The following is a 57285-nucleotide window of genomic DNA, read 5'->3' as shown; positions in this document are numbered from 1 at the left end:
CAGTCCTATTCTACAACGCGGTGCGACACGGAATGGAGTATGTCGATCCGGGGGCTCATCCTACGAGACGCGCTACCGCACGCGGGTCGTCAACAATCTGCATCGGCGTGCCAAGGCATTCGGGTTTGTTCTCCAGCCCGTGGAGCCGAAAGCTGGTGCTGCCGTTTCTTAGGAATCGTTCTCCAGCGTCAGCTCTCCGATCTTGGCGTGCAGCGACTTTACGTCGATCGCAGGCGCGGCGGGCGCAGCACTGCCAGGTCAAAAACCTCCGCACGCGCCGCCTTCCAATTGGGCCTTCCAGGCCGTGATCTGATTGGGGTGGACGTCGAACTGCTCGGCCAGTTGAGCGATCGTCCGGTCGCCCTTGACGGCGGCAAGCGCCACCTTCGCCGGCGTTAAAGCCGGACCGTTGTCTTTCGATCACCAGGCCGCCGAATCCTTATGAGCACGCACTAATATCTATCTCGCTGTGCAGAACAATTTTCCAACGATTCAATGATTTAACGGATTTGCTGGAAAACAGGAAAGCGCGCGTGTTATAACCGTGGCGTTGTTGAACCTTTACCGGGCTTTGCCCCACGCCGTTTTTGGAATACAACGTAGTCGACAGTGGTGAAATCAATACCTTCCTCGCCGGATGTTCTCAGAACCAGGCCACAGCGCGACTGCTGGCTATTTGTCTGGAACGCGCGTTGCGCAATGGGCCGGACGGTCTTCAGCCTCTCGAAAAATAAGATCCTGACGCACCGGGCTGGCTGCGCGAGAAGTTCGCGTCCGGCGTTAGGTTTCATCGCTTCGTGCCGAATGCCGCGCTCGAGGCGCGTGTGCGCCACGTTGCCGACTGGATCGAAGCTGCGCGGGTGAACAACGAAGAATGGCTGCAGCGCTGCGACGAGCAAGGCCGTCCGCTGAAGCTCCTTAAGATCGGCTCGCTCGCGCAGGCGATCGCTGAAGCCGACAAGGCGATGCGGCGGTTCGCTTTCAATGCGGCGGCCGCGCCCCATATCGACGGCGAGGGCGAAGAATCGGTGATGACGTTCGCCGACGGCAGCCGGATCGTGCGTCTTTTGACGCCGGCGGCGCTCGATCGCGAAAGCGCGATGATGGGTCATTGCGTCGGGCAGGGCGCGTATGACGCGGCCGTCAAAGACCGTAGCCGGATCATCTACTCGCTGCGCGACGCAAAGAACAAAGCGCATGTCACTTTGACGTGAAGGCGGACGGCAACGAGCTTCTGCAGTGCAAGGGCAAGGAGAACAGGCCGCCGGTCCCACGCTACATGCCGCAGGTCCGCGCGTTCATCGAACGCTCTCCATGTACGAGCCCTTTGCGTACGCGCTTGGCTGGGAGACCAACAATGCCGTCAGCAAGATTTATGCGGTCGAAAGGATCCTGTTTCGTGCTGGCGCCTTGCGCCGTTATCTCCCGGGAGATGGTCGAGGAGATGTGCGATACAGAGGACAAGCGCAACCTGGTGCATGAGGGCGGCGGACATGCCGTAATCTACGGTCCTGACGGCAGTCCGCTCGCGGAGAAGTTGCCTGAAACCAGCGTAGGGATCGTCTATGCCACTATCGATCTTGCCGCGATCGGCATAGCGAAGAACGCGGCTGACCCTGCGGGGCATTACTCCCGCCCCGACGTCGTTCGGTTGTTGTTAAATAACAAGCCGGCGAAGAGGGTGGAGCACTTCTCGCTTCCGCACGATGTTTTTGCGCCCGACCTGAACGGTGCGGAGTGAAGCGACGACCGGAAGTCGCTTCGAGGAGCGCATGCACCGGGAGGGCTGTACCCGCGGACATTTGCCGCTAGCGCCGCGCTACTCGGTCAAAACGGGCATGAGCGGAAGTATAAGCGATGTCCGCTTTGCTCCCCGCGGCGATGCTGCTGCAGTCAACTGCGGCTAATAAACTGGCGCCTCTAGGGCCCAGGCCTGCGCGCGAGGGTCGATCCCAGTTGGGTATTGATGTGCTGGTAAAACGAGATTTGGGACGGGGCGAAGCCATTGGGACCCGTTGGCCCGAAGGTAAGCAGCAGCTCATGTGTGCGGGAGCGATTCAGGTTCAGGATCGGCGTTCCGCCGCCGGACAGCGGAATAAGCTTGAATTGAGGGGTTACGCCGCCGCTGGAGACAACCACGAACTTCAGATCGTAACTGTAAACGTCGATCTTTTCAGGCTTCTTCGCACCCTGCGGCTTTGATGAATGGAGCAGATCGGCAGCCTTTACGTGGTCCTCCAAAAAACGCGCTATACCCAAATCCGACTTCACGAGAAGTGAGCTGGCGTCTCGTTCGATAGGCCACGCCTGCTCGTCGCACATGTCTTTGTTCTTGCCGGGGCCCGCAATGCTGCCGACACTCCAGTAGGAGTAGGCTGTATCCGTTCGTGTTGCAGTCGATGAAAGCTCTCCCGAAAGGCCTACGCTCCAGCTCCTACCGATCGAGAGGCCCGATTCCGATCCGTTCGTAAGCGTACGATTATAAGTCAGGTTCGGCGTGAAGCCCGAGCTTTCCACAACGCTAAGGGTCAACTGCAACTGAATGCCATAGTCTGGCGGTATCGGCGGTCCGAATCCGGTTGGAGTTTGATTGACCCTGCGTATCCCCTTGATGGTTTCGCACAGAATATTGCGCTTTATCTTAAGCACCATGTCGGGGCCGACATCTTGCGCCTCCCACGCTTCTGTGAGCGTAGGCGGGACAAGGCCGCAGCCGGCGAGGGGGATCGTCAGGAGCAGCGCTGCCGTGCACACCCTCAAGGACAAACTTAGCATTATGGCATGCCTCAGTCTGGCAGCTTGAGGTTCGGCTCATCAGGCCGCAGCTGCTTGAGTAGATCGGTCGCATCCCCGTGCGGGACCGAGGTGATCGTTACCTCAAAACCGGGGCCCGCCTTCTTGACGTGCAAATTGGCCTGATCGCCGGCTTTGTCCGCTAAACCGGGAAGCAGCTCGCCGGGCACTTCCTCAAGGATGAACTTGTAGTCGGCGCCGACCCTCTCGATACGGATCGCATCGATGCGGGGGTAGCACAGGTTTCCCCACAAGACTTCATTGGCGGCGCAGGGTGGAGGATGAGGGGCCATATCCGTCTCCCGATAAAAGTTTTTCCTCGCAATAGATTTTCGTCGCAACCGATACGATCGGGCCGTAATGCCGTCTTGGCAAGTCTGAGTAGCAGGAGCCTTGACGAAAAATGTCGAGTTGTATCCGGGGGGCCACACCAGGCAAGCGCGTTCAAAAGCGAACCGGGCTGCGGTGCGTCGTTGCCATAAAAGGGCTCGATCGTTTTCGCGCCAATTTTGCGGTGCTGGGCTAGGCTGCCGCACGAGCTTGCCTTACCCTCCGAGCAAGTCTAGCTTACTGCAAGCTTTAGTAGAACGCAATTTGATGCGGTGACGCGCCGCGGGGCCTGCACCGTGAAATTCAATGGGAGCGGCACGTGCGCTCTTTTTTAAATCGTAGGCCGGGTGGCTTTTTTTGGACCATCGTCCTTCAGCTGGTGACCTGTGTGCTTCCTGGCGTTGCGGCCTCGGCCGATGCTCCCGGCAAGCCGGCGTTGACGGTTATTCTAGAGCGCAATGAAATTCTCGCCGGCCAGACGATGAGCTTCAACGTGTGGATCGAGAATGCGACCGAGGCCAGGATAATCGATGCGGGTCTCAGCTTGTTTGGGCCGACCTTCTTGAAAGTCGGCACCCTCGACACAAGCGGCGTGTGCTCCACAAAAGACACTATAGTTCTCGGCAGCGTTGAGCCCGGTTCGACGCTGGTGCGGAACAAATTGTGCCTGAAGGCAGATTCCAGCATCGAAGAGCGTGACGAGAATCTGGGGTTCGGTCTCAGCTATTCACTTCAGAACGTGAAGGACAACAAAACGACTGCCGGCGCGCTTGTTGCGGAAAAGAAGTTGAGCATCGGCCTATTCGGAACGGAAAGCGTTGGCGGTGTTTCGCTGCGTCTTGCGTCGTACATCATTCCCGGCACGCTTTTCTTGATGATTTTGCGATTATTCGCTCCCAAATGGAAAGTAGAACTCGGTGCGACGGAGTCCGTCACACTCAGCATTTTTATCTCGGTTCTCTTGTTCCTTCTGGCGGCGCTTGGATTTCCTTCCTTGCAGCTGCGTTTCGCAGGGATCGGATCAAGTGTAAGTGCGATTGCGTTTCTCGCGCTCTGTGGCGCTGCGATCGCGCTTGCTTTCATTGCAGCCGTCGTTTTGCAAGTTTGTCATTTATAGCCAGTCAATGGCGCAAAGCCCGCGTTGTCCAGGAAACTGACAGTCCCGGCAGAATGCTCCGGAAAGCTTTGCGCGCTGCCGGGGGCAACTTCGAGCCCGTCATGATGATCCAGGGCGATAAGCAGTTTTTCGGTTCGCTTGCAGTGCCCACGTACGACGGCGGCAAGATTTTGCTCGGATGGTTTAAGCTCAAGATATCCGACGAGACGAAGCGATCGAAAGCGGAGGAATTGGTCAGAAAGAACAAGTTCGTCAAACTCATGAGAAAAGCTGCCTGGTGGAAGATTCAGCCGGAAATGGATGATCCGGTCAAGGAACCGGACGACGCTGGCGGTCTCAAAGCAACGAATACGATTGGTAAGTACTTCGATGAGAAGGCCGTGCGTTTGGCGGTCATGCGAGATGAGCTTAAAGAGAGCAAACCTGTCATCGTGACCAAATGATGCGGCTGGGACCGGCCTTGCGGCCGGCCCCAGGAGATAGTTGCCGCCTTGCTCGCCTTGTGTGGCAAGCAGTGGCGGCATCTTTGGGCACGTAGCCCAGCTGTACAGCGTTGTGAGAATATCGCGCCAAGGGCGAGAAGACAAACGGTAAACGGTCAATAGAAGGTGGTCACCCCCGATGCGGCGCTTGCGAGGAATTTGAAATGGCGCGCGTGGTTTATTGTGTTTTTGACGTTCATCTCTGGTCGCAGCCGTTCGTTGGGGCCGATTTCGATCCAAGGGTCCATTTCCTTTGGTCCGCTTCTGATTTCCGCCAGATGCGCACCCGCGGCACCAAGATCGAACTTGCGAACCTGGTCCTGCTTCCTCTGAATAATGAACTCGATCTGCGACGGAATCACCTTTGGCCGCGCTATCAGACGGTCGCTAGCAATGTACCAGGAAGTATAACTCCGTTTGGAGAAGCCAGCGATTTTGTGTGGCCGGTACGCTGCAGGCCCAAGAATCTCGATTTAACGCTAAATGGAGCCGTGTGGAACACGAACCGGAAAGTGCGGTCGACGATCTGGCTTTGGCCGTTCGGGTGGTCGTCCCTGCTCGAGATGGACCTTCCTGCAGGCGATGAGTTTGACGACCTGCTGGATATTGGAATCAAGCTCCGTCAGAAAGATCCTGCTCCTCTGCTCCTGAAGGGGAAGGCGGTCGGGGTGTCCGGCGCGCTTGCCCATCTGGCTCAGCTCGTCAAGCAGGATCTGTGCACGCCGGCCGCTCAAGGAAAGGCAATGGAATCTACTCGCCTTCCGCGCTACGTCGTGTGCGCCATTGAATTGCAGAAAGGATTTCAAGTTCGCCGCAACATCTCCATGGCGGATCGAATGTCGCTGATCAGGGCTGTGCGCGGACAGGAGCTCGACCTGAGCAAGTTTCTCAGCAATCCTCCCTTATTCACGCCGCTCGGTGATGGCAATTTTGCTGTCACCGACTTTGATGCGGGAACAGCAATCGTTCAGCGGCATCGGCAGGACCGGGAGGGCAGCCTGGAAGGCAATCATTGCTTCTACGTCAATACGCGGAATTTTTTCTCCATCTTTCTCACCCTTCATCGGTTGATCGCCTACCTGACCGTGAAATCGAAGGGAGACGCAAGGGCGGCGGCTGCCGCATCGGTGCTCGCGTCCTTGCCTGCCGAATATCGAAACAGGCTCTGCTCGGACTTCGCCGCTAAATATGCGCCGCAGCCGACTGTTCCAGTTGTTGCAGGTAATAACCCCGCGGCTCCTTGAGGGCACGTTCGCGACGCATGGGTAGTGCTTCAGCGCGAAGCGTTTTTCAAGCGGCATGGGCACCGAACTTGATCTTGGGCCGCGAGCCATCGATTCCTTCCCGGACATGGCGCATGGACTTTATCCCGTCGCTCGTTCTTCTTACCGCGCGTGAGCTCGTTAACCTTGGCTTTCGCGACAGGGACCCGTCTGCCCGTAAGCCTCACCCGCGCGAGGGATCGTTACCAGCAACCGCCGAGACTTAATGCGCTGGGCAGGCGAGCGAAGGAAGATTGAGGTTGGCTACCTACTCAGACTCGCCGTGCGCTACGCGAAGCAGTTCGCGTAGGCGCTCCCAGTTGAGCGTATCCTCGTACGGGAGACCGATTGAGTGCGCCGAGGCTCTTGCAGCGACTTCGCTTGCGATCTCTTCGAGCCTGTCGACGGGAATGGGATCGACATCTCCCGTGATGCCGCGTTGTGACAAGCGTCCCGGACAATCCTGGCGAACTCGCGTTCGCGGGCCTGATTAACGTAGCGCTCGGCCATGGCGGTCATCCGCCCGCCGAGTGCGCTGAGAAGCACGTGCTCGGGCTTGGTTCCGGCGTGAGCTCGTTATCGCAGAAGATGCATTTCGGCATTGGCCTTTCCGTGGGATAACCGGCGGTGCCCTCGCTCGTGCTGACGGCCCATGACCAGCTTCGCCCACGGCGTTAAGGAAATCTCAAAGACGGAAAAACGATCGGACATAAACACCGATGGTCTGTCTGTCCGGAACGCCCGCTGCGGCTGCTCCGGAGATGGATTCGCCGTGTGGTAGAAAATAGACGCTCTGGCAAGTGGCCAGACATCGCACGGACATCGCGGCGAAAATCGTCAAAAAGAGCCCCTCCAGCGCTGAATACCATCACGGAGGCGTTCCTCCAGCACTGGCGTGGCGGAGCCAGACCAGCACAACTGGCCTGCTTCGAGGGCATGGCAGCAACGTCTTGGGCAATCAACGAGCAACGAGGACTGTGGTGAAGTTCATACTCGACTTTGGAATCAGCTAGTAGTCTCTTTGAGGGGTTCACCGTGCTTTCTCTGCTACCATTCTTTGCGCCTTGCGGAGTCGCCAAGTGTTGGACGCAACGACCACTGCGCTTCTGCGTGCTGTTCTTGAGGAGGTTTGCGACAGTCTGCCCGGCAGCGAAACCGGCACTCGGGCCCATGTCGCTTCCAAGATCTTGGAGGCCGCCAACAAAGGTGAGATCACGGCGGAGCGCCTTCGGCAGGTCGCAATGCAAGCTCTTCGCTCCGCGCCAACCATGTGGCGCTAGATACGGACAAGACGATAGTGCTCATGTGAATTTCCAGGTCACGGTGTTGAAGATCCTTGTGAGCTACCCGAACGGCTTCGCATCCATGCCGGACCTCAAGCGAGACATGGCCATTTTGGCCACGGGCGGTCCGGATTGGGCGGCGCGTACCAAACGAATGGGCGCCCGTGTGCCCGAGCTCGACCTTTTTACGCAGCAACTCGTCGAGCGCTTGCATGGAGGGTGGCGCATCACGGAAAAGGGACGAGCGGTGCTCGAGCTGATGGAGCCGCGCCCTAGTGCGCACCAACTCCAACCAGAGGACACGAGAGCTCCTGAGCTGCCATCGCCAGTGCCGGCAGGATCTCTTCCTGTCGAACTACGCCGGCGTGAGCCCGAACGACTGGGGCGGCGCCGGTCCTCCAGGGTCACTGATGGCTAACGAGGTCGGCGCAACGATGCTGGACTCTCACGATCTCCGCCGGCGGATGGCCCGCCGGATCTGATTGACCAAATAAGTGCCCCAAATGATCATCATCGCGCCGACACGTTCCGTGCACTTGCGCTCAGGGTACGTTGACCGGCGGCATGGCCGCAGTCGGGCGCAACACGAATTGCTCTTGCTGCTGCCCGCGCGCTGCCAGGATGATCGCAAAAACCACGAGGAAACTCAGAGACCGAGTCATGACCAAGATTTACTTCAGAATCCATATCGCAAATATGAAACCCCTCACACCCGGGCCAAACGACGCGCGTCGCGCGCATAATATCGCGCCGCTCTTCAGGTCCCGTTTGCTGAGCCGAAAGCAATAACGATTATTCGTGCCGCAACACGGCCGAGTAGCCTTGTGTGGTGCTCAAAAAATGCATTTTCCAGGCGCAACAGCCGGAAAGCTGTGCAAAATCAGGATAAGAACTGACGGCGCGGGCGCAGGAAAGGTCTGTTGCTATCCAGGACCCCAACCAGGGGCGCTCATGCGCAAACAATTGTGCTTCCGGCGCGCTCCTAGCGCTGACTGCAGCGGGACTATACTCCTATGTTCGAGCCTCTTCGCTTTATTGTGAAGCTTAAGTAATTCAAGACCTCGCATTGCCTCTGAGGTCAAAGGCAATAATTCTCTTTCGACTGCCGACTTGCCAGCGTGGCCGGCTTGATGTCGCTCGCAAACAGCTCTTCGGCTTCTTTTCTGACGAAATGATTTGAAGGCGCCGCTGAGCGGTGTGATCTTGATGCTTTGGAGCAAGCGACCAACAAAGCGCGTGCGTTTCGAACGAGAGCATTGGGTCACCCTTTTGGGGGTAAATGGAAAATGGTGGCGCGATTGCGTTCTCGTTGAGATTTCCGAAACTGGCGCCCGCTTACGCGTTGACGGGTCTCCAGACGTGCTCAAATCACGACACTTTTTCTTGCTACTTTCCCGAACTGGATTGGCGTTTCGCCGGTGCGAATTGGTCATGCTAGATGGCTCGGAAGCGGACGTTCAGTTTGTAGTCCGTAGCATTGCTGGTTTGAGCACTCCTAGGATCGGCGGACTGTGACGAGGGGGAACTGCAAGCGAGCACGCCGTCGCTTGAAGAAAACGCGCTGGAGCAGGCAGCTAACACCCTGCCGGTAGGAGTCCGCCGTCTGCCACGAGCCGTTCGCGGGGTCGCGGAAAACGGCGCTGGCGAGTTCAGCGACGACGTCGTCGCAGTCCCGTGCAGAAGCTCGGCGATGTGGTCGATGTCGATGCAGCCGCGCTCGTTGAGGACGACCGCGAGCGCGTCTGCCGCGCTGGTGATTTCCGGGCCGCCGCCGGCGCGATCACCGATCGGCCCGGCCTTCGCGGTGTTCGTCTCGAGGTCGTAGTCCTCGATCGAGGCGACGAGCCAGCAGTCCGGGTCGTCGAGGAAGGGCTGGATGTTCGGCCGGCGGTGCGTCTCGCGCACCTCGCCACTCTCTTCATCCTCCACCATGGAGACGGTGGTGAAGTTGATCGGGCCGGAGTCGCGGGCGAAGTTCGACTAGGCGATGCGCAGCCTGACCTGGGCGTTCTTCCACGGTCGGTCGAGCTCCTGCGCCTTCAACACCTCGCGCACGGAGTCGCGGACCGGGATCGGCTTCCGGATGATGCGCACATGCTTTTCCGGGATGCCCTCGGCGCTGCGGCCGTTGCGCGCTTTCACCACGACGGGCTCGCCGTCGACGACCTGCATCAATCCGTGGGCCTTGTCGAAGAAGTAGCTGCCCTCGCGCACGTGGCGATCGGCAGGCCAATCGACGTCCGATGCATCGCGGGCTTCTTCCAGGTCGGGAGCGCTTCGGTACTCGTCGATCGCTATAAAACGTATAAACGTAAACAGTTCGGACCGAGTTCGGCGCCGTTTCTCTGCGATCACGTTAGCTCGGTGGTGCCGCGCCTTCGCCACCGAGTTGCGCCATGAGCCAATCTGCGAAGGCTCGTACCGCCGATCTCTGTCGGCTGGCGCGCGGGTAGATCAGGCGGTGACCAACGTAGCGGATATCGTTAGCGCGTCGTGCCAGCGGAGCGACCAATCGTCCGCTCGCGAGTTCGCGCTCGGCCAGGAGGGTCGATTCCAGCGCTACGCCCAACCCCTCGGCAGCCGTCGCAATCGCAAGAAAGCTCCGGTCGAATCTCATGCCGTGAAGCGCAGGTGCTTCCAAGCCATTTGCGGTGAACCATTGGTGCCACTGCACCCGCTTGACGTCGGAGCGGATGAGCGTCTGATCGAGCAGATCGGCAGCCTTTCGTATCGATTTTGCGAGCGAAGGCGAGCAGAGCGGCGTGACCGTCTCCTCCGGCAGAGGAACAATTTCGACACCTTCCGCGCGCGGCGGACCGTAGACGATGTCGATATCGAAATCATCATTGCTGAAGCGTGCGTAGTCGGTGTTTGCAGCCAGTCGAACTTCGAGCTTCGGGTAGGCGGCGAGAAACTGCGCAAGCCGTGGCGCCAGCCATTGCGCGGCAAAGCTGGGCGCGGAATGGACGCGCACCAATTGTGGCCCGCGCGCGGCGACTTCCTCCAGGCCACGGCGGAGCTGGTCGAACGCTGCTCCCGTGTGGCGCATCAGATTCTCGCCGGCCGGCGTGAGCCGCACAGACCGCGAACTGCGCTCGAACAGAACGGTTCGAAGCGTGCCTTCCAGCTTGCGGATCGCGTGACTGACGGCGCTTGGCGTCAGGTGAAGCTCATTCGCCGCATCGCGAAACGATCCAGTGCGGGCGGCCGCTTCAAAGGCGCGAATTGCCGATATGGGGATATTCGACAGCATCCCACAAGTGAACCAGATTCATCGGTCCGTGACAACTGCGCGCTTGTCCGTTGATCCTCCGCGGGTCATTCCTTGCCTTGCCAAGGAAGAATAAATTCGTGGGAGGAACTGATGCTGCTCAGCGGTAAGACGGCCATCATTTCGGGCGCAGCCTCGCCGCGCGGGATCGGGCTTGCCACCGCCCGGCGGTTCGCCGGCGAGGGCGCTCGGGTCGCCATTCTGGACATTGACGCTGGCGCTGCCGCGGATGCTGCGACGTCGCTTGGAACCTCCCACATTGGGCTAGGGTGCAACGTCGCCGACAAGTCGTCCTGCGAGCAGGCGGTCGCCCGCGTGATCGAAGCCTTCGGCGGTATCGATGTTTTGATCAACAATGCGGGCATCACCCAGCCGGTCAAGTTCCTGGAGATTTCGGCGGCCGATTGGGATCGCATTCAGGACGTCAATCTCAAGGGCATTTTGTTTCTCTCCCAGGCGGTGATCCCGCATATGCGCGCACGGAAGTCTGGATCGATCGCATGCATGTCGTCCGTCTCGGCCCAGCGCGGCGGAGGAATTTTTGGCGGCCCGCACTACTCCGCGGCGAAAGCCGGTGTGCTTGGTCTTGCCAAGGCGATGGCCCGTGAGTTCGGCCCGGATGGCATTCGCGTCAACTGCGTCACGCCCGGTCTGATCGGCACCGATATCACCGCGGGCAAGCTGACCGACGAGATGAGGGTGAAGATCCTGGAAGGCATTCCGCTCAACCGTCTCGGCACGGCGGAAGACGTTGCCGGCATCTACACCTTCCTGGCCTCGGATCTTTCCGCTTACGTGACCGGCGCCGTAATCGACGTCAACGGCGGCATGCTGATCCACTGAGCCGGCAAGACGAGGTCAGATCGATGGAAACCACGACCAACACGCTTGCGAACACCCCCAAGCTGGCCGACCGGGCCTACAACATTCGCCGCAATGCGCTGCGCATGGGTGAAGTCCAGGGCCAGGGCTATATCGCACAGGCGCTCGACATCTCTGACGTTCTCGCCGTCGCCTATTTTCATGCGATGCGCTATCGGCCGGAAGATCCGTCCTGGGAAGGACGCGACCGCTTCCTTCTCTCAAACGGGCACTACGCCATCGCGCTCTACGCGGCTTTGATCGAGGCGGGGATTGTCCCCGAGGAAGAACTCGAAACTTATGGCAGCGACGAGAGCCGCCTGCCGATGTCGGGCATGGCGTCTTACACGCCGGGAATGGAAATGTCGGGCGGCTCGCTCGGACTTGGACTCAGCATTGCTGTCGGCATCGGCCTTGGGCTCAGGCGTAAGAAATCCGAGGCGCGGGTGTACACCTTGTTCTCGGACGGCGAGCTTGATGAAGGCTCGGTCTGGGAGGCCATCCAGTCGGCAGGCCACTACAAGCTCGACAATGTGATCGGCATCGTCGACGTCAACAATCAGCAGGCGGACGGTCCTTCCACGCAGGTCATGGCGTTCGAGCCGCTGGTCGACAAGCTTCAGGCGTTCGGCTGGTTCGTGCAGCGCGTCAACGGCAACGATCTCAATGACGTGGTTGCCGCCTTCGACGCGGCCAGATCCCATCCCGAACTCAAGCCGCGAATGATCGTCGCTGACACGCTGATGGGGAAGGGTGTTCCCTTCCTCGAGCAGCGCGAGAAGAGCCATTTCATCCGCGTCGAGCCGCACGAATGGCAGCTCGCGCTTGCCGCGCTGGAAGCCGGGAGGCAGGCATGAAGACCGTCAGATCAGCACCGCAGCCGGGCAAGCCGCGCCTGACCACCTCGGCCATGATTGCATCGATCGCGGCCGAGGGGCAGAAGACGAAGCCAGCGCCCTTTGGACACGCGCTCGTCGAACTCGCGCGCCACCGCCCTGAGGTGGTCGGCATGACGGCCGATCTCGGCAAATACACCGATATGCACATCTTCGCAAAGGAGTTCCCGGACCGCTATTACCAGATGGGCATGGCCGAGCAGCTCCTGTTCGGCGCAGCATCCGGCCTTGCCGCAGAAGGCTTCATGCCATTCGCGACAACCTACGCGGTGTTCGCATCGCGGCGGGCTTACGACTTCATACATCAGACCATTGCGGAGGAAGACCGCAACGTGAAGATCGTCTGCGCATTGCCGGGCCTGACCTCGGGCTACGGCCCGAGTCATCAGGCCGCGGAGGACCTCGCGCTGTTTCGCGCCATGCCGAACATGACAGTCATCGATCCCTGCGATGCCCACGAAATCGAGCAGCTGGTGCCTGCCATCGCGGCGCATCAGGGACCGGTCTACATGCGCCTGCTGCGCGGCCAGGTGCCGGTCGTGCTGGACGAATATGATTACAAGTTCGAGCTCGGCAAGGCCAAGCTGATCCGCGACGGGAAGGACGCCCTGGTCATCTCATCCGGCATCATGACCATGCGTGCGCTCGAAGCCGCGCAAACCTTGAGGGGCGACAGTGTCGATATCGCGGTGCTGCATGTTCCAACCATCAAGCCGCTGGATGCCGACACGATCTTGCGTGAAGCCGGCAAGCCGGGCCGCCTTGTCGTCGTTGCCGAGAACCACACAACGATTGGCGGTCTTGGCGAGGCGGTTGCCGCACTTCTGATGCGTTCAGGCGTCCATCCGCCTTTCCGCCAGATCGCATTGCCGGACGAATTTCTTGACGCCGGCGCGCTTCCGACACTGCACGACCGCTACGGGATTTCCACCGCAGAGGTCGCACGGCAGATCAAACAGTGGCTTTAGTGCACCGGCGCTAAGCGCCAACCCAGCCAAGCCCGAGTGAGGAGCTACGCCCGTCGCATGTTGCGGCGGCGAGCGATGGCTCTTGCACCAAATGCCGGCGGTCGAGAGTCGGTGAACGAAGAGCCCGGAAGGCTGCACGCCAGCGTGCGCTGATGCAGCGGGCAGCAACGTCAATGATGGAGCAGGAGGACAACATGACAGTATCGAAGCCCGGAAGCATCAGCCGCCGTTCGCTGTTGATGGCGGCCACGGCCGTACCACTCTGCGGGATTCTGACCCGTCCGGCATCTGCCGCCGAGTTCGTCTACAAGTTCGCGACCGGACAGGATCCGACCCATCCGGTGAATATTCGGGCGCAAGAGGCGATCGACCGTATCCGCGAAGCGACGAGCGGCCGGCTGGAGATCAGGCTGTTCCCGGCCAATCAGCTCGGCTCCGACACCGAGCTCCTGACCCAGGTTCGCAGCGGCGGCGTCGAGTTCTTCAATCAATCGTCCTCGATCCTTGCCACGCTGGTGCCAAGCGCGGGCATCGTGAACACCGGCTTCGCGTTCGCCGACTACGACAGCGTATGGAAGGCGATGGACGGCGACCTCGGCGCCTTTATCCGGGCGCAGATTGCCAAGACGCCGATCATGGCGGTGTCGAAGCCCTGGGACAACGGTTTTCGTCAGGTGACCTCGTCCGGCCGCGAGGTGCGAACGCCGGATGATCTGAAGAATTTCCAGATCCGTGTTCCGCCCGCGCCGCTGCTGACCTCACTGTTCAAGGCGCTCGGAGCCGGGCCGACGCCGATCAACTTCAACGAGGTCTATTCCGCGTTGCAGACCAAGGTCGTCGACGGTCAGGAGAATCCGCTGCCGATTATCGCGACCGCGCGTCTCTATGAGGTGCAAAGCACATGCAGCCTGACCGGGCACGTCTGGGACGGCTACTGGATCCTCGGCAACAAGCGCGCCGTCGAGCGACTGCCGAAGGACGTGCAGGAGATCGTGACGCGCGAGCTCGACCGCTCTGCCGTCGATCAGCGCGCCGACATCGCAAAGCTCAGCCAATCGCTGCGAACCGATCTCTCGGCCAAGGGCCTCAAGTTCATCGACGTCGATCGTGCCGCCTTCCGCCAAGCGTTGTCCAAGACCAGCTTCTACGCCGACTGGAAGAGCAAGTTTGGCGAGGAGGCGTGGTGCCAGCTCGAAAAAGCCGCGGGTCAGCTATCATGACCAGCGTGAGCCATACGCCGCACGCGGACGCCGGTATGGCGGCCAGCGCGTCTCAAGCAGGCTCGCGCAGTTGGATAGTAAAAGCGAATACGGTGCTCGGTCACGTCGTCGCAGTACCGGCCGCGTTACTCGTAACGGCCGAGATCACGGTCCTCTCCGCAGGCATCGTAGCCAGATACGTATTCCGTTCGCCGATCGTCTGGTCGGATGAACTTGCCGGCATTCTCTTCCTCTGGCTCGCCATGCTCGGATCGGTGATTGCGTTCCAGCGCGGCGAGCACATGCGGATGACCGCCATCGTCGGCGTTCTCAGTGCGGACCGTCGCGCGTTCCTGGATGTCATAGCGGCTGCGGCGTCGCTGGCATTTCTCGTGCTCGTCGTTTGGCCGGCCTATGAATTCGCCGCCGACGAGGCCTTCGTCACGACCCCGGCGCTCGAGATCGTCAACACCTGGCGTGCCGCAGCGCTGCCGATCGGGATCGGGCTGATGCTGGTCGCAGCCGTCCTCCGGCTCATCCGCATCGCGAACCTGCGCAGCTTGCTGACTTCTCTGGCGATCGTCGCAGGCATCATCGCGACGTTCGTTCTGCTCGCGCCGGTGTTGAAGCCGCTCGGCAATCTGAATCTTCTGATCTTCTTCGTTTTCGTGGTCGGCGCGATGGTTTTTGCGGCCGTGCCGATCGCGTTCGCATTTGGCCTCGCCACGGTCGGCTATCTCGCCCTGACAACCAGCACGCCCGACGTGGTGATGATCGGACGGATGGATGAGGGCATGAGCCACCTGATCCTGCTTGCCGTGCCTCTCTTCGTCTTTCTCGGCCTTCTGATCGAGATGACGGGTATGGCGCGTGCCATGGTCAGCTTCCTGGCAAGCCTTCTGGGCCATGTGCGCGGCGGGCTGCACTACGTGCTCGTCGGGGCGATGTATCTGGTCTCCGGCATCTCCGGTTCCAAGGCGGCGGACATGGCTGCGGTGGCTCCGGTGCTGTTTCCCGAGATGCGGCAGCGTGGGGCCAAGCCCGGCGATCTCGTTGCGCTCCTGGCCGCGACGGGGGCGCAGACCGAAACGATTCCGCCGTCACTGGTGCTGATCACGATCGGCTCGGTGACGGGCGTGTCGATCTCGGCACTGTTCACCGGAGGATTGCTCCCCGGCGTGGTGCTCGCGGTCATGCTCGTCGCCGTCGTTAGGTGGCGATACCGCCGCGAGGATCTGTCTCACGTCAAACGAGCCACAGGGCGGCAGATTGGCCGGGCTTTCGTGATTGCAATTCTCGCCATCGCACTGCCATTCGTGATCCGGACTGCCGTCGTTGAAGGCATTGCGACGGCAACGGAGGTCTCGACCATCGGGATCCTCTATTCGGCCTGCGCGGGTCTCTTCATCTACCGGCAGTTCGACTGGCGCCGCATCTATCCGATGCTGGTCGAGACGGCCTCGCTGTCGGGGGCGATCCTGCTCATCATCGGCGCGGCGACGGGCATGGCCTGGGCGCTGACCCAGTCGGGATTTTCTGCCTCTCTTGCAAAGTTCATGACCAGCCTTCCCGGCGGCGTCCCTGTCTTCCTCGCGGTAACGATCGTGACCTTCGTGATCCTGGGCAGCGTGCTGGAAGGGATCCCGGCCATCGTTTTGTTCGGCCCGCTCCTGTTCCCCATCGCGCGGCAGGTGGGGGTACATGACGTCCACTACGCGATGGTGGTCGTTCTCGCGATGGGAATCGGGCTGTTCGCGCCACCCTTCGGCGTCGGTTACTACGCGGCCTGCGCGATCAGCCGGATCAACCCGGACGAGGGAATGAAGCCGATCGTGGGCTACATGATCGCGCTCTTGATCGGCACCCTGATCGTCGCAGCCGTGCCCTGGCTATCGATCGGCTTCCTTTGAGCCTCGGCGGAACGCCTCGCGGGACAAAACCGTGAGGCGCCTCGTCAGGCGAATTTCGGCAGATACAGCGGCAGGCCTTCGCAGGGCATATCGATCTCCTCGACCTGGCCCTTGCCGACTTCAGTGACACGCAGCTTCTTGCCCTCGAGTGTAAAGGCACAATTCGTCGGCTGCGGCCCATCCAGGATCAGCCGGTCGACCACTTCGCCCCGTCGGTCCAGCACCGTGACGTTCTTCTGGTTGTAGACCGTGCAATAGAGGCGGCCATTCGTCCCGAAGGCCATACCGTCCGGCCCTTTGAAGTCAGGATTGGAATCAGGCTGCAGGACGTTGCCGAAGACCGCACGTTTCGGCGAGGCTTCGCCGAGCACGTCGTATCGGTAGATCTCGCCGGTGAAGGACGCGTTGGCATAGAGCTGATTGTCGGGACCGAAGGCAATGCCGTTGGTGAACCGGATCTTGCGATCGAGCACGCGCAGGACTTTCATCGCCGCTGGATCGATCTCATACACACGGCCGTCCCAATCAAGATTCATATAGTCGTCGACGAAGGCTTGCCCGTTGATGAAATCCTCAGCAGCCATGCCGGAGTCGGTCATGTAGAGCAGTCCATTCGGACCGAAGCAGAGATCGTTCGGGAACAGAAAGCGGTCCGCACCTTCGCCCTGCATGCGCCGGATCTCGTTTCCGCTTTCGTCGATGCAAATCAGCGCCCGAAGACCGGCTTCTGCGATCCAGATCCGTTCGTGGCCATCGGTCGTCAATCCGTTTGGACGACCGCCCGTCGTCCGGATCACCCTGCGATTGCCGCGACGGTCAAGCCGCGTAATGCAAAGGGTCGATTGGGACATCTCCGTGACGTACATTGATCCGTCCGGCAGGCACACCGGGCCCTCGGGCGCTCCGATCCCGGTGGCAAAGAGTCTCGACGCCATTGTTTCCTCCCGTTTTCCAGATTGTTGGCGCTCGCTAGGCGATGACCAGGCCGCTGGCCGGATCGATCAGCACCACACGATTGAGGTCGATGGCGAGATCGATCCGCTCGCCATGGCTGCTGACGTCATGAGCTTGCAGCTCGGCAACCGCATCCACTCCGCCGATCTTGATGGTGGCGAATGTACGGGTCCCAGTCGGCTGAATGAGATCGGCGACGGCTGAATAAGATACCACTCCGTCGCGCAAAGGTCCGCCGCCAGCCCGGATGAGGTGCTGGGGACGAATGCCGACGAGAACCTCCCGTCCATCCTCGCGGGTGACTAATGTGGCCTTTGCGGGCGGAAGTGTCAGCGAATCACCAGGCCGAAACACAACTGCAGCAACGCCGCCGTTGGTCTTGAGGGTCGCCGGGATGAGGTTGATCGACGGAGATCCGAGGAAGCCGGCCACAAAACCCGTACGGGGCTGCTCGAACAGTTCAAGCGGAGCCCCTTGCTGCTCGATTTTTCCATCACGGAGCAGCACGATGCGGTCGGCCAGCGTCATCGCCTCGACCTGATCGTGGGTGACGTAGATCATCGTCGTCGTGATTTCGTGGTGCAGGCGCTTGATCTCGGTCCGCATCTCATCGCGCAATTGGGCGTCGAGATTTGAGAGCGGCTCGTCGAACAGGAACAGGTCCGCCTTGCGGACGATGGCCCGGCCGATGGCGACCCGCTGACGCTGTCCGCCGGAGAGCTGCCGAGGATAGCGCTGAAGAAGATTGCCGATGCCGAGCATTTCGGCGGCTTCGCTGACCCGCTTCCTGATCTCCATCTCTGGAGTCTTGCGGGCGCGCAAACCGAACCCGATGTTCTCGTTGACGGTCAAATAGGGGTAGAGCGCGTAATTTTGAAACACCATCGCGATGTTGCGCTCGCGCGGGCGCAGATCGTTGACCACTGCGCCGCCGATGGTGATCGTCCCGTCATCCGGGTCTTCAAGACCGGCTATCGTTCGTAAGAGTGTGCTCTTGCCGCAGCCGGACGGCCCTACAAGCACTGCGAATTCGCCGTCGGTGATGGTAAGATCCACACCCCGAACCGCGTGCACGTTGCCGTAATATTTGTGCACCCCGGACAGCTTGACGTCAGCCACTTCGCTCTCCTTAACCTTTGACTGCGCCCAGAGAGATGCCGCGCACGAGATAGCGCTGCATCACCGAGACCGCGACGAAGATCGGCAACGTACCAAGGACCGACATTGCCGCGATCTTTGCCCAGAAATTCGATTGTCCGCCGAAGTAGTGCGTCAGCATGACGGGAAAGGTGATGACCTCGGTACGCGTGAGCACCAGCGCGAAGAGGAAGTCATTCCAGGCGAAGACGAAGGTGAAGACCGACGTCGCCATGAGCCCCGGACGGACCATCGGAAAGACAACTTTCCAGATCACTTCCCATCGATTCAGGCCGTCCACGAGCGCGCTTTCTTCGAGCTCCAGCGGAACGTCGACGATGTAGCCGCGCATCATCCAGATCACGTAGGGGAGATTGAACGCCGTGTAGAGCAGGATCAGCCCGAAATAGCCGTCGACGAGACCAAAATAGACGTAGATCAGGAAAATCGGAAAGACGACCGCAATTGGTGGGATCATGCGCTGGGAGATGATCCACATTGCGAGGTTCTCGCCGCCGGTGCCGAACCGGGCTAGGCTGTAGGCGCAGAGCGTCCCAAGAACGATCGCAATGCCGGAGCTGACGCCGGCGACGATCAGACTGTTCAGAATGGCAAGGACGTCCCCGTCCTTGAACAGCACGTAATAGTTCGAGAACTGGATCTGACCGGGAATCCACAAGGGCGGCACATGATAGATCTCGTCCGGCGTCTTGAACGAAATCATGAACAGCCAGTAGACCGGAAACAGAAACAGCAGGGTTACGACGCTGGCGCCGACATAGCGAAGCGCCAGGATGCGGGCTTTTCTCGCTGGAAGCTTGGCGATCCTCATCGCGCAAGCACCATGCGCTTGAGGACCAGGGTGGTGACGAGCGTCAGCAGCGCAATCACCAGGAACGAGATCGCGGCCGTATAGCTCGTCTCGAATTGCGAGAAGCCCTGCACATAGGTGTAGAGCGAGATGGTCTCGGTCATCGAGCCCGGGCCGCCTTCGGTAAGAGCCCAGATGATGTCGAAGATGCGGACGAGGTCCAGGCCCCGGATCAGGCAGGCCACGGCGACAACGGGCGCGATCGCCGGCAGAACGATTGCGCGAAGCACGCGAAAGTATGATGCGCCGTCGAGTTCCGCAGCTTCGAGCTGCGATTGGTCGACGTTCGACAAGGCTGCGAGCAGCAGCAGGAACATGAACGGCGACCATTGCCAGACTTCGCAGACGATGATCGCCGGATAGACGTAGGCAGAATTGACCGTCCAAAGGATTCGCACCGGCTCGCCCGCAATGAAGCTCAGGATCTGACCGACTGGACCGAAGCGAACGTCGAACATCAACCGCCAGGTCGCTCCCGCGACGATCGGAGAGATCACCGTCGGAAGCACCAGCAGTGCGACGAAGAGCTGGCGTCCGGGCATGCGATCGATGAAAAGCTGCGCCATCAGGAAGCCGATCAGCAGCTCGAGGGGCAGGGCGATCGCGGTGATGATGGCAGTGTGGCCGAGCGAGGCCCAGAGGCGAGCATCCCTGAACAGCTCCGCATAGTTCAAGAGGCCAACGAAGGACGTGTCGTTCTCGGTCATCGTGATGCGCTGAAAGCTCACGATCAGCGAATAGATCAGGGGAAACAAGCCGACCAGGAGAAGGATCAGAATGGCCGGCGCGACGATGAGATAGGGCAGGCGGTCCTCGAGCATGCGCCCGAGGCGGCTAGGCCGACGTTGTTCGGCACCCTTGAGACTTGCGGAAAGCGTCATCATCAGTCCAGGAAACAGCACAGCACGGGAGGGCTACGCCTCCCGTGCGGTGTCCAAGGCAGCTATTGGGGATAAGCGCCGGGCTTTGCCGCCCAGACCTTGTAGACCGCTTTTTGATTGTCGATGCCGACCTTCTCGGTGATGGCGTCGAATTGTTGCGCCAGACGATCGAGGATAGCCTTGGGATCTTCGCCCGCCCAGAGGCTGGAGATCGCCTTGGTCACTGCTTCGTCGTACTTGTCCTGTTGCAGCAGGGAGAGATCAAGCAGGCCCTTCTCGCCGGAAGTCTTGATCGTATCGAGATAGGCGGGAGCGTCGGGCCAGAGCGCACGGTATTTTTCGCTCGCGTAGTGCGACAGCCGGAACGGATCGCGCAGCGTATAGGGGAGCTGGACGCGCTCGAGGCTGGTCTTCTTGCTGTTCAGCCATTGAATGAAGAGATAGGCGGCCTCCTTGTTCTTGCTGGTCGCCGACACCGACAAGTCGAAACCGACGCCGAGCTCCGGACGGCCGAGAGGCGTGAGTGCGTAGCCGACCTTGCCGGCGACCTGCGATTTGGGCACCCATTTCAACGCTTCCTCGCCCGAACCGTAGCCAGCGGCCCACCGTCCATAGGGCGGCCAGGAGATCGTCATCGCGGTGGTGCCCTGGAGGAACGCGGCGAGATTGTCGACGAAATTCCACTGCTCAACGCCCGGCGGCATGAACTTGTTTTCCGCCAGCATTTGTTTGAACACCTTGAGGCCGATGTCACTATTCACCGTCGCCTTCAAGGTGTCGGCATTGAAGAACTTGCCGCCTTCCATGCGGAAGCGTTCCTGAAACATGTATTGCGGATAGGGCGCTGTGCGGAAGAAGCCGGCACCGTAAACCTTGGGCGCCATCTTGTCGGTGATGAACTGGCCGATCTCGTCGAACTGCTTCCAGTCCTTTGGCGGCGCGAGTTCGTAGCCGAACTTGGCCTTGAACTCTTCCTTCATCTTCGGATCCTCGAAGATGTCTTTGCGATAGTAAAGCAGCATCACGTCGCCGTCGTCCGGAAAGCCGTAAATCTTCCCGTCATACTGCATCTGGTTGTCGCGATACGCGGTCGCGATGTCCTGCAACTCGTCGCGATAGCCGAACTTGTCGACATACTTGTCGAGAGCCTCGAGCGCGCCAGCGCGCGCAAGGTCAGGCATCCAGGACGGAATGACGTTCAGCGCGTCATAGGCGCCGGCGCCCGATCTGAAATCCTGCATGATCTTGGTGAACATCTGGTCGGTGGGCACTTCGACCACCTTGACCTTGATCCCGGTGAGCTTCTCCCATTTCGGGCCTGAATAGTTCAGCGGGTCGAGCGATTGAAGACCGGCCTCCCAGACGATGCTGATCGTCGTTCCCGCATACTTCTTTGCGGCTTCGACCGCGATGTCGGCGGCATCCTTATCGGCGGCTGGCGCCGAGGCACCAGCGAGCGCTAGGACGGCGGCCGCGCCGAGAAATGTCCTAAACTTCATCCCCTTCTTCCTCCTCTTCTGGGCGTCCGCAGACCGCCGGGCTGCTTTGGAGCGCTTCTCATGTGAGTTTTAGCTGATCAGCAGGTGCGGATATGGCCCCGCGGCGCGAGCACGGACAGATCCGACGTCGCGGGTAAATCGATTCATCTATGGCGAGAATTGCCACTCAGGTGTCTTTCGGCCAGGTCTGGATCAGCCAGACTGGGCTTCCCGAATGAACGCGATTTGGCTTCCTTGAAGCATGCATCCTCCCCCACAAACGCTACCAAGCCCTGATTTTTGGGCTAGTCTGCGTTGTCGCAGAACTCTTCGACAAATGAGAACTTTGCAAGCATGGGCGAGCTACATTCACCTGTCTAGCATGCGGCTCTCCGAAGCGAGATAAGTGCGGATTTGCTTTACACCCCTAGCTCCGATCTGCGAGGCGGCGTTGAACAGGAACAGCTACTGCACACGTCATATGCTAAGCATGCCGTGATACGAACCAAGTGTTGCCGCCATCGGCCGTGCCGCGGGGCTGATCGACGCCATGCCAGCGGTGTCGGAACAGTCCGCCGCGGTGATCCGGGAAACCTGCTGACCCACGTGGCCTATGTGTTCGGCACCTCGGCCTGCACGATGTCGTCGATCAATGAAGGAGCCTTCGTACGGAAGGCCTTATTTTTCGCCATGCTGCCCGGCCTGTGGTTGAACGAAGGTGGTAAGTCCGCAGCCGGCGCCGCGATCGATCATTTGGCCGCATGCATCTCACCCCAGAAGAGGCTTCGAAACTGGCGAGGGCAATGGGAGCGGCCTCAGCAATTCGCTGTCGATTGGGCGGAGCGATAAGGCGGGCTTCCGCCGCGGTTTGATCTCATCGGCGATTTGCATGTCGTGCCTGAATTTATTGGTAACCGTTCGCCGTTTGCGGATCCGGACGCGCGAGGATTGATCGCCGGCCTTGGGAGGGAAAACGAGCTCGACAGCCTAGTCACCTTGTATCTCGCCAGGATGTGCGGGCTTGGCTACGGGACCCGACAAATGGTGCGATCGCTGCACGAGAAGGGCGGGCCAATCGACACGATTATCGTCAGCGGCGGTGCGGGCCAGAGTGAGTTGGCGCTTCAGCCTCTGGCCGATGCGACTGGACAAGTCGTGGCAACGACAACCTCACCCGAGCCTGTGCTTCTCGGGTCCGCTATGCTGGGCGCGGTGGCCCCCGCGCCGCTATCCTGATATCATCAGCGCGAGGTCGGCCATGAGGAAAATCGGCAGGGCATTCACGTAGCCGAAGACGATCGCGCCTTCGCCGGCTATCACCATCCCGCCATTCCACGACGCTGGGCGGTGGGACCCTGATCAAGCTGCCGACCTCGGCCCGAAGGCGTCTATGTCCAGCCAATCCTTTCCCCTGCGAGCCGCACCGAGCTCTGGAGCGTCGGTCGTTGATGCGACCGTTGAGATTGAGTAGAGGCCGCGGGGCGATCGCAACGGCCGATTGCGGGCGAGGCGGATCGCTGGCCGATCGTGCGGCACAAAGAGGCCGCACTCGAGCCGGATAGCACGAGCGTGCCGCAATGCTGGCGCGCAGAACAACGCGCCAGCATTTCGCGAGAAGGCTCCGGTGTTTTGGTATCGTCTATTTCGATGGTTTCATCGAAAAGGCGCAAGCGGCAGCCAACAGGGCCAGCCCTCCCAAATAGAAGCCGATGGCCAACGTGCTGCCCGTCGTGGTCAGCAGCGTGGTTGCGATGATAGGGGCAAGGCCTCCGCCAATTGCAGCCGCGATCTGAACGCCGAGCGACATGCCACTGTAGCGAACCCCGGGCGGGAATTGAGCCGAATACAGCGCGGGCTGAAGCCCGAACATTGTTGGATAGATAAGGCCTAAGGAGACGACGATACCGAGGCGGATCAATAGGGGATCCTTGGTATTGACCATCAGAAATAACGGAATGGCAAACAGCGCGAGCAGAATGCCGCCGACGCCGTAAATCGTGCGGGCGCCGATCTTGTCGCCGAAATGTCCATATATTGGAATTGCGAACAGTCCAACGGTTGCCGCAATGAGAATGCTATTCAATACCTCAGCCCTCGAGAGACCGAGGGTGACGGTCGAATATTGAAGGATGAAGATCGTGACGAGATAGAACAATGTGACCTCTGCCAGCTTCGCTCCCACGGCCAGGAGAAGAGGGCGGAGATGCGTGCTCACGACTTCAGCGCTCGGCATAGCGACGGTCTGTCCTTCATTCTTGGCTTGCAAGAATACCGGGCTCTCGGGAACCTTCGATCGGACAAAACTTCCCAGCAGGATGAGGACGATGCTCGCGAGGAAGGGCACTCGCCATCCCCAAGCCAGAAAATCATTCTCTGAGAAGGAGCTCATATGGGCGAATACCAAGGTCGCCAGGATTAATCCGGCTGGAGTGCCTGCCTGCGGCAAGCTGCCGAATAGCGACCGCTTGTTGCCATCGGCATGCTCGACGGCGATCAGTACCGCGCCGCCCCATTCGCCGCCCACGGCAATTCCCTGGCAGATACGAAGAAGGACGAGCAGCACGGCCGCTCAGATACCGATCTGAGAGTAGGTGGGGAGCAGGCCAATCAAAACAGTCGGGATGCCCATCAGGAAGAGGCTGAGGAGAAGCATACTCTTTCGGCCGATCCTATCTCCGAAATGTCCGAAAACGAGTCCGCCTAGCGGTCGCGCAAAGAGCCCAACGGCAAAGGTCGCGAAAGAAGCCAGCGTGCCGCTGACGGGATCAATGCTGGGGAAGAACAGCTTGCTAAAGACCAGGGCGGAGGCCGTCCCGAATATGAAAAAGTCGTACCATTCGATGGTTGTTCCGACCACTGTCGCGGCCACAACCCATCCCTTCGAGGTCGGCTTTGCGGCGGTTGTCGTTGATGCATTCTCATAGACAGTCATCTCTTCTCCGTTGAAGTTGAGTGGCCCCGGCTGCCTTGACAATTTTTTCCACGCGTAGTCTGTTGGACAACATGTTGCCCGCCGGGAACCATATATCACCCCGTCACTATTGAAAAGGGCGCGGCTGTAACGGACTAAGGCGAGGTGTGCTCATGACGAGCGCGCGAGGCCTACCGCTCCGCGCTGGACCTCTTCGTTCATTGACAAAGCACATTCAGTCGCCACGATGCTTGGGGAGACAAAAATCGTGGAAATCTGGTCTGCCAGTCCGGTGATGAAGAATGATGAGCAAGAAGACAATTCGGACGACCAAATTCGAAGCGAGTGTTTCAGAGCAGCTGCCGGCGGGACGGATCGGCGCTCGTTTGCGTGCCTGGCGCCGCAACAAGAACATGACACTCGACGAGCTGGCTCTCGCGACGGGACTGAACAAAAGCTTCCTGTCCCGGATCGAGAAAGACGCCAAGGCACCGTCGATCGCAACCGTGATGAAGCTCTCTCGTGCTTTGGACATTCCCGTGGCGCTGCTATTTGGTGAACAGGTCGCGGACTCGGACATCCATCTGGTTCGTACCGCGAACCGGCAGCCGGAGGAGGATCCGGTCCATGGATACTCTTTTGTATCCCTATCGCCAGCGGGGCCGGGCCGACGGGCGGAAGCTTTCTTAATGACGCCGCCGGCCCACTTCAGTGAGGCAACCTACGCAGAACATTCCGGCGAGGAGTCGCTCTACGTCATTACGGGCCGCGTCGAAGTGAAGTTCGCGGACCGCAGTGTCGTCATGGGCCCCGGAGATTTCCTGCAGTTTCCGGGGCACCTCGTTCACCACGTGCGGCGGGTTGGCGCCCGCGCAACCGTCCTTATCGTCATTAGCCGAGACTGATCCACGCCCACCACCTTCCGAAAGCCTGATACTATGCTTGATCAAGATGCGCCATTCATCGACTACTATGTCTGGCTGATGTCGGACTGGGCCTATTTAGGGCAGGTCAGATTGTCACAGATAACCGCGCGTCACGGAGTTCGTGTCAACTATATCCCAATGCGCATGCAGGATGTCTATGCAGCAAGCGGCGGGATCGTTCTTGAAAAGCGTTCATGGCAGCGACGCGACTATCGCATCGAGGAGCTTAAGCGTTGGAGCGAGCGGCTCGGCATGATCGTCAACATCGAGCCTTTCTATTTTCCTGTCGACGTGGATGTTGCGTCTTGCATGGTAATTGCGGCGCAAAACCAAGGCTTGAATGTCGACCGTCTCGCGAACGCAATGATGCGCGCGATTTGGATCGAGGACGAGAACCTCGCCGACCGCGACACGCTGCTGAGAACCGCGGATCGCGCGGGTTATGACGGCTTGACGCTGTTGGAGGGGGCGGCAGGTGCTGCCCGCCTGGAATACGTATCCAATACCTCTCGGGCATTGGAAGCTGGTGTCTTTGGATCGCCGTTCTATGTGTTCAAAGGCGAACGGTTCTGGGGGCAGGATCGGCTAGATATGCTTGAGGAGCGACTGATCCGCACAAAAGGCGCTCCGCTGGGGCGCAGGCCGCAAGCCTGATTCGTTTCGAGTGTCTGAGCCGATTCGACGTCGACGCGGTCACCGTGTCGGCTTCAGAGGACTGTCGGCCCAACTGCGGGCAGGCGGCTCGGCAGCGGGTCGTCTTCCAACCGGTACAAGCGTAGCACAACCGCCCCTCGTTGGAGTCGTCGGCACGCTGGCATTGGCTTGCCGCAGGCCGGACACGCCTTCCGGATCGGAAAAGCGCTTGGGTCTGGTGTTTCTCACCTCGATTATGAGTCAGCCACTCTCGTTCGCAATTGTTCGGGCGCGGTGCTGGCCAAGGCGCCAGCTGATCGTGCCGTGCTTTGGCGCCTACACCAACGACGTGCGGAGATTGCGCGACAGCCGAGTGGCGCCAACGCCGGATACAATGGGGGCGCAGACGGGAAGTGCGCGCGCACTAGCAAAGGACCTTTCTGATCCACTTTCCGGACGACCCGGAGTATATCTCTTGATGCGGTCCGATGGGCGAAGCCCTTGCGCCAAAACAACAATACGGCGGGGCTAATCGCCGTACTGCCAAGCTGGTTTGAGCTAGATTTGATCCTGAGCACACCTTCAACGCGTCTGCGTTAAGCAAACCTTTGAGTATTTCGCCCGTGAGCGCGCATGCGGATTGGAATAGGGTTAAAAAAGCGTTAACCTGAAGCTACACCGAGTAGCATCCAGGCAATGAACCTCTCTCGCCGGAACTTCATGCAAGCGGCCCTCCTAGGCGGCGCCGCGTTGAGCGGAGGTGCCGCGTTGAGCGCGGTCGCCACCCATCAACGTCGCCCCCTCCCGTTGTCGCCGCTCCCGCACGCCGCTGATCTTGCAGGCTTGGCTCCCTCGTCCGCAGCCTTGAAATCGCAATCCTTGGCGCTCGGTAGATACTTTCCGTCCCTGCTGGATCCCGATGCCGAAGGCGGTCCTTTCATCGGCAACACGCTCTCCGGCGATAAGTCATTTGCCGATTACGTTCGCCAGGGCGAACCCGGTAACTCGTTTTTCCTGAGGCAGGCTGACGGCCGCGCCACCATTCCATGGACCCCCATTTTCTTGAGGGGAAACAACCAGCTATTGCAGTTGCCGTCGTCTGTGACGCGACAAATAGACTGCTCTGATCTTTTGGTGATGAATGAGAGCAGTGCGCGTTATCCCGTCTTTGGCAACAAGGCGCGGAAGTACGAATTCCTGCTCCCGAATCTGAAGTGGTCCGGCTCCAAGCGTTTAGGGACGGTGGGCGCGGTCTCTAGCAATCATGCTCTGCAGTTTGCCCTAGCCAATCGTGTGGCCGATTTGACCGGTGACGGACAGCCGCTGAATTGTGCCCTGGACTTGGTGCTTTTCGAGGTGCCGGGAGCTACCACGGACATGGCGCGGCTGGGGATTTTGCGAGGCCTGGTTGCACACGTTGCCATAGCCAAGAACAACATTGAATTGGTGGGCGAAGCTTCCCAGGAATATGCGAGAAATTGGCTACATCCGGATACGGATTCGCTCGTTCCCCCAGGCGGCTCGAACGATCTGAGTGTGTTGGGGCATATGAATGCGATTGCCGAGTTGGCGCAGTTCCTTAGCGCCGCTCAGGCGTGGAGTGCACCGCCCGACGTGATTTTTGTCGCCATGGGCAGCGGCTCGACGGTCTTGGGCCTTCTCCTGGGCGTCCATTTGATGGGATGGAAGACCAAGGTCGTGGGAGTGGCCGATCAGGACAAATCATATCTGACGCGATGGCTTGTCAACCGGCAACCCTCCTTGCCATTTGTGGAGGGGAATGTTGCCAAACTCGCTCGCAGCACGGTTGAGTGGCTGCAGCAAATCCGCTTTCCAGGCATCTCCCCTGATGTGCTTCGCGTGATGCAAGACGAGATATTCGTGCCGGATTCCACCAGCTGGCAGCCCGGCTACGGCTTGGTCGAAGCCACCGACGTTGCGTGGGCGAACGAGTTGGAGGAAGCCGGACTCAGCCTTGATCCAGTCTTCACTTTGAAAGCATGGCGCTCGTTGCTCACCATGTCTAAAGCGGGGGCGCTCAAGAACAAGAAAGTTCTTTTCTGGAATACTTACAACAGCTTTGATTACATGCCGCCTCTTCTATCCAGCTTGGGATAGCCGATGCGTGGTTACCAGCCATTGATTGTCTATATAGCAGTCGTCATGTTTCTGACGCTGGCATATCTTGCATCACCTATTTCGAGAGAGGCCTTTTGGCAGGTGTTTCCGGGGCTTGAAACAATGGCCCAAGCGCATCCACTCGGCACCGCTGTGGCGTTTCTGGTCACATCCACTGTCCTTGCATTTCTGGCCTTTCCCTCCATGCCAATGATTTGCCTGGCCGCCGGTTTTTACATGGACGGGTTGGAGGGAGGCGCCACCGTGCTGCTCGGCAGTGCCTTTGGCGGTTTGAGCGCGTTTCTCTTCTATCGAAAGCACATTCAACGTCGCAGCGCTTCATTATGTCAGCAATCGGCTGTGAGACTCTGGTTGACCTTGCTCGGACTACGCCTCTCGCCCCTCGTGCCCGCACCACTGGTGAATTTCATTGCCGCGATGCTTGACGTCACCCCTCTTCAGTACCTGACGACCAGTATGTTGGGCGGCGCGCCGCTGGTCCTGTTCTATGCGCAAATAGGGCAGCAAGGGCATCACTTATTGTCCGGCGAAACGCCGCATTGGCAGCAGTTTTCCGGATACTTGACCATATTATGCTTAAGCACGCTGTTGAGCGCGATGGGTCCGTGGCGCTCGGTGCTGAACGACCTCAAGAAACTGAAAGGCACGCCCGGATCGAACAATCTTCCGTTGCACTCAGCACCTGGTCTGTAATCAATCCTTTACCGACAAACTCGTTTTTCCGAAAACTGAAATCTACTTTGTTGTATTTCGCCATCCTTTCTTAAACTCACAGCTATAGATTGCAGGCGCCTCTCCTGGCACAAAGGTAAAGAGCGCCTCCATGTCCCTGAAACGCTTTGTCCGCGTGTCGCTGAGCGGCGCCATGGTCTTCCTTTTCGCGACTTCAGGCTGGGCAGCTGATCTCGCAGAGATCAAGCAGCGAGGCGAAATCCGCCATATTGGCATCCGCTACGCCAACTTTGTGACCGGCGCGGGCGATGGTTTGGAGGTCGAGCTGATGCAGGGCTTCGCCAAAAGAATTGGCGTCTCCTACAAGCTTGTCTACTCGGATTTTTATTCGGTCATCCGCGACCTGCTCGGCAAGGATGTGGTGCGCAAAAATGGCGAAGTGACGCTGGCAGGTGACTATCCCATCAAAGGCGATGTGATATCGAGCGGCTTCACCGTGCTGCCCTGGCGTGAGGCCATTCTTCTATATTCCGAGCCGACCCTTCCTTCGCAGGTTCTCTTGGTGGCACCAGCCGAGTCTGATCTTCAGCCGATCCAGGACGGCGCGGATCTAGCGGCCGACATCGTCAACACCCGGAAGGCGATCGGATCCAAGAGCGTACTCGTGATGGAGCGCACCTGCTTGGATCCATCCAATTACGGCTTGGTCAACGTCGGTATTGATCTAAAGGCTTACAACAAGAGCGCCAACCTGAACGAGATGGTGCCGGCCATGCTCAACAAAGAAGCCGAATTGACACTGCTCGACGTGCCGGATGCCATTCTGGATTTGCGGAAATGGGCGGGCAAAATCAAGATTCTGGGGCCGATCTCCGAGCAGCAAACGTTGGCAACCGCCTTTCCGAAGGACGCTCCAGCTTTGCGCAATGAATTCAACGCGTATTTGAGCGAGATCAAGGCCTCCGGCTTCTATGACCGGCTGGTGGACAAATATTATCCCGGCATCCGTCGATTTTTCCCGGAATACTTCGCGAAAACGAATTGATGATATCTTCGCTGATTAGATTCAGTCGATCGTTAGCTCCACGCTGGCTCTTGATAGCAGCAGCGGCGTTTCTGCTGTCTATGTTTTATCTGACTGGCAATCTCTATACGTCGCAAGTGGAGTTGCGGCAAAACGCCGATGCGCGTCTGGTGTCGCTCGGTGAAGCGCGCGCCGCGGAGGTCAGCGATTTCTTAGCCGAACGGCGGCAGGCCGCCGCACGGCTCGCAGCCAGCGAGGACATTTCCAACTATTTCAGCAATCTCGATCTCGGAATGTCCGTCAAATATGGCCTCTTCGCCAATTTGGCTGCAATCGAGCGCCGCTTTCAGGCGACGGTGGGTGAGGAGAAATATCAGGGCCAAGCCGCCTATTTGCGGTTGGCTTTCTTCGATCGCAACGGCGTGGCGCAAGTTAATGTCGGCTCGTCCAGCGCGACGACAGCTTCGCCGGTGCGTAACGCCCTGGCCGAACCATATATTCAGATTGACGACAAGCGCCGCCTGATTGTGGTCAGCGTACCGGTACTCCAGAAGGGCAAGATAAGGGGAACGGTCGAGACCGTGAGCAGTCTCAATCTACTTTCCTCATTGGTGTCTACCAACAACCTCGGCCAGCCGCGCGAATTCCTCCTGGGAGACGATGGGCAGGTGCTGCTCCCGATCGAGCGAGAGCACTCGGCCGTTGTCACCGAAGGCCCCTCGCTGGCCAAGCTTCCGTCTGGCCGCATACAACCTCTGTCAAATCTCAGCGCTTCCGAGCTGAGAGGATATCTCGCACTTCGCTCGCCAGTTGCCGGTACTCGACTTTCCGTCCTGAGGCTGGCCAGCGAGGATGAGCTATACGGTCGTACGCTTTCACCCCTCTCCGTTTTCTATGTTGGCCTCTTCGCTATCGTGCTATTTATGCTGGCCATCGGCTTCGAGCGAATGCGTCAAAATGCGGCGCGGTTACAAATCAAGTTCGTCGAGTCCAATCGACATAGAGCGGAGCTGGCCGAAAACAATCTCGCTCTCTCTCAAGAGATCAGGTGGCGCGAAGCCATTGAGGCCGACCTGCAGCGACAGAGGGAGGCTCTTGACAAGTCAAACTCTGAATTGCGCATAGCCGCGGCTGCTTTCAATTCTCAGGAGGGCATGATCGTCACCGATACCAAAGGCGTAGTCTTGAGTGCCAACCGCGCCTTCGTGGGCTTAACCGGCTATACGATCGAAGAATTGGTTGGACAAACCCCGCGACTGTTCCGGTCTCATCGGCGTGGTCCCGAATTCTACCGCAGTATGTGGAATTCCGTTGAAGCGACTGGCGGCTGGCAAGGCGATATGAGTCTCAGGACCAAGAGCGGAGAAAACTGCCCGCGCTGGCTGACTATATCCGCTGTTAAAAACGAGACGGGCGAGGTCACCAACTACATCGGCTCGTATTATGATATTTCCAAACTGAAGCACGCTGAGGAAAAGATCCAAGAACTCGCTTTCTTTGACCAGCTAACAGGTCTGCCGAACCGCGTCCTGCTAATCGACCGCGTGCGCCAGGCCGTCAATGCGAATATCCGTAGCAAATCCTACGGCGCTTTGCTGTTCATTGATCTGGACAATTTCAAGACACTGAACGACTCGCTGGGTCACCACATGGGGGATATGCTGCTGAAATGTGTGGCTCAGCGCCTCTCCCATTGTGTGAGGGCGGATGACACAGTTGCCCGCTTTGGCGGCGACGAATTTGTCGTTCTTCTCGCCAATCTGGGTACACAGAAAGCAAAGGTCGCAGCCTTACAGGCGGAAGCGATAGGCGAAAAGATACTCGCAGCCTTCACCGAGGTCTTCCAGCTCGATGCGTATGAATATCTCTGTACCGCAAGTGTTGGCGTGACCTTGTTTTCGACTGATGAGTGCAATGTTGACGAGTTGCTCAAGAGAGCCGATCTGGCAATGTACGATGCGAAAACGGCGGGGCGAAATGGCCTGCGGTTTTTCGACCCGGCCATGCAGACTATGATTACAGCCCGCGCTGCCCTCGAGACCGATCTACGAGAAGACCTTAAGAAGGAACGGCTTTTGCTGCATTACCAGCCGCAGGTCGATCACGAAGGAAGGCTGCTGGGGGCAGAAGCGCTGGCGCGCTGGCCGCATGCGCATCATGGGATGATTTCTCCTAGCGAATTCATCCCCGTCGCAGAAAGCACCGGCCTCATCCTTCCGCTCGGCGCCTTGATGTTGAAGACCGCGTGCCGTCAGCTGGCTCGCTGGTCAAGCGATCCGGCGACCGAACGCCTGACCATCGCAATCAATGTCAGCGCCCTGCAGATGCGTCAGAAGAATTTTGTCGAAGAGGTCCGCGCGATCATTGAGCAAACCGGCGCCAATCCCCATCGCCTCAAAATCGAACTCACTGAAAGCACATTAGTCAGCAACGTCGACGATGTGATCGCCAAGATGGGCAAATTGAAAGCGATTGGCATCGGTTTCAGCCTCGATGATTTCGGAACCGGCTACTCAGCGCTTTCGTATCTGAAGCGTTTGCCGCTTGACCAGCTCAAGATCGATCGCAGCTTCGTCAAGGACGTTCTGGTTGACTCTAACGACGCCGCGATAGCCCAGATGATCATAGCGCTTAGCAGAAGCCTCGGCCTTTCAGTCATTGCCGAAGGCGTCGAAACGGAGGAGCAATATGCGTTCCTGGCGCGACATGGACAGCTCAGTTACCAGGGCTATTTGTTCGGACGGCCTATGCCGGCCGAGGATTTCGTGAGTCTCGCCCGAGCTTTCTCGCCACGTCACGGTTTGAAGCGGGTACGCGGGTCGGTCAATCGGGCTTCCGCATAGGCGTCGCCGGGAGACGCCAATTGCTGTTATTTCTTGCTCGTTTTGAGTGGCGAAGCAGCCGTCCGAATGCAACCGACACAGCCAAAGCCCAATCGAGGCCATAGCGCCTGCTCGTGGTCCAAATCGGCCGCGCCCCGGCAATGTCGCGCCTGCTCGCATTATGTCGTCGATCATCGGTGGTGCCTCTGGTTGCGTTGTTGCCGTTGGCGTGTCGCAACCCGATCCTACGGGAGAATTTCCGGTGGCCAGTGCAATGGCGCCCGCCTGGTACGGCGCTATTAGAGGCGCACGACCGGGTGGCTTTGCTCTACCGAGCTACACCACAACCGTGGACACGACCCGTACCACCGCTGGAAAGAATGGGCTTCCTGTCTCTGCGCAAGACGCGCCGTTAGTCACTTAAGGCTCCGCTTTGACCGAATGAGTCCGCGTACAATTGCTCAAGTTTCACAACTTCATCTTGAGTGAGCTCGGCGAATTCGTTCTCTCGTGCCCGCTTTGAAAGTCTTCCTTGATTCTGTCGCAGAAAGCCAAACAGGTTGTTGAGCGTTCGCTCGGGCATGTCGATGATGTTTTCGACTCCGGATCGGAACATATCAAAGTTGCGCAGGAAGCTCGTCTCATTCGGAAGGTCCAGCTCAATCGTCTGGCGTACACATTCGTAGAGAAATTCCGCATGCGGGGTGGCGTCGAAGAAGCGGTAGAAATCGCCGGTATCGTTCAAAACCTTCACATTATTCTTTGGGGTCGCTTCCCATTGAACGCACGGAAGTAGCCTGCTGGAATAGCTTTCCAGCACGCCTTTGTACTCGGTGATCCGGTCAAGAATCGCCGATGACACTGGAAAATGGACCCCGGCCGGATTAAATCCGCGCCGCGCGAGGACATGATGCATCAGATATCGATGGATGCGTCCGTTGCCGTCCTCGAATGGATGGATATAAACAAAGCCGAACGCGAGCACCGCCGCCGCGATAATGGGATCGAGCTCGTTCTCGGCGGCGAGATCGAATGCGATCAATCCTGCCATAAGAGAGGCGATGTCTTCATGCCTCGCGCTGATATGGTCCGGGATAGGGCGCTGTGTATCGCGGTCATGCTCTCCGACGAAGCCTCCTTCCTGCCGGAACCCGAGCTTCACGAAACGCTCGTCTCCGATGACGATGCCTTGCAGGCGCAAAAACTCCCGCTCATCGAGCGGCGCGCGCCCAGCCTCGCCGATGGCGCGTCCCCATCTTTGAATGCGATCCTGAGGCGGCCTTTCTCCCTCGATGATGTAACTAGACTTTGAATCTTTCAGCAGCAGAAAGGCGGCGGTGCGCGCGAGCAAATCCTTCGGGACTTCGCTGACGACAGCGCGCGCCCGCTCCTTCCAGTTCTGCGCGAGAAATTGGTTCAGCGCGGCCGTCTTGAAAACGAGCGGACAAAATTCCGGGGTGCCGGGAAGGTTGTTGCGAACGCGATGCCGGGCGGAATTCGTGCCAATCCCTCCGAACTGGAGGTCGGTATCGATGGCGTCTACATATGAGACCTTGTCTGTAAGCGACAGATTCAGCTCGCAGCCAAGCAACCACTCGTACAGAAACCAGATGCGTCGTGTGTAAATGCCGGTCGGCTTCTGCCGGACAAGCTCCGCGATGTCACCCTCGTTAACGACTAGGAAAAGCCGCTTCAGGACGGAAAGATCGACTCCTTCGTTCTTGAGGGCAAAAGTCAGGTGTCCCTCAAGCGAGGCCTGGGGAGCATGGCGAGGCGTGTAGATCCGCCAACCATCCTGTTCAATGATACGGTGCCGGGCTCCGATGGCCGAAAGGGTGCGGGGGACCGGCACGGCCAGCTTGTAAGTGTCGATGAGCGCGGCATAACCCGCGGGGACAGCGGGCTCAGGCAATCGCCTATCGTGAAAAACATTCACCGATCCTGAAAATTCTGCGCTCACTTACATTCCTCTGAAAAACATTTCCCGTCCTCGAATTTTGGTCACTGAGGGCTTGGATTTCGAAATTCCATCATACCACGTGAAAAATAATCTCTCAACGGAATAATCATGAAAATGGTTCACTTTGCACGGAGAACCCGGCCGCCATTACAGTAGCGGACCAGGTCGCTCCGGGATGGAACCGTCATGGCGCCGGTGATCTGCCGACGTTCTGGTTTTCAAATTCGCCATCATTTTCATGACGTTCCGATCGTGATTTTCCGCTGAAGACGACGAATTCTCTTGGCATTCGGACGCGCTGCGATGCCCCGGCACGACCGCGGTCCAGCCAACCGTACGGCACGACCTGCGAGGCGCTGCCGCTCTTGAAGATTGACCCGGGCGTCCAGAAGCCCGCAGAGGCCACATCCTTGTCAATCCCGGCTCCGACCCTGACCGCAAGAGAGAGGCCGTCGCCGATGACATCGGGATGAGCAAGCGTGTTCGTCATGCTGGTGGGGTCCGCTTAGCTCGGCTCGCTGGCAGGCCCGGTCTTGACTGGCCAGCGTTTCGATCCCGCTCGATAGTCCCTCGATACGCCCATCCAGTCGACGCGAGTCTTCCGCTAAACCCTCGATGATGCGCAACATGCAAGGCGAAAAAACATTGGCGCTAATTGCCAAGATACCGGGCAACTCGAACAGGGAATGTAGGCTTTGCCGCACACCATGCCTCGCTCCAAGAGGAACGCACGGGTCTGTTTGATGGACGGGTGCGCTGACCGACAAATCGACCGCGGACGCGGTGCAGGGCCTGGAAAGTCGAGTAGATCGGCAGTGTGACGCGCTGGGCGAGAACCCCGATAGAACTCCTCTTGTACTTCCGGTACCGATGGAGGTCGCGCCCGCTATTCTGCGAGGTTTCCGGTTTGACTGCATGTCCGCAGCTCGGACTCACGCCACCCATCGTGGTGCCGCCCTCACGCCTGCCCAAGCCCGCGCCGCCAACGTAATCCTTGCATGCAAGGATCAATGCCGTCGCAGGCGCGCCGTCATTGCCGGCATGGTTGTTGTCGCCGCGACCGTCGAGACGACACAGCATCGCCTTCGACGAGGCCGCAAATCTGCACAGTACATTGCAAAGTTTCGTGGTTCCCGACGCTTGCGGCTCGGCGGAAGCTGACCGGTAGTCGATATCAAGACCTTCTGGAGGGTGGATGGACGCGCAGACTTCCGTCAATTCCGGCGTCGCGCCTCGTTCTGTCACCCTCGCGCGGAGGCGCCTCCGGATCGCGCTGCTGCTTTGTGCGACGATGATCACGATCTATTTCGGCTTCATGGCATTGTTCGCATTCGACAAGCCGCTTTTGGGCACTGTGCTTGCGCCCGGGCTCTCGCTTTGCATCGTGCTCGGCCCTCTCGTCATCGTTTCATCGTTCCTGCTCTGCCTCATCTATGTGCTGTGGGCGAACCGGGTATTTGATGCCAGCCTTCGTGACCTCGAACGATAGGACCTCGCGATGGCCAACAACTCGCTCTCGATCGGCTTCTTCTTCGCATTTATGGTCCTGACGCTCCTGATTACTTACTGGGCGGCGCGGCGCACCCGTACCACGGAGCACTTCTTTGCCGCGGGCGGCGAGATCACTGCATGGCAGAATGGCTGGGCGCTCGCTGGCGACTTCCTCAGCGCGGCCGCGCTGCTCGGCATTGCCGGCATTGTCACCTCGAATGGCTTCGATGGCATGGTCTACTCGATTGGATGGCTGGTCGGCTGGCCGATCATCCTCTTTCTGATTGTCGAGCCACTGCGCAATGTCGGGAAATTCACGTTCGCGGACGTGGTCGCCTATCGGCTCAGCCAAAAGCCGGTGCGGCTCGCCGCGGCGGTCGGTACGCTGGCGGTGATCCTGTTCTACCTGATCGCCCAGATGGTCGCGACCGGATCGTTGATCAAGTTGCTGTTCGGCCTGCCCTACACTTGGTCGGTGGCTTTGGTCGGTGCTGCCATGCTCATCTATGTGCTGTTCGGCGGCATGCTCGCCACCACCTGGGTGCAGGTGGTGAAGGCGGCGCTGCTGCTCGCCGGCGGAGTGATCCTGGCAGTCCTGGTCCTGATGCATTTCGAAATGAACCCGCTCAAGCTGTTCGCCGCAGCGGCGGAGAAGTACGGCACAAGAGTGCTGCAGCCAGGTTCGAAGGTGGTTTCGGGGCAATGGGACGCGATCTCACTCGGCCTCGGGCTGATGTTCGGCACCGCGGCGATGCCGCACGTCCTGATGCGGGTATACACGGTTCGGGACTCCAAGGCCGCGCGACTATCGATACTTTATGCCACCGGGCTGATCGGCTTCTTCCACCTGATGGTGTTCATCATCGGCTTTGGGGCCATGGTGCTGGTCGGCCCGGAGGCGGTGATGAAAGCCGGCGGTGGCGGCAACATGGCTGCACCTCTGCTCGCCCTCACAGTCGGCGGCGACGCCTTCTTCGGTTTCATCTGCGCAGTTGCGTTTGCCACCATGCTGGCGGTGGTGGCAGGCCTCACGCTTTCCGGTGTGGCTACGTTGTGCCATGATGTCTGGACCAACGTCGTTCGCCACGGTAGGGCATCGGAGGCTGAGCAGCTCAAAGTGGCGCGGATCGCCACCGTTGCCATCTCGGTGCTGGCAATCGTGCTCGGCATCACCTTCGAAGGCCAGAACGTGGCCTTCATGGCCGGGCTCGCCTTCTCCATCGCCTGTGCCGCCAATTTTCCATCACTGGTCCTCGCTATCATCTGGCGTCGCTTCACGACGCCAGCGGCCGTCGCTAGCATCATGATCGGCACGCTAAGCTCGCTGGTGCTCATTGCGCTGTCACCGACCATCCAGGTCGATGTGCTCGGTAAGCCGCTGGCCCAGGTGAGCGGCGCCTGGTGGTTCGTCTCGCTGCGTAACCCGGCCATCATCAGCATGCCGCTATCGTTTGCCGTGGCGATCGCGGTGTCGTTGTTAACGCGGGAAACGAACGCGGATGGCCGCTTCGACGAGATGCAGCATCGCATCCTGTTCGGGCGCTCAAGGACGATGCCGCAATCGGCGGAGTGAACCAGAGCTGGGAATTCCGAATGGCATGCGCGGAACTGCAGATGCTCCTGCACAATTTCGCCGTTGGCCCTTCGAGCGTCAATGTTACGATTTTGAGCCGGACATTTTGACCAGGGGGACAGAAATGCGCGACGCATCACATCACCATCGCTTCATCGGCAGCCTGTGCAGTTGCGGAGCGCATGCTCCCGCGCAGCCGACTGTCGAAGAGGCCGTGTCCGAAAGCGTCCAGCAGGCACTTCTGCATGGCCTTTTCCCGCAGCCGGTTTTGCGGCGGGAACTGCTTCGCACCGTTGGCGCTGGGGTGATCATCGGCGCTCTCTCCAGCATCCTGCCAATCGACACCTTGAAGGCAATTGCCCAGGAGCGAAGGCCTCTCGAGAAAACCAAGCTGGCTGTTGGCTTCCTCCCGATCACCTGCGCCGTTCCGCTGATCTACGGCGAAAGGCTCGGCAGCTACCGCAAGGAAGGTCTGGATGTCAGTCTGCAGAAAATCGCCGGTATCGCGCTGATCCGCGACAAGATGCTCAACGGCGAGCTGGACGTCTCGCAGCAGGTGATGCCGGTCCCCCTGACGATGACAGCCGGCCTCGGCGGTAACGTCCAGTCAATCAAGGTGCTGACCATCTTGAACCAGAACGGCAACTCCCTCGTCCTGGCCAACAAGCACAAGGACAATCGGGATCCCAAGAACTGGAAGGGCTTCACATTCGCGGTCCCGTTCGAGCAAAGTCACCAGACCCTGCAGCTGCGCAACTATTTGGCTACCGCCGGGCTCGATCCGGACCAAGATGTCAAATACCGCATCGTACCTCCGACCGAATACGTGGCGAGCCTTCGCGTCGGAAGCATCGATGGTTTTTTCGGCGGAGAGCCGGGCGGTCAGCGCGCGGTCTACGAAGGCGCTGGCTTCATTCATCTGATCTCGAAGGATATCTGGGATGGACATCCTTGTTGCTCTGTCACCGCCGCGGAAAGCTGGATCCAGCAAAATCCCAACACATTCATGGCGTTCTACCGCGCCATCATCGCGTCCAGTCTTCATGTCTCGAAGCCGGAGAACCGGGTCGGCATGGCGAAGGTGCTGTCAGAGCCGCAATATCTCAATGCTCCCGAAATTGTCCTCGAGCAGGTTTTGAGCGGCACGTATGCCGACGGCCTTGGCACCATCCGGAAAGATCCGCGGCGGGTTGATTATCAGCCGTTTCCGCAATATTCGGCAGCAGTTTGGCTGATGACCCAGCTCCGGCGCTGGAACATGCTAAAGGAGGATGTCGACTATAAGGTGCTCGCCGAAAAGGTGATGCTGGCGACCGATGCCGCTCGGATCATGCGCGAGCAGGGCGTGACGCCGCCAGCGGTCGGCTTCGGCACCGAAAGGATTCTCGGGAACGAATTCGATTCCAATAAGCCGCAGGACTACCTGTCTTCGGTCCGGAAGGGGGGCTGATGGAGGTGTCACGCCGGCTGCAGCAGCCCTGGGTATCCTCGGTCGCGATCTTCATCGTATTTGTAAGCGTCTGGGGCTGGTTCACCGCCGGTTCGTCGGGAGGTGTTAGCGCTGCCGACGCCGAATATGCCCGCCTTGCCGGCCAGAGCGCGCCGGGTCAGCAGGCCGGTGCGATCCCCTCACCGTGGATCGTCGCGCTCCGCGGCCGGGATCTGATCACACACGCCTTCGATCACGACAATCCCAACAATCTGGGCATCGCATGGCATCTGGCCTATTCCATGGGCCGCGTAGCACTGGGCTTCACGCTGGCCTTACTCGTCGCGGTGCCCCTAGGCTTCTTGCTCGGTCTATGGCCTGCTTGCCATCGCGCGTTGGATCCTTTCATTCAGATCCTGCGGCCGGTATCGCCACTCGCGTGGATGCCGCTGGCGCTCTATACGTTCCGCGACAGCACCGTCTCGACGATCTTCATCATCTTCATCTGTGCAGTCTGGCCGATGTTGATCAGCACGGCAACCGGGACAGCTTCCGTGCGGGCTGAATGGCTGAACGTCTCGCGCGTATTCGGTCTTCCACGATTAGAGCATGTCGCGCGCGTCGTCTTTCCCGCCAGTGTGCCTATGATCCTGTCGGGAATGAGGATCTCGATCGGTATCGCCTGGTTCGTCATCGTGGCTGCCGAGATGGTCGGCGCACAGAGCGGCATCGGGTACTTCATCTGGAACGAATGGAATAATCTCCAGATCGCGAGCATGATCGTCGCCATCGTCCTGGTCGGCGGTATTGGATTGGCGCTAGATATTTTGCTCAAGCGAATAGGCGAAAGCCTCAGCTTCCGGGAATAGAACCATGGCGGATCTCGAGATCAACGATGTGTCAATGTCGTTTGTTGACCGTTCTGGCAAGGGGCTTCTTGCGCTGGATAGAATCTCGCTCGCTATCGAAGACAGCGAGTTTGTCTGCTTGATCGGCCATTCAGGCTGCGGCAAGAGCACGTTGCTAAACATTGTTGCTGGCCTTCTGGCGCCTACAAAGGGTGCAATACGCTGCGCCGGGACGACGATTTCTGGCCCGGGGCCGGAGCGCGCAATGGTCTTCCAGAGCCATGCTCTATTGCCCTGGATGACTTGCTACGAAAATGTTCGCCTTGCGGTCAAACAGGCCTTCAAGGGTGCCGCGGCATCCGAATTGAAGGATCGCTCAGAGCAGGCGCTGAAGCTTGTTCACCTGGAGCACGCCATCAACAAATACCCATTCGAGGTGTCAGGTGGAATGAAGCAGCGGGTGGGCATCGCTCGCGCTTTTGCGGTCGAGCCTAAGGTGCTGCTGTTGGACGAGCCGTTCGGCGCGCTCGATGCGCTGACCAAGTCGAGCCTTCAGGACGAACTGGTTCGCATCGTGGAAAAGACCCCGACCACGGTTGTAATGGTCACGCACGACATAGACGAAGCGATCTTCCTGAGCGATCGAATTGTCGCGCTCTCGAACGGACCGGCTGCGCGAATCGGCCGGATTTGGGAGATTGATACTTTGCGACCGCGGGACCGGCTCAAACTGGCGACCCACGCCGGGAGTCTGCAGTATAGAAAGGAAATTCTCGAGTATCTGTATCGACGAGAATGCGTGCCTCAGGGAGTGGTAGAGCTATAACGGCCGAGATCGTTGCGGCTGGAGCGCGAGAGCGGGCTGCGCCCCGCGGCTTCAGGCACCGAAGGCACGGAAATCGCCTTCAGGCACCTTGAAAGCCGCCGTAGAAGATTGTTTGATCGGGCGGGCGAGGCGGTCACCCACCGTCGGATTTTCGTCGTTGGCCTCTTCCGGATTGGCACGCAGGAGCGAATGTTCGACTGGAACGACCTGAAATTCTTCCTTGAACTCGCCCGGCAGGGGCGGTTGATGCCGGCCGCGCGGCGCCTCAAAGTCGACCACACGACGGTCAGCCGGCGCATTTCAGAGCTTGAGCGAGATCTTGGTATCAAGATTTTCGACCGCAAGCCGAACGGGTTCGTGCTGACGGAGGACGGGCACAAGCTCTACCAAGAGGCCGAGAAAATTGAGGGCGCGGCCCTGGTGATATCGGAAGATTTCCGCGCCACGCCCGCCGAGCCCACTGGTCGCGTCCGGCTGACGAGCATGGAGGGTATTGCCGCCTTCTACCTTGCCGAGAAGTTGGTCCAATTCAATGAGAAGCACCCGGGCGTTGTCGTGGAGCTTGTGACCGAAAGGCATCTGATCAATCTGACCAAACGCGAGGCGGATGTGTGCATCAGCTTCGTTCCCCTCGTGGGCCCCAAACTTTCGGTCAAAAAAGCTGGCGAGTTCAAGCTTGGGCTGTTCGCGTCGTCCAGGTACATCGTGGAACGGGGGACGCCGGGCACCATGGAAGAATTGAAGCGTCACGACTTCATTGATTATGTCGACGATCTCGTGGCTATCCAGCCGGTGCAGTGGCTGCACGACGTCCTGGTGCCGGAGAGCGTCGTCTTTCGATCGACCAGCATGGCAGCCCAGCAGAATGCGATCGCTGTCGGGCGTGGCATCGGCCTTCTGCCCTTCTTCTCGGCAAAAAAGGATCCTCGCCTTGTATGGCTCATGAAAGATGTGGTGGTCACGCGGTCGCTCTACATTTCCGTCCATGAGGATATCGAATATATGGGTAGGGTGCGTACGCTGCTGCGGTTCCTTCATGAGATCTTCAAGGCGGACAGAGCGTATCTGAACGAATTCGAGTGATCGAATACGCGCAAGTGTATCTGCGGAGTTTCTTACGGTCGACGTCCTCCCGTGATGTACTAGAATGCCGGCGCGAGGGAGCGCTGCGATGGCTGACGACTTTACGTACAAGGTACGCGGCTTCTTCGGCCGAATTCCCTCCGAACCGCATCTGCTGACCGACCGCATCACGCCAGTCGAAGGCTGCATCGTGTTGTGCCATCTCGGTGTTCTCGATGTCACTCATGGGGATGATTGGACGCTGGAAATCGCCGGCCTGGTCGAGACGCCCGCGAGCTTCTCCGTCGGTCAGCTCAAGTCGCTTCCAAAGACCGAGGTGGTCTCGGTGCATCAATGTGCAGGCAGCCCGCTGGCGCCCGACAAGCCCACGCAGCGGGTCTGCAACGTGCGCTGGGCGGGCGTTCGTCTGGATCATGTGCTAGGATCAGCGGGCGTGGCGAGGAGCGCAAATTTCGTTTGGTCACAGGGGGCGGACTCCGGCGACTTCGGAGGCATCGCGTGCGGACATTACATCAAGGATCTGCCGCTCTCCCGGATATCCGACGACGTCTTGCTCGCCTACGAGATGAACGGAGCGCCGCTGCTTCCTGAGCACGGGTATCCGTTGCGGTTGGTGGTCCCGGGCTTCTACGGCACGAACAGCGTCAAATGGCTCCGCAAGCTCGAATTGCGCTCGGAGCGGGCTCCGGGCGTCTTCACCACCACATGGTACAACGACCTCGCGCCGGACGGTTCGACCCAGCCGGTGTGGGCGATCGCCCCCCAATCGGTCATCGTGGCGCCAAAGCCGAATCGTCAGCTCAGGCGTGACGAGGTTTTGCAGGTCTGGGGATGGGCCTGGGGTGACGACGGAATTGCGGCGGTCGAACTGAGCGCCGATGAAGGGCGGAGCTGGCAGGGATGCCGCTTGGAGAAGGTGTCAGGACGATCCTGGACCAAGTTCACCTGTGATTGGATAGTAAAAGAGGGATGCTGCGGTCTCCTGTCTCGGGCGATCTCGCGATCGGGCGAGAATCAGCCGGCCGGCGGCCGACGCAACGCGATCTATCGCGTGCCGGTCCTGGTCGTCTGAAGACGCGCAACCGCTCGTGCAGATTTTCCGCATTCGCCACCCGCCGGCGAAAGACTAACCTGTGGTGCCAGAAACCGAGAGGATCGTCTCAAATGCCGTCGAATTTGCCGCGCTTCAAAGCTGCCGCGTGCCACACATCTTCAGTTTTCCTCGACGCGGCCAAAAGTGCAGACAAGGCCTGCGACCTCGTTGCCGAGGCGGCACGCAACGGTGCCTCGCTGGTTGCTTTCCCGGAATCGTTCATTCCCGGCTTTCCCGTGTGGGCGGCGCTGCAGGCGCCGATCATGTCTCATGATTTCTTCAGAGCGTTGTCGGCCCAGGCATTGCGGCTCGACAGCGCGGAATTGACAAAGGTCAGGATGGCGGCCAAGCGCCACAACGTCGTGGTCTCTATCGGTTTTACGGAAGGGACGGTTGCCAGCCTTGGCTGTATCTGGAACTCCAATCTTTTGATCGGCCAAGATGGATCGATCCTGAATCATCATCGCAAGCTCGTTCCGACCTTTTACGAGAAGCTGGTCTGGGCTGCCGGAGATGCGCGTGGGTTGCGCGTCGCGCAGACCTCCATCGGCCGCATTGGCATGCTGATTTGTGGTGAGAATACGAATCCACTTGCCCGCTATTCATTGATGGCGCAGGGCGAGCAAGTTCATATTTCGACCTACCCGCCGATCTGGCCGACGCGTCCCTCCAAGGAGAAGGGGGGCTATGACCTACGCAGGGCCATCGAGATCCGGGCTGGAGCTCATTCGTTTGAAGCCAAATGCTTCAACATCGTTTCGTCCGCCTGCATGGACGTAGGTATGAAGGACGCGCTCGGACAGGCTAACCCCGCCATGCTGGATCTGATCGAGGGCACACCGCATGCTGTATCGATGATCCTCGATCCAACAGGGCAGATTATCAGCGACGTCCTCTCAGACAGCGAAGGCATCGCATATGCCGATATTGACGTCGCGCAATGCGTCGAACCGAAGCAATTTCACGATGTCGTAGGCTACTATAATCGTTTCGATGTGTTTTCGCTGACGATTGACCGTTCGCAGCGCGAGCCGGCCGTTTTTATCGACATGGAGACAGGCGAGGGGGACGAACGGCCGGTCCAGTCCTCGCAGCAGGAGACGGTCAGACCCAGAGTGGCCGAGCTTGAGCGGGCAGTTGCGGACTGAGTGATCCATCAAGGGGGGCCGAGATGAAGCGCGTTCTCAGCGAGCTGTTGGAGCAGTGGCCGACAGAACTCGTGCGTTCCGCCGTCGGCTCCCTTTGAAGGTCGGCGCGCGAAGGATGTGATCATTTCGGGCGGTTACAACGTTCATCCGAAGGAGTTCGAACTCGAGATCGACCGCATTCCCGATGTGCTCGAAAGCGCCGTCGTCGGACTGCCACATCCTGATTTCGGCGAGCGAGTTGTCGCGGCCGCCGTCCCGACGACAGGAGGCGCTGCAGGGGAAAGGGATGGCGTGGCGGTGCTGAAGGACGGCTGGTTCCCTACAACCTGCCGATCAACGATTTCTGCGTGAGCGAGCTGCCCGGAATGCGATCGGAGAGGTTCAGAAGAACGTGTTGCGCGAGTTCAGAGGGAAAAAAGGCGGCCAGTCATTCTGCTCGTCTGGATCGTTGCAAAAACCGCAATGGTAAATTGAAGGAACATTCGATTGTCGTCCGAATGGGAAATGATAAGTACCGAGACATCGTTTGAATAGCGAAAGCGAGTTGGGAATGTCAGCTACGATCAAGCTCTATGGCGGTAAATTGTCGGGACACAGCCACCGGGTCGAGCTCATGCTCGGGCTTCTCTCGCTTCCTTACGAGTTGATCCCAACGCCCCCTGCCGAGCGGAAGACGCCGGCCTATCTCGCAATGAACCCGTTCGGGCAGATACCTGTCGTCGATGATGACGGCACCGTCGTTGCCGATTCCAATGCAATCCTTATCTATCTGGCCAAGCGCTACGACACTACCGAGACGTGGCTTCCGGAAGATCCGGTCAGTGCGGCTGCCGTGCAACGTTGGCTGTCCGTGGCAGCGGGACAGCTGGCATATGGACCAGCAACAGCTCGGCTGGGCAAGGTGTTCAACTTGCCCGTCGATGGCCGGCAAGCGGCCGGGGTCGCCAGCAGTCTTTTCAGCGTGATGGATGGTCATCTTGCGAAGCACGAATTTCTCGCGGCAACCCATCCGACCGTGGCTGATCTCGCTTGCTACAGCTACACACGGGCCGCTCCGGAGGGAGGCATTGAACTGTCCTCCTACCCGAACATTGTCGCCTGGCTGGGGCGGCTGGAAGCACTTCCGAATTTTCAGCGGATGCCAAGCGCGCCTGCGAGCTGATCGGCAAATCTTCTTCGAGGTGCGGTCATGACCAGCCTTTCCGAACGGAGCTCGTCTCCTTTTCACCAGGGCGAGATCGACGTGCAGCGACGCGTCGGCGTGGCCGACAGAATGAGCGAGCGCGGGAAAACCTCCATCCGCACATGGATGCCCGATCAGCACCGTGAATTCTTCGCAGGACTCGAATACCTCCTTGTCGGCTCGTCGGACCGAGCGGGCTGGCCGATCCCTTCGGTCCTGTTTGGCCCGCGCGGATTCGTCTCTTCACCGGATCCAGGACGGCTGCGCATCGGATCGTTACCGAAAACCTTCGACCTGCTCGGAACGAATCTTTCCGTGGGCGCCAGCTTGGGAGTGCTGGGCATAGACCTGACCAATCGTCGGCGAAACCGCATGAACGGAACGCTGATCACCCTCGACCAGACAAGTTTCGAGGTGGCGGTCGTGCAGAGCTTTGGCAATTGCCCTCAATACGTCCACACGCGCCATATCAGCGCGGCACCATCCGCCCCACCGGAGCAACTCGGTCCCGGCGAGGTCGAGGCGTTCGCCGTCTTGGACGATGCGGCACGAGAGCTGATCCGCCAGTCGGCGACCTTCTTCGTCGCCTCATGTGCGGCTTCAGATGACGGATCATCGTTCGATTGCGATATTTCTCACCGCGGCGGTAAGCCAGGCTTCATTCACGTGGCGGATAACCAGATCACCGTTCCGGACTTTGCGGGTAATTCCTTTTTCAACACGCTTGGGAATTTTATGTCCAATCCCAGGGCGGGACTGCTTTTTGTCGACTTTGTCGTCGGCGATGTCCTAATCCTGCACGGGACGATCGAGTTGCTCTGGAATGATCCGCCGATTCAGGGCTTCAAGGGCGCCGAGCGCGCCTGGCGGCTTCATGTCACGGCCGGCCGGAGAGTGCGCGCTGCGGCGATCCCTCTCATCGGAGAGGTGGTCGAATATTCTCCGAGGGCGCTCACCACGGGAGCTTGGCCGAGAGGTGAGCGTTCCCAGTGACCCAATGGAGCTGAGGAGAGCGAGCATGACAGCCTCGAGCGGCCGATGGAGATCGACAGGGCCAATCTGATCCCGGCCCGAGATTCTAGGGCGATATTCACGGATTGATCGGCCGAATTCAGCTCTCTGGCGCGACTGCCAGAGTTCACCATTTGGGGGCCGGGCCAACTGGCGGGTTGAGAAGGCCGTGGAGCTGCCACGGCCTTCCATTCGGAGAAGATCAGGACATCGTCGGCATCACGAACTCGGCGCCGGCCCGGATGCCGGTCGGCCAACGGGTCGTGATCGTTTTCAGCTTGGTATAAAAGCGAACGCCCTCGGGGCCATGCATGTGATGGTCGCCGAACAGAGAGGCTTTCCATCCGCCGAACGAATGGAATGCCATCGGCACCGGGATCGGTACGTTGATGCCCACCATGCCGACCTGGATCTGATGCGCAAACTCACGCGCCGCATCGCCATCCCTGGTAAAGATTGCGGTGCCGTTGCCGAACTCGTGTTGGTTGATCATGTCGGCCGCCTCGTCATAAGACTTGGCCCGGGCCACCACGAGCACCGGTCCGAAGATCTCTTCGCGATAGATCTTCATGTCCGTGGTCGCGCGATCAAACAGGCTGCCGCCGATGAAGTAGCCCTTCTCGTAGCCCTGGCGATGGAAATCGCGCCCGTCCACAATCAGCTTCGCGCCTTCGTCAACGCCGGCGTCAATATAGCCTCGGACTTTGTCGAGGTGCTGCTTCGTCACCAACGGGCCCATCTCGGCCTCGGGGTCGGTACCGGGACCAATGTTAAGCGCGCGGACCTTGGGCGCCAGCTTTTCGATCAGACGATCGGCGGTGGTGTCGCCGATCGGAACGGCTACCGAGATCGCCATGCAGCGCTCGCCGGCGGAGCCATAAGCCGCGCCCATGAGAGCGTCGACGGCCTGGTCCATGTCGGCGTCAGGCATCACGATCATGTGGTTCTTGGCGCCGCCCAGCGCCTGGCAGCGCTTGCCGTGGCTGGTCGCCGTCTCATAAATGTATCGCGCAATCGGCGTCGAGCCGACGAAGCTGACCGCCACGATATCGGGATCCGTTAGGATGGCATCCACCGCTTCCTTGTCGCCATGCACGACATTGAACACGCCGTCGGGCAGCCCGGCCTCCTTCAGCCACTGCGCAAGCACGAGCGAGGCCGAGGGATCGCGCTCCGACGGCTTGAGGATAAACGTATTGCCGCAGGCCAGCGCAACCGGGAACATCCACATCGGGACCATTGCCGGGAAATTGAATGGCGTGATGCCAGCGACCACCCCGAGCGGTTGACGCAGCGAGTGGCTGTCGACACGGGTCCCGACATTCTCGGTGATCTCTCCCTTGAGCAGTTGCGGCGCGCCGGTCGCGAACTCCACCACCTCCATGCCGCGTTGGATCTCGCCCTTCGCGTCCGAAAGCACCTTGCCGTGTTCGGCGGTGATCACTTGGGCAAGTTCATCGATTCGATCCTCCATGATCCGCAGGAAACGGTTGAGAATACGAGCACGGCGCAGTGGCGGTGTGTTCGCCCAGCCCGGGAACGCCTTGCGGGCGGCTGCAGCGGCCGACCGCACGTCTTGCGTCGTGGCAAGTCCGAGCGTTGCCGATTGCTCGCCGGTCGCGGGATTGTAAACCGGCGCGGTGCGAGGGCCCCGGCTCGGCACCAGCTCGCCATTGATGAAGTTCAGAATAGTCACGGGCATTGGCTGCTCTCCCTAACATGATGCTTGATCGAGCCAGATATGCAGCGCATAAAAATGCGGCATCAACGGCCGAATTCGCGGCTCCGTTGTGCAGAAAGTGTAGTCAATGGATTGGGAGCGCGTTCGGATATTCCTAGAAGTGGCGCGTGCCGGCCAGATTCTGAAGGCCTCGAAAAGCCTACGGCTGAACCATGCAACGGTCGCCCGGCAACTGACCGCGCTGGAGAGTAGCTTGAATGCCAAACTGCTCGAACGACACACTACAGGGTGCGCGCTGACGGCGGCGGGCGAGGCGCTCGTCGCGGCTGCCGAGCGCGCAGAGAGCGAATTCCTCAAAGTGGGATCGAGCATTGGAGGCGCCGCCGAGGCCCTCACCGGAACCGTGCGCGTAGGGGCACCGGACGGGCTTGGCAACTACTTCCTGGCCGATCGGCTGGGCGCGCTGGCCGCGAAGCACCCGGGCCTTGTCATTCAACTCGTGCCGCTTCCGCGCACATTCTCCCTGTCAAGGCGCGAGGCCGACGTTGCGATCACGCTGGACCGGCCCAAGCAGGGTAAGCTGATCCTGTCCAAACTCACCGACTATACGCTCAGTGTCTATGCTGCTGATGCTTATCTCGCGCGCGAGGGTCCCATCAGGACGCAGGCCGATCTTGCCGGCCGCCTGTTCGTCACCCAGGTCGAGGATTTCGTCTACAGCAGGGCATTGGACTATGCCTCAGTGCTCGGCCGGCTCATGTCGCGACGCTATGAATGCGGTAGCGTCGTTGCGCAGATGGAGGCCGTTCGTGGTGGACACGGCGTCGGAATCCTTCATGATTACGTGGCCCAGCGCTATCCCGAATTGCAGCGTCTGCTTCCCGACATTCGTTTCGTGCGGAATTACTGGTTGACGTCGCATCCCGATACGCACGAAACGCGGCGGGTTGCAGAAGTGCATCGCTTTATCGTGGCATCAGTCAAGGCGGCGAGGCCGTCTTTCGAGGCTGCTTGAGCGCCACTGCCGGTTGCTCGGGCGGAGCTGTTTGGTTCGTTCCCGATCCGGCGCATTCCATGAACGCCCGCAGAGCGGAGGACACGAATGCGTCCTTGCGGTGAACGAAAACCGTGGTGGCCCTGCCGGTCCCGTTCGGCAGCGAATGCAGGTGGATCAAGCCCTGTCGTTCGGCAGAATCAGCGACGACGCGCGGCACCAATGACAGCCCGACCGAAGCCGCCACACAACCGATGATTCCGTCGAGCGTTCCCATTTCCATCCAGCGCAGGTCGACGAAACCACGATGCGCAAGATATTCGGACAGACGCTGTCGATAGGAGCAACCGGCACGAAACACGATCACCTTCCGGCCGCTTCCCGAAGCCAGGAATTTGCCGAGGTGTTGGGGGGACGTCACCATCGGCGGCGTGATCAGCACCAGCTCCTCCTCCACGATCGGTGTGCAGGTCAGTTCACCGTGCGTGACCGGTGCAGAGACAAAAGCTCCGTCAAGCTTCCGAGACAATACGCAGTCGACCAGCGCTGCGGTCGGGCCTGTCTCGATTTGGACGTCAACATCGGGATAAGCGATGCCGTAATGGGTGAGCAACGGTGGTAGGCGCAACGCCGCCGTCGTCTCCATTGATCCAATGCGCAGCTCGCCGCCCGGCCACGCCTCGTCCTTCACTGCGCAATGCGCCTCGGCCAACAGATCGCTGATGCGCTTGGCGTAAGGAAGCAGCCTGTTGCCCATGGAGGTGAGCGTAACGCCTTTCTTGGACCGATCAAAAAGTCGGACACCGAGCTGGTTCTCCAGCGCTCGAATTCGCTGGGTCACGTTCGATTGCACGGTGTGGAGATTGTGGGCGGCGCGGCCGATTCCGCCGGCCGTGGCGACCGCGGAAAAGAAATTCAGATCCGTGCTGTCCATGTGGTCATCTCCCGGAATGATGACTCTGATCAATAATAATCACTTTTATGTTGTCAACAGCCAATCTAGCTTCCCAGCATCCGAGACGGGCATAAGCCTAGGAGAGGAAGAGACATGGCTATCAAGACGAGACTGACCGAATTTTTTGGGCTCGAGCACCCGATCGTGCTGGCGCCGATGGATCCGGCCTCCGGCGGCGAGCTGGCCTCCGCGGTTTCCGCGGCAGGTGCTCTGGGCCTTCTCGGCGGCGGCTATGCCAACCGCGCCTGGTTCGAAGAACAGTCCGCAAAGGTGAGCCGGCCGGACGTCGGCTGTGGATTCATCACCTGGGCGCTGGCGAACGATCCGGGTCTGCTCGATCTCGCTCTGGAGCGGCACAAGAAAGCGATCATGCTGTCGTTCTCGGATCCTGCGCCATATGCCCCGAAAGTGAAGCAGGCCGGCATCCCCCTGATCTGTCAGGCGCATACGCTCGAGCATGCCCAGCGGGCGATCGACGTCGGCGCGGACGTTATCATCGCACAGGGTACGGAGGCCGGCGGCCACGGACTCACGGCGCGCTCGACGATGCCGTTCGTTCCTGCAGTCGCCGATATGATCGCGCAACGAGCGCCGCGCGTTCTCCTTCTTGCCGCCGGAGGCATTGCTGACGGGCGCGGTCTCGCCGCCGCGCTAATGCTAGGTGCCGACGGTGCTTTGATCGGATCGCGGTTTTGGGCCACGCAAGAATCGGTCATTCATCGCAACGCCAAGGAAAAGGTGCTGGCAGCCACCGGCGATGAAACGATCCGGACACGTGTCTACGACGTTGTCCGCAAAAAGGCTTGGCCCTCTGAGTACACTGGACGCCTGATGAAGAACGGCTTCATCGAAAGGTGGCATGGCCGGGAAGACGAGCTGCGCACACTGCAAGAAGCCGAGCTGCAGCGCGTCGAGAAGGCGTGGGTCTCCGGCGACTACGATACGGCCAATGTCACGGTCGGAGAAGCAATCGGTCTCATCAACGACATTCCAACCGCCGGTGAGCTGGTGAAGCGAATTTCGGCAGAAGCAAGCGCATGTCTTGCGCGCTATGCGCCGACCCGAAATTCTATCGCGGCCTAACGGGTCCGCAACTTTCTACGTATTGCCGGGTGGAGAAGGGGCGTGCGCTGCGGCGCGCGCGCCCGGGAAAACACGTGCCCAACAAGGCCGATGGAGAGATATGATGAGCGAATCTAAAGCGGACGCCCCGAACCCGAGCATCTGGACGGTGGTGCTTGCCTCAAGTGCAGGCACGGTTATCGAATGGTATGACTTCTATCTCTATGGAAGCCTTGCCGTGTTCTTTTCGACCCTTTTCTACCCCGCCAATGATCCCACCGCCGCCGTCCTGATCAGTGTTGCGACCTTTGCGACCGGATTCGTCATCCGGCCGTTCGGTGCCATCCTGTTCGGCAGTCTTGGCGACCGATTGGGACGCAAGCACACGTTTCTGCTGACACTTATCTTGATGGGAATTTCAACCACCGCGGTCGGTCTTTTGCCAACATATGAAACTATCGGCTTTGCTGCACCTGTCGCGTTGGTCGTGCTTCGCTTGGTACAGGGCTTGGCCATCGGCGGCGAGTACGGTGGCGCTGCCATCTATGTGGCTGAGCATGCACCGGTAAACCGTCGAGGCTTCTTCACCAGTTTTATCCAGACCACAGCCACGTTGGGCTTCTTCGTTGCAATTCTGGTCGTGCTGGCGTGTCGGCTATCGCTCGGGGAGGAAGGTTTCCGTGCTTGGGGCTGGCGTATCCCCTTCTTGCTGTCTGCACTTCTCGTCGTGTTTTCGGTCTATCTTCGTCTGAAGCTGAGCGAGTCGCCGATTTTCGAGCAGATGCGCCAGGCCGGCAAGGTCTCGCGCGCGCCGGTTCGCGAAAGTTTCGGCACGAGACAAGGGTTGGGTTATGCGCTCTATGCTCTCTTCGGCGCGACGGCGGGTCTGGGATGCGTGTGGTACACCGGACAATTTTATGCGCTGTATTTCCTGCAGAGCGTTCTCAAGGTGGACTTCCTGACGGCGAATGTCTGCGTCGCCGTTGCTCTAGCCCTTGGCACGCCCCTGATCGTCGTGAGCGGGGCCCTGTCAGACCGCATCGGACGCCGCCCGCTGATTGTCACCGGCCTGCTGCTCGCCGCCGCGCTCTACGTCCCCATCTACATGGGGATTGCAAGCGCCACGGCTGCGCACAATTACGTGGTCGTCACCGCGCTAATCCTGGCGCAACTCATCTTCGTAGCGCTGGTCTACGGGCCGAATGCCGCATTTCTCGTCGAGCTCTTTCCGGCGCGGCTGCGATATACTTCGCTGTCGCTTCCCTATCACATCGGCACCGGGATATTCGGCGGCTTCGTTCCGCTGATCAGCCTCTCGCTCGTCAGCTACACCGGCAACATCTACGCCGGCCTGATCTATCCCATCGCGATCGCACTGATGACCGCGGCGGTTAATGTCCTCTGCCTGCCTAAGACTGTCGCAGTCGACCTTTCCAGTGAATTCGGCAACACACCGGCAGCCAGCCGCCAGATCGCATGAGCCGCCAATTGCCATCAAGGTGTTCGTGCAAGACCCTTTGCACGAACACCCCGCGGAAATTGCCGTGGCGATGGTATGAAGGAGTAATTCGACGTCTGCGATGAGCCCCTGGCTGTCGTGATTGCGAAGACTACCTCCCTCGACTTGTCGCAGATGTCCTGCGACCCAGTCACCCCGTTGCCGATTGCAACGGGGTGTTTTTTTTGCGTCCGCATCCGCCTCGTCGATGGCAACCCGTTGCCCAAAGCAGCAGCAATCTGTCTCGATTGTAGGCGATCATCGCCGGTCCACCTGCTCGTGCTCCGTTGCGCACGCCCATTTGCGAAGATTCGCACTGTCTCGCTCGTGCGGGATGGATACAGTTTTTCCGAGCAGGGGAGGGCATTGCCAATGAAGCTGATAAACAAATTGTTGCTGCTGACATGCGGCGCGCTGGTCGCGGTGGCGACCGGAACAGTTCCGGTCTTGGCCAAGGAGACCGTAAAGCTTGCGTTTATTGGACCATTGTCGGGCGGGAATTCAGCTCCCGGTATCGGGGGCCGCAATTCCACGCAGTTGGCCGTGCAATTGAGAAACGCCGACCCATCGGCAAAGTACATTTTCGAGCTCGTCACCTTGGACGACGAATGCAAGCCGAATATCGGCATCCAGGTCGCAACCAAGGCCGCATCGGATCGTAGCATCATCGCCGGTGTGACCCACTATTGCTCTGCCGTAGGCATCGCGACGGTTGATACCTATGCCCGGTTCGGATTGCCGGTCGTGGTGTGGGGCGCCATCCTGCCCGAGATCACCTATGGCAACGACTACCACGAAATTCATCGCGTCAACGGGACGATGATCAATGAAGGCAAGCTCGCAGCGGAGTTCCTCACCAAGCAGGGTTTCCTGAAATACGTTGTCGTTCACGACACCACCGACTACGGCAAGGGACAGAACAAATATTTCAGCGAATATCTCAAATTGGCCGGCGGCGAGATCGTCGCGACTTTTCCGGTCAGCCCGGATCAGCAGGACTTCACGGCTGAGCTCACCAAGATCAAGGAGCTGAAGCCAGATCTGATCATGGTGGGCGGCCTGACGCCGCTCGGCGTCCGATTGCGGGCTCAAATGGATCGGGTCGGTGTCACCGCTCAGCTTGCGGGCGTCTCTGGCATCATGAACGCAGGCTTCCTGGAAGGCGCAGGTGCCGCGGCGGAAGGAACGATTTCCTTCCACAACGGTGCTCCCATCACCAAATATGAGCAGGGTCAAGCGTTTCTCGACGCATACGCCAAGGCGGGCTTTCGCGAAGACCCGGACGCCTATGGCCCCTTCGCCTACTCCGCCGCCACTCTGATCATGGATGCGATCGAGAAGGTTGGCCCCGACCGCGCCAAGGTCAAGGACCTGCTCAATACGACCAAGGCATACAAGTCGCTGGTCGGCGAGATCAATTTCGACGACCACAGGCAGAACATTCTGAGGGCCAACGTCTATGTCGCCCAGGATGGTAAATGGGTCTATTGGCCGGATAGCGAATATGCCGCCAGCAAACGAAAACTCCGCCTCAATTGACCAGACGTCATGCGTCGCCCTAGCGTGCGGAGACATTGATGGACATCGGGATCGTAGCGCAGCAGCTGTTCAACGGCCTCATGCTGGGGGTGATCTACTCAATGATCGCCGTTGGATTTTCGCTGTTCTTTGGGGTGCTCGATGTCATCAAGTTCTCGCATGGTGACGTCGTGACGCTCGGAAGTTTTTCAGCCTTGGGAGCCGCCGGCGTTTCGGGAGCTCTCTTTGCGCTGCCCCCTGCGCTGGCCTTGCTCACCGGTTTGCCGGCTGCGGTCGGCGCCGGGGCGCTCGCGGGCGTCGTGATCGGGAGGATTCTTGTGATCCCCTTGCGCGGCGCCCCCAGCATCAATGTGCTGCTCGCGACCTTAATGGCCGGCACCGTGCTACGCGAGGCCATCCGGCTTGGCGTGCCCAACGGCGGCAACCCGAAGCCGTTTCCGGCTCTGTTGCCGAGCGGCATGATCAGTGCCGGTTCCTTCAGTGTGGGCATCGACAGTGTGATCATCGTGTGCGCCGGACTGCTGATGGTGGTGGGAACGCATCTGTTGGTGACTCGCACCCGGTTCGGGCTCTCGATCCGCGCCGTAGCCCAGGATGACGAGGTTGCGCGCCTCGCAGGCATCGACCAGCGGCGCGTGGTGCTGGGGACCTTCGCATTGGGATCGGGGCTCGCCGCCTTTGCCGGCTGCATGCTCGGGCTGTATTACCGCGAGATCAGCTTCAACATGGGCGTTCTGCTCGGCATCATCGGATTCGCCTCGGCTGTGGTGGGCGGTCTTGGAAGCCTGATCGGGCCGATCATCGGGGGATTTCTATTCGCCGGCGTGCAGACGCTGGTTGTGGTGGCGATGCCGATCTCGAGCGCTTATCGCGATGTGGTGGCCTTTGCCGTCATCATCATCCTGATTGCGTTGTTCCCGACAGGAATCATTGCAGAACAGCGCAGCGAACGGGTGTGACATGAGCAGCCTTTCAAGCCCGGCTCCCTCGCTCTCCGTCCCGGGGATTCGTCGTCATCCGCGCGCCCTCGTCGCAGCCGTGGTGGCGCTCCTGTTTTCCGGCGGCGGCGTGATGATGCACGCCGAATCCCAGCCCGTCGTTCTCGCCTTGCTCGCAGCCTTCGTTCTGGCGTTTGGAGTGTCGGATCGAACGCAGATCGGCCGGGAGATTGCCGCCACCTGCGGCGACTACCGAGGCGTTGCCAATGGCATGGCATTGCTGTGTGCGTTGATCCTGATTGTCCTGTTTCACGCCGATCACTACGCGCTTCTCATGTTGTCAACGGTAGCAATCTTCTCGACTGCCTGCATCGCTCTCAACTTGCAGCTCGCATTCGCCGGCATCGCCAACTTCGCAGGCGCGGCCTTCTTCGTCGTGGGATCATATACGGCCGCCCTAGTGACTGCATACACCACCGTTCCGCGCACATTTGCGCCGTTGATCGGCGCGATTGTGACGGGTGCAATCGGCCTCGTGCTGTTGCTGCCGGTGCTGCGAACGCGCGGGCACTATGCCGCGCTCGTGACGATCGCATTCGGCGTGCTGCTGCGGACCTGGCTCGAAGTCAACGACGTCCTCGGCGGGCCCCAGGGGCTGAAGATCGGAAGCTTCTCGATCATGGGGCTCGATTTCGCCCGGCTCAAACAGATTGGTCCATGGAGCGTGTCGTTCTATCTGCCCTATGCAACGCTCTCGGTCTGCATGTTCGGCCTCGTGTTCATCCTCGTCCGTCGTCTGGAAAACTCGTGGGTCGGCATCGCCCTGGACGTTGTCCGCAGCGATGAGACCGCCGCGGCGGTGTTCGGCCTGTCAATCCGGCTGTGGAAGGTCGTCGGCTTTGTCCTCGGCAACGCCATCATCGGCATGGCTGGAGCGCTCTACGGGATGATGAACGGGTTCGTGACACCCAACGGCGCGGGCCTCGGGGACTCCATGCTGATGCTCTCAATCGTGGTGCTGGGCGGAATCGGCAATTTGTGGGGCTCCGTCGTAGCCGCCCTGATCATCCTGGAAGTGCCGGAAAAACTGCAGTCGATCCAGGAATTCCGCCTGTTGCTGTTCGCCTTGCTCGTGCTCGTCATCTTGCTGTTCCGCCCGGGCGGCATCCTGCCTCGTCCGGTGAGGGACCTGTCCCGCTTCATCGACGGAGCGCCAAAATGAGTAGCACTCTCCTGCATTGTGCCGGTCTCACCAAGACATTCGGCGGGCTGGTCGCGCTCGACCGTTTCGAAGTCGAAATCGGCCGAGGCGAGACGATCGGGCTGGTCGGGCCCAACGGATCGGGGAAGACGACATTCTTCAACGTCATCACGGGACTTTACGACCCGAACGCGGGAACGATCCGGCTCGATGGCCGCGACCTCTTTGGCTGTGCGCCCCAGATGATCGGTCGTGCCGGTGTCGCGCGAACCTTTCAGCGATCGAGGCTGATGCTCGATCAGAGCGTGTTCGACAATATTGCGGTCGGAGCCCTCTGCCATTGCGATCTCGGTCTCCTTACAAATCTGTTTCGGCGCGCGCGGTGGGGCAGAGAGCTGCGGGAGACGGTCAATCGCGCACGCGAGATTGCGTCCCGCTTCAACGCCGCGATTGCCGACCGGCTGTTCCAGCCTGTGAGCTCTTTCGCGATGATCGATCGTCGGCGGATCGAGATCTGCCGGGCGCTGATCGGCAGGCCGCGCCTGCTGTTGCTGGATGAGCCCTCCGCCGGTATGACCCCGGATGAGACGCGCGAACTCATGGACGATCTCCTCGCATTCAGGTCCGAGATGCCGGACCTCGCCGTGGTCCTGGTGGAGCACGAAATGGACGTTATCCGGCGTGTCTCCGATCGCTGCATCGTGCTCAATTTCGGCCGAAAAGTCTTCGAAGGCAGTTTTGACGGGTTGATAGCCGACCCCGAAGTGCAGGCAGCTTATCTCGGAATAGGGCAATGATCAGCGTGCGACGAACCGCGGCGCGGACATTGTCGGCCAATGCGATCAACGCCGGCTACGATCGTGCTGACGTCCTGAAGAACGTGACCATCGAGGTCAGGCCCGGTACGGTAACGGCCATCCTGGGGGCCAACGGCGCCGGCAAAAGCACGTTG

General features: G+C 59.6%; 49 protein-coding genes and 6 pseudogenes (2 of these 55 running past the window's edge). 39 read left to right on the top strand and 16 right to left on the bottom strand.

Translation table 11 applies throughout. The annotated features are described in order from the left end of the window. Positions 1-172, top strand: a pseudogene (locus IVA75_RS27835) (IS110 family transposase) (it extends 1210 nt beyond the left edge of the window). Between the two features lie 2 nt (positions 173-174). Here the strand turns inward: IVA75_RS27835 and IVA75_RS27830 are convergent. Beyond that, positions 175-384 (bottom strand): annotated as a pseudogene (locus tag IVA75_RS27830) (transposase); the annotation flags it as partial. A 413-nt stretch (positions 385-797) separates the two neighbouring features. Between IVA75_RS27830 and IVA75_RS27825 the strand changes: the two are divergent. Then, the gene (locus IVA75_RS27825; RefSeq protein ID WP_247285501.1) at positions 798-1214 is read left to right on the top strand and encodes a hypothetical protein; all 417 of its coding nucleotides are present in this window, start codon (positions 798-800) and stop codon (positions 1212-1214) included. Between the two features lie 91 nt (positions 1215-1305). After that, positions 1306-1741, top strand: a pseudogene (locus IVA75_RS27820) (nitrilase-related carbon-nitrogen hydrolase); the annotation flags it as partial. Between the two features lie 179 nt (positions 1742-1920). Here IVA75_RS27820 and IVA75_RS27815 read toward each other — a convergent pair. Together IVA75_RS27815 and IVA75_RS27810 are read right to left on the bottom strand one after the other, a co-directional pair. Further along, positions 1921-2775, bottom strand: coding sequence for a hypothetical protein (locus tag IVA75_RS27815; RefSeq protein ID WP_247285502.1), 855 nt, complete (start codon positions 2773-2775; stop codon positions 1921-1923). 11 nt (positions 2776-2786) lie between these two features. Continuing rightward, positions 2787-3086 (bottom strand): hypothetical protein, encoded by a 300-nt coding sequence (locus IVA75_RS27810; protein WP_247285503.1) that lies wholly within the window; start codon positions 3084-3086, stop codon positions 2787-2789. A 356-nt stretch (positions 3087-3442) separates the two neighbouring features. On the opposite strand from IVA75_RS27810, the gene IVA75_RS27805 reads away from it, so the two are divergent. The 5 genes from IVA75_RS27805 (at position 3443) to IVA75_RS27785 (ending at position 7685) form a co-directional block, all read left to right on the top strand. Further along, on the top strand, positions 3443-4240 hold the full coding sequence (locus IVA75_RS27805; RefSeq protein ID WP_247285504.1) for a hypothetical protein: 798 nt from the start codon (positions 3443-3445) through the stop codon (positions 4238-4240). 101 nt (positions 4241-4341) lie between these two features. Beyond that, positions 4342-4683, top strand: a complete 342-nt coding sequence (locus tag IVA75_RS27800) for a hypothetical protein (RefSeq protein WP_247285505.1) — start codon at positions 4342-4344, stop codon at positions 4681-4683. A 203-nt stretch (positions 4684-4886) separates the two neighbouring features. After that, positions 4887-5966, top strand: a complete 1080-nt coding sequence (locus IVA75_RS27795; RefSeq protein ID WP_247285506.1) for a hypothetical protein — start codon at positions 4887-4889, stop codon at positions 5964-5966. 1097 nt (positions 5967-7063) lie between these two features. After that, complete coding sequence (locus IVA75_RS27790; RefSeq protein ID WP_247285507.1) at positions 7064-7264, top strand: hypothetical protein; 201 nt, start codon at positions 7064-7066, stop codon at positions 7262-7264. A gap of 25 nt (positions 7265-7289) precedes the next feature. Next, entirely contained in the window at positions 7290-7685 is a 396-nt protein-coding gene (locus tag IVA75_RS27785) for a hypothetical protein (protein WP_247285508.1), read from the top strand. Positions 7686-8855: 1170 nt separating this feature from the next. Here IVA75_RS27785 and IVA75_RS27780 read toward each other — a convergent pair. Both IVA75_RS27780 and IVA75_RS27775 read right to left on the bottom strand, forming a co-directional pair. Then, a pseudogene (locus IVA75_RS27780) lies at positions 8856-9511 on the bottom strand (lactate dehydrogenase); the annotation flags it as partial. Positions 9512-9623: 112 nt separating this feature from the next. Beyond that, on the bottom strand, positions 9624-10520 hold the full coding sequence (locus IVA75_RS27775) for a LysR substrate-binding domain-containing protein (protein ID WP_247285509.1): 897 nt from the start codon (positions 10518-10520) through the stop codon (positions 9624-9626). Positions 10521-10631: 111 nt separating this feature from the next. Here IVA75_RS27775 and IVA75_RS27770 point away from each other — a divergent pair, with 111 nt between their 5' ends. The 5 genes from IVA75_RS27770 (at position 10632) to IVA75_RS27750 (ending at position 16372) form a co-directional block, all read left to right on the top strand. Beyond that, a complete protein-coding gene (locus IVA75_RS27770) occupies positions 10632-11381 on the top strand; it encodes a glucose 1-dehydrogenase (RefSeq protein ID WP_247285511.1) in 750 nt (249 codons plus the stop codon). Between the two features lie 23 nt (positions 11382-11404). After that, positions 11405-12256, top strand: a complete 852-nt coding sequence (locus IVA75_RS27765; protein ID WP_247285513.1) for a transketolase — start codon at positions 11405-11407, stop codon at positions 12254-12256. Then, the gene (locus IVA75_RS27760) at positions 12253-13263 is read left to right on the top strand and encodes a transketolase family protein (protein ID WP_247285514.1); all 1011 of its coding nucleotides are present in this window, start codon (positions 12253-12255) and stop codon (positions 13261-13263) included. Before IVA75_RS27765 ends, IVA75_RS27760 begins: the two co-directional genes overlap by 4 nt. Before the next feature lie 194 nt (positions 13264-13457). After that, on the top strand, positions 13458-14483 hold the full coding sequence (locus IVA75_RS27755; RefSeq protein ID WP_247285515.1) for a TRAP transporter substrate-binding protein: 1026 nt from the start codon (positions 13458-13460) through the stop codon (positions 14481-14483). A gap of 35 nt (positions 14484-14518) precedes the next feature. Beyond that, positions 14519-16372 (top strand): TRAP transporter large permease subunit, encoded by a 1854-nt coding sequence (locus IVA75_RS27750; protein ID WP_247285609.1) that lies wholly within the window; start codon positions 14519-14521, stop codon positions 16370-16372. A 44-nt stretch (positions 16373-16416) separates the two neighbouring features. Here the strand turns inward: IVA75_RS27750 and IVA75_RS27745 are convergent, their stop codons facing one another. The 5 genes from IVA75_RS27745 to IVA75_RS27725 form a co-directional block, all read right to left on the bottom strand. Further along, positions 16417-17307, bottom strand: a complete 891-nt coding sequence (locus IVA75_RS27745) for an SMP-30/gluconolactonase/LRE family protein (protein ID WP_247285516.1) — start codon at positions 17305-17307, stop codon at positions 16417-16419. Positions 17308-17341: 34 nt separating this feature from the next. Beyond that, positions 17342-18445 carry an ABC transporter ATP-binding protein gene (locus tag IVA75_RS27740; protein WP_247285517.1) on the bottom strand — a complete coding sequence of 368 codons (1104 nt, stop codon included), beginning with the start codon at positions 18443-18445 and terminating at the stop codon, positions 17342-17344. A 10-nt stretch (positions 18446-18455) separates the two neighbouring features. Continuing rightward, entirely contained in the window at positions 18456-19295 is an 840-nt protein-coding gene (locus IVA75_RS27735) for a carbohydrate ABC transporter permease (RefSeq protein ID WP_247285518.1), read from the bottom strand. Then, a complete protein-coding gene (locus IVA75_RS27730) occupies positions 19292-20215 on the bottom strand; it encodes a sugar ABC transporter permease (RefSeq protein ID WP_247285519.1) in 924 nt (307 codons plus the stop codon). Before IVA75_RS27730 ends, IVA75_RS27735 begins: the two co-directional genes overlap by 4 nt. Before the next feature lie 62 nt (positions 20216-20277). After that, positions 20278-21714 carry a sugar ABC transporter substrate-binding protein gene (locus IVA75_RS27725; protein WP_018459017.1) on the bottom strand — a complete coding sequence of 479 codons (1437 nt, stop codon included), beginning with the start codon at positions 21712-21714 and terminating at the stop codon, positions 20278-20280. 873 nt (positions 21715-22587) lie between these two features. Between IVA75_RS27725 and IVA75_RS27720 the strand changes: the two genes are divergently transcribed. After that, the gene (locus IVA75_RS27720; protein ID WP_247285521.1) at positions 22588-22929 is read left to right on the top strand and encodes an FGGY-family carbohydrate kinase; all 342 of its coding nucleotides are present in this window, start codon (positions 22588-22590) and stop codon (positions 22927-22929) included. Positions 22930-23332: 403 nt separating this feature from the next. Here IVA75_RS27720 and IVA75_RS27715 read toward each other — a convergent pair. Then, a pseudogene (locus IVA75_RS27715) lies at positions 23333-24625 on the bottom strand (MFS transporter). Positions 24626-24906: 281 nt separating this feature from the next. On the opposite strand from IVA75_RS27715, the gene IVA75_RS27710 reads away from it, so the two are divergent. The 6 genes from IVA75_RS27710 to IVA75_RS27685 all read left to right on the top strand — a co-directional run bounded on the left by IVA75_RS27710 (position 24907) and on the right by IVA75_RS27685 (position 32841). Continuing rightward, positions 24907-25509: an XRE family transcriptional regulator gene (locus tag IVA75_RS27710; protein WP_247285523.1), complete on the top strand. Its 603-nt coding sequence runs from the start codon at positions 24907-24909 to the stop codon at positions 25507-25509. A gap of 33 nt (positions 25510-25542) precedes the next feature. Further along, positions 25543-26184 (top strand): 2-hydroxychromene-2-carboxylate isomerase, encoded by a 642-nt coding sequence (locus IVA75_RS27705; protein WP_247285525.1) that lies wholly within the window; start codon positions 25543-25545, stop codon positions 26182-26184. A 747-nt stretch (positions 26185-26931) separates the two neighbouring features. After that, positions 26932-28281 (top strand): pyridoxal-phosphate dependent enzyme, encoded by a 1350-nt coding sequence (locus IVA75_RS27700; RefSeq protein WP_247285527.1) that lies wholly within the window; start codon positions 26932-26934, stop codon positions 28279-28281. Positions 28282-28284: 3 nt separating this feature from the next. Continuing rightward, positions 28285-28995 (top strand): VTT domain-containing protein, encoded by a 711-nt coding sequence (locus tag IVA75_RS27695; protein WP_247285529.1) that lies wholly within the window; start codon positions 28285-28287, stop codon positions 28993-28995. Between the two features lie 130 nt (positions 28996-29125). Then, positions 29126-30019: a transporter substrate-binding domain-containing protein gene (locus tag IVA75_RS27690; RefSeq protein WP_247285530.1), complete on the top strand. Its 894-nt coding sequence runs from the start codon at positions 29126-29128 to the stop codon at positions 30017-30019. Positions 30020-30099: 80 nt separating this feature from the next. Beyond that, positions 30100-32841 (top strand): EAL domain-containing protein, encoded by a 2742-nt coding sequence (locus tag IVA75_RS27685; protein WP_247285531.1) that lies wholly within the window; start codon positions 30100-30102, stop codon positions 32839-32841. Positions 32842-33232: 391 nt separating this feature from the next. Here IVA75_RS27685 and IVA75_RS27680 read toward each other — a convergent pair whose 3' ends face one another. The 3 genes and pseudogenes from IVA75_RS27680 to IVA75_RS27670 form a co-directional block, all read right to left on the bottom strand. Further along, positions 33233-34780, bottom strand: a complete 1548-nt coding sequence (locus IVA75_RS27680) for a Fic family protein (RefSeq protein WP_247285532.1) — start codon at positions 34778-34780, stop codon at positions 33233-33235. Positions 34781-34964: 184 nt separating this feature from the next. Beyond that, positions 34965-35270, bottom strand: coding sequence for a hypothetical protein (locus IVA75_RS27675; RefSeq protein ID WP_247285616.1), 306 nt, complete (start codon positions 35268-35270; stop codon positions 34965-34967). Between the two features lie 25 nt (positions 35271-35295). After that, positions 35296-35575: pseudogene (locus IVA75_RS27670) on the bottom strand (IS110 family transposase); the annotation flags it as partial. Between the two features lie 400 nt (positions 35576-35975). On the opposite strand from IVA75_RS27670, the gene IVA75_RS27665 reads away from it, so the two are divergent. From IVA75_RS27665 to IVA75_RS27615, 11 genes are all read left to right on the top strand, one after another. Beyond that, entirely contained in the window at positions 35976-36269 is a 294-nt protein-coding gene (locus tag IVA75_RS27665; protein WP_247285533.1) for a DUF485 domain-containing protein, read from the top strand. Positions 36270-36278: 9 nt separating this feature from the next. Further along, entirely contained in the window at positions 36279-37844 is a 1566-nt protein-coding gene (locus IVA75_RS27660) for a cation acetate symporter (RefSeq protein WP_247285534.1), read from the top strand. A 124-nt stretch (positions 37845-37968) separates the two neighbouring features. Further along, on the top strand, positions 37969-39294 hold the full coding sequence (locus tag IVA75_RS27655; protein WP_247285535.1) for a CmpA/NrtA family ABC transporter substrate-binding protein: 1326 nt from the start codon (positions 37969-37971) through the stop codon (positions 39292-39294). After that, complete coding sequence (locus tag IVA75_RS27650) at positions 39294-40142, top strand: ABC transporter permease (protein ID WP_247285537.1); 849 nt, start codon at positions 39294-39296, stop codon at positions 40140-40142. Before IVA75_RS27655 ends, IVA75_RS27650 begins: the two co-directional genes overlap by 1 nt. A 4-nt stretch (positions 40143-40146) precedes the next feature. Further along, the gene (locus IVA75_RS27645; protein ID WP_247285539.1) at positions 40147-40947 is read left to right on the top strand and encodes an ABC transporter ATP-binding protein; all 801 of its coding nucleotides are present in this window, start codon (positions 40147-40149) and stop codon (positions 40945-40947) included. 189 nt (positions 40948-41136) lie between these two features. Then, a complete protein-coding gene (locus IVA75_RS27640; protein WP_247285610.1) occupies positions 41137-42030 on the top strand; it encodes a LysR family transcriptional regulator in 894 nt (297 codons plus the stop codon). 88 nt (positions 42031-42118) lie between these two features. Further along, a complete protein-coding gene (locus tag IVA75_RS27635) occupies positions 42119-43102 on the top strand; it encodes a molybdopterin-dependent oxidoreductase (protein ID WP_247285540.1) in 984 nt (327 codons plus the stop codon). A gap of 92 nt (positions 43103-43194) precedes the next feature. Further along, on the top strand, positions 43195-44271 hold the full coding sequence (locus IVA75_RS27630; protein WP_247285541.1) for a carbon-nitrogen hydrolase family protein: 1077 nt from the start codon (positions 43195-43197) through the stop codon (positions 44269-44271). Positions 44272-44388: 117 nt separating this feature from the next. Next, positions 44389-44622, top strand: coding sequence for a hypothetical protein (locus IVA75_RS40025; RefSeq protein ID WP_247285542.1), 234 nt, complete (start codon positions 44389-44391; stop codon positions 44620-44622). A gap of 199 nt (positions 44623-44821) precedes the next feature. After that, positions 44822-45433, top strand: a complete 612-nt coding sequence (locus IVA75_RS27620; protein WP_247285543.1) for a glutathione S-transferase — start codon at positions 44822-44824, stop codon at positions 45431-45433. Between the two features lie 27 nt (positions 45434-45460). After that, the gene (locus IVA75_RS27615; protein WP_247285544.1) at positions 45461-46447 is read left to right on the top strand and encodes a pyridoxamine 5'-phosphate oxidase family protein; all 987 of its coding nucleotides are present in this window, start codon (positions 45461-45463) and stop codon (positions 46445-46447) included. A 220-nt stretch (positions 46448-46667) separates the two neighbouring features. Here IVA75_RS27615 and IVA75_RS27610 read toward each other — a convergent pair whose 3' ends face one another. Further along, positions 46668-48167, bottom strand: a complete 1500-nt coding sequence (locus IVA75_RS27610) for a CoA-acylating methylmalonate-semialdehyde dehydrogenase (protein WP_247285545.1) — start codon at positions 48165-48167, stop codon at positions 46668-46670. 106 nt (positions 48168-48273) lie between these two features. On the opposite strand from IVA75_RS27610, the gene IVA75_RS27605 reads away from it, so the two are divergent. After that, positions 48274-49161, top strand: a complete 888-nt coding sequence (locus IVA75_RS27605) for a LysR family transcriptional regulator (protein WP_247285546.1) — start codon at positions 48274-48276, stop codon at positions 49159-49161. Here the strand turns inward: IVA75_RS27605 and IVA75_RS27600 are convergent. Then, positions 49127-50074: a LysR family transcriptional regulator gene (locus IVA75_RS27600; protein ID WP_247285547.1), complete on the bottom strand. Its 948-nt coding sequence runs from the start codon at positions 50072-50074 to the stop codon at positions 49127-49129. The two genes, IVA75_RS27605 and IVA75_RS27600, sit on opposite strands and share 35 nt — an antisense overlap. A gap of 114 nt (positions 50075-50188) precedes the next feature. Between IVA75_RS27600 and IVA75_RS27595 the strand changes: the two genes are divergently transcribed. From IVA75_RS27595 to IVA75_RS27565, 7 genes are all read left to right on the top strand, one after another. Further along, positions 50189-51178 carry a nitronate monooxygenase gene (locus tag IVA75_RS27595; RefSeq protein ID WP_247285549.1) on the top strand — a complete coding sequence of 330 codons (990 nt, stop codon included), beginning with the start codon at positions 50189-50191 and terminating at the stop codon, positions 51176-51178. A gap of 103 nt (positions 51179-51281) precedes the next feature. Continuing rightward, positions 51282-52637, top strand: coding sequence for an MFS transporter (locus IVA75_RS27590; protein ID WP_247285551.1), 1356 nt, complete (start codon positions 51282-51284; stop codon positions 52635-52637). A gap of 117 nt (positions 52638-52754) precedes the next feature. Beyond that, on the top strand, positions 52755-54194 hold the full coding sequence (locus tag IVA75_RS27585) for a branched-chain amino acid ABC transporter substrate-binding protein (protein ID WP_247285553.1): 1440 nt from the start codon (positions 52755-52757) through the stop codon (positions 54192-54194). Between the two features lie 38 nt (positions 54195-54232). Then, entirely contained in the window at positions 54233-55153 is a 921-nt protein-coding gene (locus IVA75_RS27580) for a branched-chain amino acid ABC transporter permease (protein ID WP_247285555.1), read from the top strand. A gap of 1 nt (position 55154) precedes the next feature. Continuing rightward, positions 55155-56354 (top strand): branched-chain amino acid ABC transporter permease, encoded by a 1200-nt coding sequence (locus tag IVA75_RS27575; protein ID WP_247285557.1) that lies wholly within the window; start codon positions 55155-55157, stop codon positions 56352-56354. Further along, on the top strand, positions 56351-57130 hold the full coding sequence (locus tag IVA75_RS27570; protein WP_247285559.1) for an ABC transporter ATP-binding protein: 780 nt from the start codon (positions 56351-56353) through the stop codon (positions 57128-57130). The genes IVA75_RS27575 and IVA75_RS27570 overlap by 4 nt, the downstream gene beginning before the upstream one ends. Continuing rightward, on the top strand, positions 57127-57285 hold the 5' end (the start) of the coding sequence (locus IVA75_RS27565) for an ABC transporter ATP-binding protein (RefSeq protein ID WP_247285561.1). Its footprint extends 579 nt past the window's final position; only the first 159 of its 738 coding nucleotides appear in the window; its start codon is at positions 57127-57129; its stop codon lies off the right edge, out of view. The genes IVA75_RS27570 and IVA75_RS27565 overlap by 4 nt, the downstream gene beginning before the upstream one ends.

Origin of the sequence: Bradyrhizobium sp. 134, assembly GCF_023074155.1 — a bacterium.
Classification (GTDB): domain Bacteria; phylum Pseudomonadota; class Alphaproteobacteria; order Rhizobiales; family Xanthobacteraceae; genus Bradyrhizobium.
The sequence above is the reverse complement of the archived record's forward strand: the minus strand, read 5'-3'. Positions and strand labels throughout refer to the sequence as shown.

What these genes read in the sequence shown, in the direction of transcription:
- IVA75_RS27750 (WP_247285609.1), top strand. Translation starts at nt 14,519, where the DNA reads ATGGCGGCCAGCGCGTCTCAAGCAGGCTCGCGCAGTTGGATAGTAAAA.
- IVA75_RS27645 (WP_247285539.1), top strand. Translation starts at nt 40,147, where the DNA reads ATGGCGGATCTCGAGATCAACGATGTGTCAATGTCGTTTGTTGACCGT.
- IVA75_RS27815 (WP_247285502.1), bottom strand. Translation starts at nt 2,775, where the DNA reads ATGCTAAGTTTGTCCTTGAGGGTGTGCACGGCAGCGCTGCTCCTGACG.
- IVA75_RS27685 (WP_247285531.1), top strand. Translation starts at nt 30,100, where the DNA reads ATGTTTTATCTGACTGGCAATCTCTATACGTCGCAAGTGGAGTTGCGG.
- IVA75_RS27660 (WP_247285534.1), top strand. Translation starts at nt 36,279, where the DNA reads ATGGCCAACAACTCGCTCTCGATCGGCTTCTTCTTCGCATTTATGGTC.
- IVA75_RS27640 (WP_247285610.1), top strand. Translation starts at nt 41,137, where the DNA reads ATGTTCGACTGGAACGACCTGAAATTCTTCCTTGAACTCGCCCGGCAG.
- IVA75_RS27725 (WP_018459017.1), bottom strand. Translation starts at nt 21,714, where the DNA reads ATGAAGTTTAGGACATTTCTCGGCGCGGCCGCCGTCCTAGCGCTCGCT.
- IVA75_RS27690 (WP_247285530.1), top strand. Translation starts at nt 29,126, where the DNA reads ATGTCCCTGAAACGCTTTGTCCGCGTGTCGCTGAGCGGCGCCATGGTC.
- IVA75_RS27610 (WP_247285545.1), bottom strand. Translation starts at nt 48,167, where the DNA reads ATGCCCGTGACTATTCTGAACTTCATCAATGGCGAGCTGGTGCCGAGC.
- IVA75_RS27735 (WP_247285518.1), bottom strand. Translation starts at nt 19,295, where the DNA reads ATGAGGATCGCCAAGCTTCCAGCGAGAAAAGCCCGCATCCTGGCGCTT.
- IVA75_RS27590 (WP_247285551.1), top strand. Translation starts at nt 51,282, where the DNA reads ATGAGCGAATCTAAAGCGGACGCCCCGAACCCGAGCATCTGGACGGTG.
- IVA75_RS27665 (WP_247285533.1), top strand. Translation starts at nt 35,976, where the DNA reads ATGGACGCGCAGACTTCCGTCAATTCCGGCGTCGCGCCTCGTTCTGTC.
- IVA75_RS27620 (WP_247285543.1), top strand. Translation starts at nt 44,822, where the DNA reads ATGTCAGCTACGATCAAGCTCTATGGCGGTAAATTGTCGGGACACAGC.
- IVA75_RS27580 (WP_247285555.1), top strand. Translation starts at nt 54,233, where the DNA reads ATGGACATCGGGATCGTAGCGCAGCAGCTGTTCAACGGCCTCATGCTG.
- IVA75_RS27730 (WP_247285519.1), bottom strand. Translation starts at nt 20,215, where the DNA reads ATGACGCTTTCCGCAAGTCTCAAGGGTGCCGAACAACGTCGGCCTAGC.
- IVA75_RS27775 (WP_247285509.1), bottom strand. Translation starts at nt 10,520, where the DNA reads ATGCTGTCGAATATCCCCATATCGGCAATTCGCGCCTTTGAAGCGGCC.
- IVA75_RS27650 (WP_247285537.1), top strand. Translation starts at nt 39,294, where the DNA reads ATGGAGGTGTCACGCCGGCTGCAGCAGCCCTGGGTATCCTCGGTCGCG.
- IVA75_RS27630 (WP_247285541.1), top strand. Translation starts at nt 43,195, where the DNA reads ATGCCGTCGAATTTGCCGCGCTTCAAAGCTGCCGCGTGCCACACATCT.
- IVA75_RS27615 (WP_247285544.1), top strand. Translation starts at nt 45,461, where the DNA reads ATGACCAGCCTTTCCGAACGGAGCTCGTCTCCTTTTCACCAGGGCGAG.
- IVA75_RS27595 (WP_247285549.1), top strand. Translation starts at nt 50,189, where the DNA reads ATGGCTATCAAGACGAGACTGACCGAATTTTTTGGGCTCGAGCACCCG.
- IVA75_RS27760 (WP_247285514.1), top strand. Translation starts at nt 12,253, where the DNA reads ATGAAGACCGTCAGATCAGCACCGCAGCCGGGCAAGCCGCGCCTGACC.
- IVA75_RS27600 (WP_247285547.1), bottom strand. Translation starts at nt 50,074, where the DNA reads ATGGACAGCACGGATCTGAATTTCTTTTCCGCGGTCGCCACGGCCGGC.
- IVA75_RS27810 (WP_247285503.1), bottom strand. Translation starts at nt 3,086, where the DNA reads ATGGCCCCTCATCCTCCACCCTGCGCCGCCAATGAAGTCTTGTGGGGA.
- IVA75_RS27765 (WP_247285513.1), top strand. Translation starts at nt 11,405, where the DNA reads ATGGAAACCACGACCAACACGCTTGCGAACACCCCCAAGCTGGCCGAC.
- IVA75_RS27675 (WP_247285616.1), bottom strand. Translation starts at nt 35,270, where the DNA reads ATGACGAACACGCTTGCTCATCCCGATGTCATCGGCGACGGCCTCTCT.
- IVA75_RS27795 (WP_247285506.1), top strand. Translation starts at nt 4,887, where the DNA reads ATGGCGCGCGTGGTTTATTGTGTTTTTGACGTTCATCTCTGGTCGCAG.
- IVA75_RS27770 (WP_247285511.1), top strand. Translation starts at nt 10,632, where the DNA reads ATGCTGCTCAGCGGTAAGACGGCCATCATTTCGGGCGCAGCCTCGCCG.
- IVA75_RS27710 (WP_247285523.1), top strand. Translation starts at nt 24,907, where the DNA reads ATGATGAGCAAGAAGACAATTCGGACGACCAAATTCGAAGCGAGTGTT.
- IVA75_RS27800 (WP_247285505.1), top strand. Translation starts at nt 4,342, where the DNA reads ATGATGATCCAGGGCGATAAGCAGTTTTTCGGTTCGCTTGCAGTGCCC.
- IVA75_RS27755 (WP_247285515.1), top strand. Translation starts at nt 13,458, where the DNA reads ATGACAGTATCGAAGCCCGGAAGCATCAGCCGCCGTTCGCTGTTGATG.
- IVA75_RS27605 (WP_247285546.1), top strand. Translation starts at nt 48,274, where the DNA reads ATGGATTGGGAGCGCGTTCGGATATTCCTAGAAGTGGCGCGTGCCGGC.
- IVA75_RS27695 (WP_247285529.1), top strand. Translation starts at nt 28,285, where the DNA reads ATGCGTGGTTACCAGCCATTGATTGTCTATATAGCAGTCGTCATGTTT.
- IVA75_RS27705 (WP_247285525.1), top strand. Translation starts at nt 25,543, where the DNA reads ATGCTTGATCAAGATGCGCCATTCATCGACTACTATGTCTGGCTGATG.
- IVA75_RS27575 (WP_247285557.1), top strand. Translation starts at nt 55,155, where the DNA reads ATGAGCAGCCTTTCAAGCCCGGCTCCCTCGCTCTCCGTCCCGGGGATT.
- IVA75_RS27570 (WP_247285559.1), top strand. Translation starts at nt 56,351, where the DNA reads ATGAGTAGCACTCTCCTGCATTGTGCCGGTCTCACCAAGACATTCGGC.
- IVA75_RS27655 (WP_247285535.1), top strand. Translation starts at nt 37,969, where the DNA reads ATGCGCGACGCATCACATCACCATCGCTTCATCGGCAGCCTGTGCAGT.
- IVA75_RS27635 (WP_247285540.1), top strand. Translation starts at nt 42,119, where the DNA reads ATGGCTGACGACTTTACGTACAAGGTACGCGGCTTCTTCGGCCGAATT.
- IVA75_RS27745 (WP_247285516.1), bottom strand. Translation starts at nt 17,307, where the DNA reads ATGGCGTCGAGACTCTTTGCCACCGGGATCGGAGCGCCCGAGGGCCCG.